The organism is Mumia quercus (assembly GCF_025506335.1).
GTDB classification, from domain to species: Bacteria; Actinomycetota; Actinomycetes; order Propionibacteriales; family Nocardioidaceae; genus Mumia; species Mumia quercus.
In genome coordinates this window covers 55,174-109,007 of the sequence record NZ_JANZYO010000007.1, presented here as the reverse complement: position 1 = coordinate 109,007, position 53,834 = coordinate 55,174, and the positions used below count along the sequence as shown (strand labels likewise).

Genomic DNA, 53,834 nt, shown 5'->3' with positions numbered 1-53,834 from the left:
CGCACCGAGGTCGAAGCCTTGCGTGAGCGTCCCCTCGACGAGCTCGGGGGCGACGAAGTACGTCTCCCCAGCACGGTTGGCCTGAGTCTTGAACACCCCGGGCGCCATCGAGGGTCGACCGCCCATGAGGACGGCGTGCCGATGCCTCAGCACCTCGAGGGAGTCGTCGGCGGTGGCGGGCCGATGGCGCATGACGTCGTCGGACGAGGTGAGCTCGTAGGTCCCGAGGATGTCGTGTGCGTCCTCGGGGCGCTGGGCGGGCACGACGTCGTCGAACACGATCTCGGCCGCCTCGTCGAGGGTGAACTCGGTGCCCTCGATGTAGTTGGAGAAGTACGCCTCGTAGAACGGCAGCAGCGCACGCCGGGACGCGTCCGCCGGGAGGGCGGGCACGCTGTCGGGGGCGAGGGTGTCGAGATAGGACGCCAGGCGCGCGAAGACGTCCACCCGACGGCGGTCGTACGGTTGCCCCTGGGCGCGCGCGACGAGCTGCGGTGTCTGCAGGATGTGGGTCGGGTGTGTGTTCATCGAGGCCCCGACCACCCGGTCGAGGAGGTCGAGCTCGTGCTGGCGACCGAGGAACGGCGCGAGGACACGCGCGTCGTCGCGGATCTTGTTGATCGCGTCCTCGCCGCGAGCGGAGAGGATCTCGTCGATCCAGAGCTCGACCTCGGCACGCGTGAGCGTACGTGCCGGCCTGCCCTTGGCGGGCCGGGTCGGCGCGAGGTTGTCGAGCAGCCCGCGCGCCGGACCAGCGAGCCACACACCGCCGGGAAGTGCGAAGTCGCCCGGCATCGCCGAGGGCCCCTGCCGCGGCACGACGGTGACGCCTGCCAGCTTCAGCTCCGTACGCCGGCTGTGGACGACGAAGAGGAAGCCGTCGGACGGCAGCCCGTTCGTCCTGGCGGAGCGGTCGGCGATGATGGCTCCGGGGAACCGCTTGGCGACGATGGTCCACAGGTGCTCGCGGACGAGCTGCTCGGGCGTCTTGTCGACGTCGGGGGAGTAGATCCCGGTGCCCAGCGCCACCAGGCGGCCCGCCTTGCGCGCGCGCGAGATCCGGTCCTTGTGGCCGTCGGCCGAGAACACCACCGGCGGAAAGTCAGCGGCCATATCCACTCCTCAGGGGAAGCCTGCGGGAGGCAGGTTTCCTCGCAGGCTATCGCCCGAGTGCGACAAAAATGGGATCTCCGCCGCTGAAAGGCCGGAAATGTCGCGGAAACCGCGACGTTTTCGCTATTTCAGCCAAGGTTGAGCGAGGCGACGAGGAGACGAATCCGCCGCTCGATCTCGTCGCGGACCCCGCGGACGACCTCCAGCGGCTGGCCGGCGGGATCGTCGAGCGCCCAGTCCTCGTACCGCGTGCCGGGAAAGACCGGGCAGGTGTCACCGCAGCCCATCGTGACGACGACGTCCGAACCCCGGACGTCGTCGGGGGAGAGGAGCGACGGCTGGCTGTCGGTGATGTCGATGCCCTTCTCCCGCATCGCCTCGACCGCCACGGGATTGAGGTGTTCGGCAGGCTCGGAGCCCGCCGAGAGGACACGGACGGAGTCGCCCGCGAGGTGTCGGAGGAACCCTGCCGCCATCTGTGAGCGGCCTGCGTTGTGGACGCAGACGAACAGGACGGAGGGGACGTGCGCGGTCATCGGAGGACCTCCCGGTCGGGTGCAAGACGGGGGCGCAGAGCGAGGGAGACGTACACGAGGGCGACGAGGACGGGGACCTCGATCAACGGCCCGACGACGCCCGCGAGCGCCTGGCCGGACGTGGCGCCCCAGGTGCCGATCGCGACGGCGATGGCAAGCTCGAAGTTGTTGCCGGCCGCCGTGAACGCGACCGTGACCGTGCGCGCGTACCCGAGTCGAGCCACTCGTGCAGCGCCCCAGGCCACGACGAACATGCCGACGAAGTAGAGCAGGAGCGGGAGGGCGATCCGGGCGACGTCCCAGGGGCGCCGGGTGATCGCGTCGCCCTGCAGGGCGAACAGCATGACGATCGTGAAGAGCAACCCCCACAACACCAACGGGCTGATGCGAGGCAGGAACCGCGTCTCGTACCAGGCGCGACCCTTCACCCGCTCACCGAGCAGGCGGCTCCCGAAGCCGGCCGCGAGCGGGATGCCGAGGAAGACGAGGACGCTGAGAGCGATCGCCGCCATGCTGAACTCGGCCGTGGTCGTCTCGAGACCGAGCCAGCCGGGCAAGGTCTGGAGGTAGAACCAGCCCAGCCCGGCGAACGCGACGAGCTGGAAGACGCTGTTGACCGCGACCAGGACGGCGGCGGCTTCACGATCACCGCACGCCAGGTCGTTCCAGATCAGGACCATCGCGATGCAGCGGGCGAGGCCGACGACGATGAGGCCGGTGCGGTACTCGGGGAGGTCGGGGAGCAGAAGCCAGGCCAGGCCGAACATCAGCGCCGGTCCGACGACCCAGTTGAGGACCAGCGAGAGCACCAGCAGTCGCCGGTCGGCGAGGACGCCCCGCGTCTGGTCGTACCGGACCTTCGCCAGGACCGGGTACATCATCACCAGCAGGCCGAGCGCGATCGGCGCGCTGACGGATCCGATCTCCAGGCCCGCGAGCGCCTCGTCGAGACCGGGGACGAGCCGACCGAGGGCCAACCCTCCGAGCATGGCCGCCACGATCCAGACCGGCAGCCAGCGATCGGTGGTCGAGAGTCGCCCTGCTCCATGAGCGGGGCGACTCTCGACCGCGCGAAGATCGATCATGCGTCAGGCTTCGTCGCACGGATGATCGCGCTGTGCATGCCGGGGGCAGCCTCGTGGGTGAACTCGACCTCGGCGTCGGCGAACCCGGCGGCCGCGAGGCCCTCGAGGTACTCCGTACGCGACAGCGCACCCGCGATGCAGCCGACGTACGAGCCCCGCTCGGCCCGGTCGGACGGCGTGAGGTGGTCCTCGGCGACGACGTCGGAGATCCCGATCCGACCGCCCGGGACCAGTACGCGGAACATCTCCGAGAGCACCTTCGGCTTGTCGACCGACAGGTTGATCACGCAGTTGGAGATGACGACGTCGACCGTCGCGTCGGGGAGCGGGACGTCCTCGATCGTGCCCTTGAGGAACTCCACGTTCTCCGCCTGCGCCTTCGCGGCGTTGGCCCGGGCCAGGTCGAGCATCTCGTCGGTCATGTCGACCCCGTAGGCGTACCCGCTCGGGCCGACGCGACGGGCAGAGAGGAGCACGTCGATCCCGCCGCCGGACCCCAGGTCGAGGACCTTCTCGCCGGGGTGCAGCGCGGCCACCATCAGCGGGTTGCCGCATCCGAGACTGGCCGCGAGCGCCTCTGCGGGCAGCTCCGCCGTCTCGTCCGCGGAGTAGAGGCCGGCGCCGAAGGCGTTGTCGACCTCTGCGGCGGGGGTGCCGCAGCAGGAGTCCGTGGTCGTGGCGGCGGGGGAGCAGCACGAGTCCGCCTCTGTCGCCTCCAGGATCAGCGTGTTGCTCGCGCCGGCCCGGACCTTCACCGCAGCCTCGGCGTAGCGCTGGCGTACCTCGTCGACCAGCGCGTCGTTGGGAGCACTCATCAGAAACCTCCGAAGGATTGAAGAACGTCGATGCATAGACGTTCTCTGATCTATCGAAAAATGTCAATACGTGTGGCAGACTACCTTCATGGCTACGACGCTTCCGTTGATCGAGACCCCCGCCAGCGCGTGCTGCTCGACGTTGACCGGGGGAGTGCTGGACGAGGACGACGCTGCGACGCTGGCCAAGATGTTCAAGGCGCTCGGCGACCCGACACGCGTCCGGCTCCTGTCGATGATCGCCGCCGGGGAAGACTCGGAGGCCTGCATCTGCGACCTCACCGAGCCGGTCGGGCTCAGCCAGCCCACGGTGTCCCACCACATGAAGCTGCTCACCGAGGCGGGCCTCGTGACCCGCGAGCAGCGCGGGCGCTGGGCGTACTACCGCATCGTCGGCGACGCGCTGGAGTCGCTCGGGGCCTCGCTCACCGGCCGGCGGAGCTGAGCACGTCCAGGTCGCGCGTCGCGTAACGGTGGTGCTCCGCCTCTTCGGTCAGCACCACCGTGAGGCACCGCCGGACCACGTACTCCTTGTCGGGGTACATGTCCGCGGGCTTGCGGCCGCACACCCGGTCGAGCTCGGTCTCGGTCAGCTCGTCGACGAACCGCCTTACCGTAGCCATCCGGGCCGCCCGTGCGGCGAGCGCCTCGTCCAGCGTCGAGGTGGCGTCGGGCAGGAGTCCGAGGTCGAGGACCGCCTCGCGTGGCGTCCCGCCGGCGGGGATACCCAGCGGGTGGTACGGCGCGTCCTCCTCGAACACCGCGCTGCCGAGCCACGCGTCCGACGCGAACAGGAGGTGGCGCTGGGTCTCGACGAACGAGTACTCGCCGTCGACCTGCTCGTGCAGCGCGGCCTCCGGCATCGCTCTGGCGCGTGCGAGTGTCGCGTCCCACATCGCCTCCACGGCGTCCCACGCGGCCCGGTAGTCCGCCGGGGAGCGGGCCTCTCGCGCAAGCACCCGTACGGGATTCTGCTCGTCGAGCGTCGCCTCGACGTACGCGGTGACGTCGACGTCGTTCACGACGACGCGCGTGAAGTCGCCGGCGAGAGAGACCGCGCCGCCGTAGCAGTCGACGATCTTCAAACCGCCGACCTGGCAGTCACGGATCTCGAGACCGGTGAGGTCGGACAGGTGGATGCGTGCGCCACGGAGCTCGTCGGTGCCGGTGTACTCAGCAGTCATCGAGGCAGTCTGGCGGACGTGGGTTCGGCACGACAAGGTGCACGCGGACGAGAACGGTCAGCGAGACAACGACGGCGCGAACGCGTATGCCACCGACGCCACGTCCTCGTGGCCCCGGCCGAGCTGGTCCGTCTCGTCGAAGAGCCCGGACAGCGTCGTGAGCAGGACCTCGTTGAGCTGACCCGCCACTGCGGAGTGGGTGAGCCGGAGGTCTTTGAGGAGGCCTTCGGTGGCGAACTGGGGCGCGTAGTCGCCGGCGAGGACCTCCCTGCCCTTCGCCTGGGCGTACGGGGTGTCCGAGGTGGAGCCACCGATCGCCTCGAGGAACAGGTTCGGGTCGAGTCCGAGCACCTCGGCGATCTTCAGGCTCTGCGCGACTCCTGCGGTCAGGCAGGCGAGCCAGGTGTTGCACGTCAGCTTGAGGGCCGTCGCGGCACCCGGCTGTTCGCCGGCGTGGACGGTCTTGGCGCCGTACGCAGCGAAGACGGGGGAGAGGGCCGAGAGGACCACGTCGGGACCCGCCGCCAGGACGGTCAGCCGGCCCTGCTCGGCCGGACCCTTGGTCCCGAGGACCGGCGCGTCGACGAACCGCACGCCGTGCTGCTCGGCAAGAGGGTACGCACGCGCGGTGCCCTCGATGCCGATCGTGCCGCTCTGGACCCACACGGTGTCCGGCGCGGCGTGCGACAGCCACCCCTGAGCGACCTCGAGGACGGCGTCGGCGTCGAACAGCATGGTCAGGACGACGTCCGCCGCCTCGACCGCACGTGCGAGGTCGGGCTCGACACGGATCCCGTCGGCCTCGAGCGGACGCGCACGGTCGGTCGTACGGTTCCAGGCGGTCACCTCGAACCCGGCGCCACCGAGGCGACGCGCGATCGCGCTGCCCATGATCCCGGTCCCCAGCACGGTCACGGTGGTCGCGGCCGGGTCCAGCGCCGGGCTGTTGCTGTCGTGTGCAGTCATGTGCTTCCCCCTGACTCGCGAGCGTACCCGTCGGCTACCTTCGCCCCATGGACGTCGTGCGACGGATCGCAGCGCGGGGGAGCGAGCTCCTGCTCTTCGCCGTGACCCCGCCTCGGCTCACTGTCGGTCCGGAGCGGGCCCAGGAGATCGCCGACCTCACGCGGAAGCGCCTGGTCCCGCTGAGTCTCGACGGTCTCGTCCTCTACGACATCGACGACGAGAGCGAGCGGAACCCCGAGGAAAGGCCGTTTCCGTTCCTGCCCACGATGGACCCCGCAGACTTCCTTGCCGAGCACCTCGAGGACTGGAACACGCCGGTCGTGGTGTATCGGGCTGTCGGCAAGTACGACGAGAGCGAGCTCCGTGCCTGGCTGGAGGCCCAGGACGCCGACCGCGCGCTGACGGTGTTCGTCGGCGCGTCGTCTCGCCACCTGGAGCCGGCGACCTCGCTCGTCCGGGCCCAAGAGCTGCGCGCACAGGCTCGACCTGACCTGCTGCTGGGTGGCGTGGCGATCCCTGAGCGGCACACGCGCCGCGGCGACGAGCACCTGCGCCTCGTGGCCAAGCAGGAAGCCGGCTGCTCGTTCTTCGTCACGCAGGTCGTCTACGACACCAACGCGGCGAAGAACCTCGTGTCGGACTATCGCGAGGAGTGCGCCCGGCGCGGCCTCGAGCCCGTGCCGATCGTGTTCACGTTCTCCGTGTGCGGCTCGCTGAAGACGCTGGAGTTCCTCGGCTGGCTCGGCGTCGACGTACCGCGTTGGATCCAGAACGACCTGCGCAGCGCAGACGACACGCTACGGGCGTCGTACGAGCACGCGCTGGGTGCTGCTCGTGACCTGATCGCGTACTGCCGGCGTGTGGGAGTCCCGTTCGGGGTCAACGTCGAGAGCGTCTCCATCCGTCGTGCTGAGATCGAGGCGTCTGTCGAGCTCGCCCAGGAGCTCGGACGCGAGCTGCACCGCTCTTGAGCCCTTCTCAGTAGTGCGCCGATAAGCGACATTATGTCACTCCGCACCACTGCAGCCCTTCTCCCTCCTCCCCTCGCAACAATTCCGTTGACGTTGCTACTTGCTTTTTGCAAGTGTCAAAGGGAGCTGTTCCGCTCGACGACGATCTACAGGAAGGACCCACCATGACCGCGATGTTCGTCAACCTGCCGGTGAGAGACCTGGAGCGTGCAAAAGCCTTCTACACGGCCATCGGATTCACGCTCGACCCTGCGTTCACCGACCACAATGCGGCGTGCGTCGTGGTCGAGAAGGATCACAGCGCCATCATGCTCCTGACCCGTGAGTTCTTCCAGACGATGAGCGAGCTCCCGATCGGCGACCCGGCGGTGAGCCCCTCCGTCGCGACCGCCGTCTTCCTCGCCGACCGCGAGACGGTCGACAAGACCCTCGACGCCGGCCTCGCTGCAGGTGGTCGCGAGCCGCACGACCCAGCGGACTACGGGTTCATGTACCAGCGGCAGCTCAACGACCCCGACGGGAACATCCTCGAGTTCGGCTGGATGGACCCCGCCGCAGCAGATCAGGGCCCCGAGGCCGTCGCCAGTCCCCAGGCCTGACCCGGTGGCGGCACGCGAGTACGGGCAGTACTGCGGGGTCACGCGCGCGCTGGAGCTGGTGGGTGAGCGCTGGGCCATGCTCATCGTCCGGGACCTGCTCGTCGGTCCGCGCCGCTACGGCGAGCTCGCCGCAGGGCTCCCCCGGATCCCGAGCAACATCCTGGCGACGCGCCTCAAGGAGCTGCAGGAGTGCGGTGTCATCCGCCGTGCGCCCCGGTCGCGGGTCATCGTCTACGAGCTGACCCCGTACGGCCGTGAGCTCGAGCCGGTCGTGCTCGCGCTCGGCGCGTGGGGGTTCAAGGCCATGGGCGACCCGCGGGAAGACCAGGTCATCACTCCCGACGCGATGACGATGGCTCTGCGGACCGCCTTCCGGGAGGACATCGCCTCCACCCTGCCGGCGACCTCGTACGTGGCTCATCTCGGCCTTGCCGAGCTGCTCGTCCGCGTGGACGGGCCGCGCCTGGACGTGTCACGCGGGGACGGACCGGTCGACCTCGCCTTCGCCACCGGCCCGGAGGTGCGCCTGCTCCTCTCAGGCGACCTCTCCCCCGAACGCGCGATCACGACCGGGGCGGTCGAGATCCTTCGCGGGCCCGGTCGTCTTCTCGAGCGATTCACGAGGACGTTCCACCTGGCCGCCTGATCGGCCCTTCCCTCAGCGCCGGAGGGCGGTGTTGAGGCGCGCGGCCTGTCGCGTGAGGTGGTCGCGCTCAGCGAGGTTGGGTGCGGCGTGCGCCGCCTCGGCGTACAACCGTGCCGCCAGCGACAGGTCGCCGGCCTTCTCGTGCAGGTACGCCGACGCGGCCGAGAACCTCGGCACGCTCGGGTCGACGGCGGCCAGCTCCCGCATCCCCGCCAGCGGCCCGTCCGCCTCCCCGACCGCCACGGCACGGTTGAGTGCGACGACCGGGCTCCCCGTCAACCGCAACAGCTCGTCGTACCAGCTGACGATCTGCACCCAGTCGGTCTCCTCGGCGCTCGCCGCGTCCGCGTGCAGAGCGGCGATCGCGGCGTGCGCCTGGAACTCCCCCAACCGGTCACGCGCGAGGGTCGTCTGAAGGATTGCGACGCCTTCTGAGATCAGCCGGGTGTCCCAGCGCGAACGGTCCTGGTCGGCGAGCGGCACGAGACTCCCGTCCTCGCGCGTCCTGGCTGGGCGACGTGCGTGGTGCAGCAGCATCATCGCCAGCAACCCCGATGTCTCCTCGTCGCCGGTCATCGACGCGAGCTGACGCGTCAAGCGGATCGCCTCCGCCGCCAGGTCGACGTCGCCCGTGTAGCCCTCGTTGAAGACGAGGTACAGCACCCTGCGTACGGTCGCCAAGTCCCCCGGCTCGTCGAACCGCACCCTGCTGACCGTCCGTTTCGCGCGGCTGATCCGCTGCGCCATTGTCGCCTCGGGCACGAGGTACGCCTGGGCGATCTGACGGGTGGTCAGACCGCCCACGGCGCGCAGCGTGAGTGCCACCGCCGACGTCGACGACAGGGACGGGTGCGCGCACAGGAAGAAGATGCGCAGCGTGTCGTCCGCCGACTCCGTCGGTCCTGGCGGGCGCTCGGCGTCGACCCGCTGCTCACGCTCCCGACGCGACGTCTCGGAACGATGGGCGTCGACGAACTTGCGCCACGCGACGGTGACGAGCCAGCCCTTCGGGTCGCTCGGGGCGCCTTGGGGCCACGACAGCGTGGCCTGGACGAGCGCCTCCTGCACGGCATCCTCCGCCGAGGCGAAGTCGACGCCGCGGCGTACGAGGACACCGATGACCGCAGGCGTCAGCTCGCGTACGAGGCGCTCGTCCATCGCCACTCGAATCATTCCGTGACGGTCGGCGGTGCGGTCAGGAAGGGGCGCAGCTCGAGCCACTCGTGGATCGGCTTCCCTCCAGCTCCGGGCGCGGACGACAGCTCTCCCGCCAGCTCGAGCGCGCGGTCGTAGGAGTCGACGTCGATCACCATCCAGCCGGCGATGAGGTCCTTCGTTTCCGGGAACGGGCCGTCGGTGACGGGCGGACGGCCCTCACCGTCGTACCGGACGAACGTGCCCTCGGGCGCGAGCGCCTGTCCGTCGACGTACTCCCCCGTGCCCTCGAGCCGTGCCGCGAAGTCGGCCATGAACTGCACGTGGTCGTGGATCTCCTCGGGCGTCCACTGGTCCATGGGGACGCTGTTCACGGCCTCCGGGGCGCCGCGGTAGTGCTTGAGAAGCAGGTACTTCATGGTGGTCTCCTCCGTGTCGTGCGACGACCTCGCCGCGATCTGCTCCTGGGACGGAGCCGCGGGGCTCGTCTCGACATCGCCGACGAGACTTCTTTCCTACCACTGGTGGGACCGGCGTCAGGTAAATCCGTTGCCCCGCTCATGCCGGCGATCTAGCGTCGCCAAGATGAGCGTGCAGATCGCCAGCCTCACCATCGACGCGCTCGATCCGGGCGCGCTCGCACGCTTCTGGTCAGGGGTGCTGAGGTGGCCGGTCGCGGACGACTCCCCCGAGGCGCCGGTGCTGGTGCCGGACGACCAGACGAGCCTCCCCCTCCGGTTCGTGCCGACGCGCCAGCCGAAGGTCGGTCGCAACCAGATGCACTTCGACCTCACGAGCACGTCGTTCGAAGACCAGCAGGCGACCGTGGCTCGCGCACTCGAGCTCGGGGGCGCTCACTTCGACGTGGGACAGGGTCCGGATGCCCTCCACGTGGTGCTCGCCGACCCGGAGGGCAACGAGTTCTGCGTCATCGAGCCGGGCAACGCGTTCCTCGACGGATGCGGCGTCGTCGGGGCACTGTCGGGCGACGGCTCCCCTGCGGTCGGGCACTTCTGGAGCGAGGCGCTGGGATGGCCCATGGTCTGGGACGAGCACGAGGAGACCGCGATCCAGTCGCCGCGCGGAGGCACCAAGCTCACCTGGGGCGGCCCTCCGTACGACCCCAAGCAGGGCAAGAACCGCTGGCACTTCGACCTCGCTCCCCCGGCCGGGGGTGACCACCTCGCTGAGGTCGAGCGGCTCGCGTCGCTCGGAGCGACGCGCCTGGACATCGGACAGGGCGACGTCCCGTGGGTCGTGATGGCCGACCCCGGAGGCAACGAGTTCTGCGTGAAGCCGTCGCCCTGAGCGCGACCGACGCCGCGGTCACGCGCGCGGCCACCCGAAGGGTGGCCGCCTCTCCACCCCGCGCGGTTTGCCACGCCAACGTGGGAGTCTCTCGTTGGCGCGGCAGGCTTGCCCCGCCAACCGGGCTCAGCCACGTTAGCGTGGCAAACCGTGGGGCGCGGGGCGGGTCCGCACACCTCGCGGTCGTACGCGCTGCTCCCCCGGTACCGGTCAGTGCCAGTCGCTGATCAGGACGTCGCGGGGAGCGGGAGCGCCCTCGCCGGTCTCGATCAGCGACTTCAGGCTCATCAGGTAGGTCGCCCACTTCGTGCTGCAGTGGTGCATGAAGGGGACGGGCTCCTTCCAGCCCTCGTGCGCGAACATCAGGATCGTCCACTCACCGTCCTTCTGGACGTCCCAGGTGATGGTCGTGCCGATCCACTCCTCCGGCCCGTCCGTGACCTCCCAGCGCACGCGCTCGTCGGGCTGCGCCTCCAAGACCGCCATGTCGAACCCGCCGATCGGTGGGAACCGGAACTCCAGCTTCCCTCCGGTCTCGCCGTTGCCCGACGTGTCCTCCGTCCACCACGCGGCCAGTCCGTCGACCGTGGTCAACGCCTCGTACACCGCCCGTGGCGTGGCGTCCTTCATGCCCACCCTGTGCAGGATGTCCACCATCTCGTTCCTCCTTCTCCTCGTAACTTCAGGTCTCGTGCGAGCGCTGGACCGCCTCGGCGATGCGCTTGATGCGCCGCAGCCGGGCGTCCCACTGCTCCCCGACGTCGTTGAGCTGGACGACGGCGCGCGCGAGCTGGGCCAGGTCGACGCGGAACTGCCTCTCCCGCCCGACCGGGGTCCCGTGGACGAGGCCGACGCGGTCGAGCACGGCCAGGTGCTTCGCGACGGCCTGCCGTGTCACCGGCAGCCGCTCGCTGAGGCTCGTCGCGGTCCCGGCCCCGTCGGCCAGGAGCAGGTCGAGCATGCGGCGACGCGTCGGATCACCGACCGCGGACCACAGCTCGTCGTCGACGGTGCCGCTCATGCCTGTGCCCCGACCTCCGCGGCGTACGAGACGAGCCGCGGCAGGTAGTAGTCCCAGCCGGTGACGTGCTCGCTGTGCTCGAGCGCCGCCTTCGCCTCGTCCCATCCGCGCTCACGGAAGCCGCTCTCGGTCATCCGGAGCAGCGTCCCCTCCCCCACGCGTTCGAGCGTGAAGACGACGAGGAACGAGTTCTGCTGAGTCGGCGCTGCTCCGTCGTCGTGGGTCCACCGGAACGCGAACCGGTGCGGAGGCTCGGCCTCGACCACCGAGAATGCCTGCCACGTCATGTCGCCCTGCCGGGCGTCACCGAAGCCCAGCCGCCCCTCTCCCCCGGGCTCGGTCGCGAACTCGGCCTCGTCGGACCACCACTCGCGGACGTGCTCGGGGCGGCTCAGCACCTCGAACACGACCTCAGGTGACGCCTCGATGTGGATCTCGCGCTCGATCGACCCATACTCCATGTCGCCTCGCCTTTCGCAACGTTTGGTTGCACATCACTCTACGACGGCACGAGCAGATAGGCAACCATCGGTTGCACGTACCGGCGACGTAAGGTGACTCCGTGGCCACCATGACGGACGTCGCGGTCGTCGGCGCCGGCATCGTCGGCCTCGCGACCGCCTACGAGCTCACCCGCGCCGGCGCCTCGGTGACCGTGTACGAGTCAGGCACCCCAGGTGCCGGACAGTCTGCGGGCGACTCGCGCATCTTCCGGCACGCCCACGCCGATGCACGGATGGTCGCGTTCGCCGCGCGCTCCCGTGCGATCTGGCGTGAGTGGAGCGAGGCGTTCGGGACCGAGCTCATCGCCTCCGACGGCGCCGTGGCGCTGGGTCCCGACGTCGAGGAACGCCTCCGCGTCATGCGCACCGTGCCCGGCGTCGTGGCGCGTCCTCTCGACGCCACGGAGCTCCGCAACAGGCTTCCCCTCCTGGCCCCGTACGACGGCCCGGCGATGCTCGACGAGAGCGGTGGCGCGATCCGCACCCGCGCGGCGATCGATCATCTGTCCGGCGCCGTCTCCGGTGCGCTGGTGCGCGACCACGTGATGACCCTGCGCAGGACGCGCAACGGCAGCGTCGAGGTCCGCACGGGCACACGGCGTGGCGAGCACGGGTACGTCATCGTCTGCGCCGGCCTCGGCACCGCCCCGCTCGCCCACGCCACCGGGCTGTCGCTGCCGGTGAGCGTCGCCGCTCATGTGCGCGTCACCTTCGCCGTCCGTGACGCGCCTCCGCGCCGGCTCGCCACCCTGCAGGACACGAGCGCCGTCTTCGGGGAGTCGGGCGTGTACGCCGCGCCGGTGCCCGACAACAGCCGGTACGGCGTCGGGCTCGCCGCGACGGTCCCCGTGAACGACGACGGTCGCTCGGTCGATCCGGTGACCCTCGACGCGCACGCGAGGCGGGCGGCGGACTACGTACGGGTGGCGCTGCCGGGTCTCGACCCGACCCCTGTCGGACACGTCCACTGCTGGGTCACCACGCTGCCGTGGGGCGGGGACGGCGTCGCCGTCTGGCAGGACGACCGGATCGCGTTCGTCGCCGGTCACAACCTCTATAAGCACGCTCCGGTGCTCGGGCGTGAGCTCGCGACCCTGGCCACGACCGGTGAGCTCGTCGACGAGCTCACCCCCGCTGCCCGGCTCGGGAGCGTCTGAGGGTCTAACGTCGGTCCATGGGACTCGACGTCGACTACCCCGCCGTCGTCACGACCGGGACACGACCTGTCGCGGTCTGGGACGGCGCCCGGAACATCATCGACCACCTCGCACCGCCTGACGGGCCCGGCTCGCACGCCAACGTCACGTGCTGGATCGACCGGCCGAACGGCCGCTGGTACAGGACGCTGTCGAGCTTCGGGCTGCCGGCAGGTGCATTCGCCTACGTGTCTGCCGACCTCACCCGCGTCATCCACGCCGGCAACCGCTTCGCCCTGCACGAGTGCGCGGCGACCTCGGACACTCCCGGGCCGCACCGCATCAACCCGTGGGTCGTCGGGGTGGCGGTCACTGCCGGCGTGCTGGCGGCGGCTGCGGCTCTGAAGGTGCGGCAACGCGTACGACCACCCGGCAGGCCGGTGCCCCCGCAGCCCCCGGATGACCCCACGGTGCAGGCGCCTCAGCCGTCGATCTGAGCGCGCCTCGCCTCGACGATCCGGGCGGCGAGGGCCGTCGGGATCGCTGCGTCAGCCTGGAACCGGATGGTGCCCTTCGCGGTGTCGAAGCCGTCGAGGTCGGCCGAGAACTGCGCCACGACCTCGCTGCTGAACGGGAACAGCGAGAGGTGCTTCTTCGCCGCCATGACACTGACCAGCGGCTTGCCGCGGTACACGAGCGCCGGCATCCCATAACCCTTGCCCTGCTCGGCCTCGGGGACCGCGTCGGCAGCCGCCGCGTAGAGCCCCGCCACCACGGAGCGGCGCGGCTCCTCCAACCCTGACACGTAGTCGTCGACCGTCCCCATGCCGCCAGGCTAGGGGCGTGCAGGCCTAGCTGCTCGGTGTGCGCGACGCCGCGACCGGGCCCGCCCACCCGTACACGCGCGAGAAGCGTACGGTCACCAGGAGCCGGCGCTCGGCGACCATCGCGGCGCGGAACTCGTCCCAGTCCGGGTGGTCGCCGCGTACGGCGCGGTAGTGCGCGACGAGACCTTCGACCGCGGCGTCACCGACCTCGGCCGCGACAGGACCGAGCTCCGCGTCGCCCTCGCCGACCGCGTAGGAGGCGAGCCCTTCGGTCGTCGCGTAGTAGCTCGCCCGCGGATCACGCTGGAGGTTGCGCACCTTGGCACGGTCGGCCGTCGTCGAGATGACGACGGCGTCCGCGTCCGCGTCGTACAGGTGCCCGACGTTCGACAGCTGCGGCCGGCCGTCCTTCTTGAGCGTCACCAGCACGCCACGCCACGACCCGGCAAAGATCTCCCTGAGCTCCGTCACACGGCGATCCTTCCACGGTCCTCGCCGGGTGCCGAGCGAATACTCCGTTGCGCCGTCGCGACGCGACCGGAAGCATGCGCAGCGATGCGCCCCTCCCCCGATCCCGCCCACGCTCGAGCGGCCGCCTTCGGCGTCCAGCTCGTCGCCGTCCACGACGAGCTCCGCGACCACCTCGCACAGCTCCTGGCCGCCTTCGACGCCCCGGACGACGAGGTCGTCCCCACCCCCGCACTGCGGACCCACTGCCTTGCCTTCTGCAGCGTGCTGACCCGCCACCACACCAGCGAGGACGACGTCGCGTTCCCGGCGATCGCGGCGCAGGTGCCCGAGCTCGCCCCGGTGCTCGCCGAGCTCGCCCACGACCACGGCCTGATCGCCCACCTCGTGCGCGGCATCGAGCACCGCGTCTCGGCCGCTGCTCCCGAGGACGGCACGGGAACACGTGCACGCCTCCGCGCGGAGGTCGACGGCCTCGCCTCGGTGCTCGAGTCGCACCTGCGCTGGGAGGAGCGCCGGATCGTCGCAGCGCTCGACGGGCTCGCGGCACCCGGCGTCTCTGCAGTCGAGATGTTCGGGTGGGAGCCGCGCGACCTGTGAGGTCGCGCGACGCCGCTACCGACGCGGCACGTATCGCGTGACGACGGCGCTCGAGCCGAGCTCGTACCTCTCCACGAGAGTGAGATCGAGCGGGCGTGTCAGTCCCGCGAAGAGGGTCGGGCCGTGACCGGCGACGCGCGGGAACACGACGAACTCGTACTCGTCGATCAGGTCGAGCTCGGCCAGCGCCAGCGGCAGCTGGAGGCCCCCGACGAGGAGCCCGTCACCCGGCTCCTCCTTCAACCGCTGCACAGCGTCTCCCACGTCGCCGCGGATCAGCTCGGCGTTCCAGTCGACTTGATCGAGGGTGCGCGACACGACGTACTTCTTCGCCGCGTCGATCGTGCGCGCGAAGGGGTCGGGCGCCTCGGGCCCCTGCCACGCGTCGAGCCTCCAGGCCTCCTCCATCATCTGGTAGGTCACGCGCCCGAAGAGGAGCGCGTCGGCCTTCGCAAGGTTCTCTTCGTGGTGGCGGTGCAGCGCGTCGAGGTCGTCCACGACCGGCACAGCCCGGTGGTCGCAGCAGCCGTCCAGGGTGACGTTGATCGAGTATCGGAGAGGTCGCATCCGGTCACGCTAGGGGCCTGCGGTGTCAGATTCCGAGAATCCCGATGACTTCCGCTCCGTCGCGCAGTCTCTCCAGGACCAACGACCTTCGAGGAGACTCATGCGCAACGTGTACGCGTTCCTGCTCACCAGCGTCGACGGCTACCACGCCGACGCCGAGACCGGACTCGACTGGTTCGACGAGGACGAGGAGTTCGAGGCCTACTCCGCCTCACAGGGAGAGTCGATCGACACCATCGTCATGGGTCGTGTCACCTTCGAGATGATGGCGCAGTTCTGGCCCACCCCCGAGGCGTACGAGCAGGACCCGGTCGTCGCCGGCTTCATGAACGACCTCCCGAAGGTGGTGGCCTCGCGCTCCATGAGCGAGCACCCGTGGGGTCCGACGACGTTCGTGGCCGACGACGTCGCCGGCCACATCCAGGCACTCAAGGAGAAGCCCGGCAAGAACATCGCGATCTTCGGCAGCTCGAGCCTCGTCGCACACCTGCTGCCCACCGGCGTCGTCGACGAGCTCCGCCTCATCGTGAATCCTGTCGCGCTGGGCAAGGGCATCTCCGTCCTCTCCGGTCTCGAAGGTCCCGTCTCGCTGCGCCGCAAGGACGTCCGACTGTTCGACGGCGGCAACGTGCTCCTCACGTACGAACCCCTCACCCGCTGACCCCGGTCGCCTCGCTGCCTCCCCCACCGGTTGCCTCAGCCCGGTGGGTTTCTGCCCGCTTCGGGCCTGTTATTTGCTAGTCTGCTCTCATGCCTCCGCAGAGCTGGGACACCGGCCTGACATCGATCCACGCCGGCGTCGGACGCCTCGCCGAGTCGGTGAGCCCTTCTCGACTGCGCCAGCTGCGCTGGGTCGAGCGGGAGCTCGGTCTCGCCACGGCGTCTGGTGAGCTCCCCTCCCCCACCCGCGGGGACGTCGAGGAGCTTCTCAGCCCTCCTGTCGTCGATGCCTACCTCACGCTCGCTGAGAACGGCGCGCTTCGTTCCCGTGCACGACGAGACGGCGCCCGCTCGAGCGCGTCCAGCACACAGATCCGGCTGCGGTGCCTTCTGATGATCGCCCACGCCTCCGACCTGGACCTGCCCCATCTGCGGAGCTCGACCGAGTTCGCGCGGCGGCCGCTCGTCTCGCTGCGCACCGTGGCACAGCTGCAGGAGCAGCTCGCGACGCTAGCCGACGCGGCAGGAGACTCCCACCGGGGCGCCGCCGCCCTGCACCGTCTGAGGGCCGTCGTCGGTGTCGTCGTGGACACCGGGACGCGAGCAGGTGAGCTGTGTCATATGACGACGGACGACCTCGACCTGGACGCCGGCACCCTCCGCGTACGGCGACGACCCCAGCGTGCGACGTCGGCGCGTCCCGAGACCGTGCACGAGCTGAGCGAGGCGACCGTGGCGTCGTTGCGGTCGTGGCTGCGGGTGCGCGGCGCCCTCGTCGGCGCGCTCCAGGGCGGGACGGTGGACGCGCTGTGGGTGTCCGTCCGGGCCAACCACGTCCCGCCCGGGCGTCCCGTCCCCGCGGGGATGCCCCTGCAGCCGCGCGGTCTGGCGCGCAGCTACCGTCGCGAGACCGAACGCCTCAACGACGAGTGCGCAGGCAGGCCAGGGTGGCAGCCGCTGCCCCTGCGCATGGAGCTGCTGCGGCGCAGCGTGACTCCGGGAGGGCCTGAGGGAACGCACAGGAACGCTCGCTAGGCTTCGGGCGTGAGTGACATCGGAGGAATCGCAGGCTTCGCGGCCGACCTGATGGAGTGGCTCGGCGCCCCAGGCGCAGGGCTCGCCGTGGCCTTGGAGAACCTGTTCCCTCCGATCCCGAGCGAGGTGATCCTCCCGCTCGCCGGATTCACCGCCAGCCTCGGCAAGATGAACCTCGCCGCCGCCATCATCTGGACCACGATCGGGTCGGTCGTCGGCGCGCTCGCCCTGTACGGGATCGGTCAGTGGTTCGGGCGCGACCGGCTGTACGCGGTGGTCGCCCGGGTGCCACTGGTGAAGGTCACCGACGTGGAGAAGACCGAGGCGTGGTTCGCCAAGCACGGGACGAAGGCGGTGTTCTTCGGCCGGTTCGTGCCGATCTTCCGCAGCATGATCTCGATCCCTGCCGGCCTGGAGCGGATGCCGCTGCGGATCTTCCTCACGCTGACCGCGGTCGGCAGCCTGATCTGGAACACGCTGTTCATCATGCTCGGCTACGGGCTGGGGTCGCAGTGGGAGACCGTCAGCGATGTCGTCGGCACGTACTCCAAGGGCGTGCTCGTCCTCGTGCTGCTCGCCGTGGTCGTGTTCCTCGCGGTGCGCCTCGTGCAGCTGCGTCGGCGTCGTAAGGCGGGGCTCCCCGAGGAGCCGTGAGCGCCGGCGGCGTCAGCTGTTCGACGCGATGTGCTCGATGAGCGCCGTCGTCGAGACCGACGGCGTGCGCGGGAAGTAGACGACCTCGCAGAGCTCGGCGAACTCGTCGAAGCGGCCCTTCCAGTCGTCCCCCATCGCCAGCACGTCCGCGCCGAACTTGCGGATGTAGTCGCCCTTCAGCTCGAGGCTCTCCTCGACGAAGACCTCGTCGACGACCCCGAGGGACGACACGATCTCGAGCCGCTCCTCCTGGGTGAACACGGGGGCGCGCCCCTTCTTGCGGATGTTGAGCGCGTCGGCAGACACCCCCACGACCAGTCGGTCGCCCAGCTCGGCAGCGCGCTGGAGGATGCGGACGTGGCCGACGTGGAACACGTCGAACGTGCCGAAGGTGATCACCGTGCGTTCGCTCACGGGTTGAGGTTACCGCCCGGTCGGGGCTCACCCGTACGCCGGTTGCGGCGGCGCGTCCGCAGCACCCACCACATGCCGACGATCGGCAGGACGAGCGGGATGTAGCCGTAGCCTTCCCCGAACCCGCTCCAGACCGTCGCGTCCGGGAAGAGCTCGGGGTCGAGCACGGTGAGCGCGCCGACGACGAGCACACCGACGAGCTCGACACCGATCGCTGCGACGGCGACGACCTCCGCTGTCCTCCCCCGGCGGGCGAGGGCGACGGTCGCGACGATGTAGACGAGGGCGGCGAACGCAGACAGCAGGTACGCCACGGGCGCGTCATCGAAGTGCAGCGCCAGCTGGACGCCGCTGCGTGCCGTCGCCGAGATCGCGAACACCGCGTAGACGGCGACCAGCATGCGGCCGAACCCGGACCCGGTGTGGGCGCGTCCGGTGTCGGGGGGAACAGGGGTGTCAGGCATGACCGCTCCAGAGCTGGACGAGTCGGGCGACGAGGACCGCGACGGTGAGCATGCCGACGACGACGACGCCGGTTCCCCACCGGCTCTTCTCCGACACGCCCCAGATGACGGCGGCCGGCGGGATCAGCACGCAGGTGAGCAGGTAGCCCACGAACGTCACGCCCTCGACGTCGCGGGAGGTGTTGGCCAGCGCGATGCAGCCGGCCACCGTCTGGACGATGAGCAGGAGCTCGAGCGCGGAGGCGGCGTAGAACAACGGGTTGTCCACAGGCCGGTTGCGGACCAGCAGGACGGCGGCGTACGCGGCGACGGCGACGGCGGTGAGCGCGACGAGCCAGGCGAACCAGAGGGCCACGAGCGGGTCAGCCCTGCGCGGCGCGGAACGCGGCCTGCCCGGTGAGGGCCTGACCCACGATCAGCGTGTGCATCTCGGACGTGCCCTCGTACGTGAGGACCGACTCGAGGTTGTTCATGTGGCGGATGACGGGGTACTCCAGGGAGATGCCGTTGGCGCCCAGGATCGTACGGGCGGTGCGGCAGATCTCCAGCGCCTCGCGGACGTTGTTGAGCTTGCCGTAGCTGACCTGCTCCGGGCGCAGCCCGACCTCGTCCTTGCGGCGACCGAGGTGCAGCGCGAGGAGGATGCCCTTGTTGAGCTCGAGCGACATGTCGGCGAGCTTGGCCTGCGTGAGCTGGAACGCCGACAGAGGTGCACCGAACTGCGTCCGTGTGCTCGCGTAGTCCCGCGCCGCCTCGTACGAGGAGCGTGCCGCACCCATCGCGCCCCAGACGATCCCGTACCGCGCCTCGCTCAGGCACGACAGCGGGCCGCGCATGCCGGTGACCTCGGGCAGCACGGCGTCGGCCGGCAGGCGTACGTCGTCGAGGACCAGCTCCGCCGTCACCGAGGCCCGCAGCGACATCTTGTGCTTGATGGTGGTGGCGCTGAACCCGGCGGTGTCGGTGGGGACGACGAAGCCGCGAACCCCGCTTCCGGTCCCGATCTCCTCGGTCTGGGCCCACACGACGGCGACGTCGGCGACCGAGCCGTTGGTGATCCACATCTTGGCGCCGTTGAGGATCCAGTCACCCCCGGCGTCGCGACGGGCGACGGTCCGCATGCTCGCCGGATCGGAGCCGGCGTCGGGCTCGGTCAGCCCGAAGCAGCCGATCGCCTCGCCGCTCGCCATCCGCGGGAGCCACGTCTGCTTCTGCTCCTCGCTGCCGAACGCCCAGATCGCGTACATCGCCAGCGAGCCCTGCACCGACACCATCGAACGGATCCCCGAGTCGCCGGCCTCGAGCTCCAGGCACGCGACGCCGTACGCGGTCGCGCTGGTGCCGGCGCAGCCGTAGCCTTCGAGGTGCATCCCGAGGAGGCCGACCTTGCCGAAGGCGCGCATCAGGTCGCGCGCGGGCAGCTCGCCGCTCTCGAACCACTCCGCGACGAAGGGGTCGACCTCGTCGGCCAGCAGGCTGCGGACCGTGTCGCGGATCGCGATCTCCTCGGGCTGGAGGAGGTCGTCGATCCCGAGCGGGTCGTGCGGGTCGAGCGCGGGCGGACGACGGGTGCTCATGCCCTCGATGCTAGTCCGGGCTCCGTGGCCGCCGGACATAGGCTGTGGTCATGACCGCACCCACCGGGCGGAGGCGGGTCGTCGAATGGGTCGACGGGGTGGCCCGTGCCCATGAGGACCGTCTCATCGCCGAGGAGCCGCTCGAGATCCGGCTGGCCGCGCCCGGTGGACCTGACCGCCGCCTCGGGGTGACCATGCGGACGCCGGGGCACGACTTCGCCCTCGCTGCCGGTCTCGTGCTCTCCGAGGGCGTCGTCCGGGACCGGTCCGACATCGCCGGGATCGCCTACTGCACCGACGCCCGGCTCAGCGAGGAGCAGCGCTTCAACGTCGTGACGGTGGCCCTCGCCGGGTCTCCCGGCCGGGTATGGCAGGACCGCACCTTGCGGGCGACGTCGGCCTGCGGGGTCTGCGGCGCCGACTCGTTGGAGGAGGTCGCAGGTCTCACGTCCGACCTCCCCGCCCGGCGCGCCGCCCCGCGGTGGGAGCCGTCCGCGCTCGCCACGCTCCCCGACCGGCTGCGCACGCACCAGCGGCACTTCGACCGTACGGGCGGGGCGCACGCGGCCGGGCTGTTCCAGCCCGACGGGAGCGTCGTCGTCGTGCGTGAGGACGTCGGGCGCCACAACGCGGTGGACAAGGTCGTGGGCCACGTCCTCATGGAGGACGTCGCGTCCGACGGCCTGGCTCTGTGCACCAGCGGGCGGATCGGGTTCGAGATCGTCCAGAAGGCGGCCGTCGCCGGGTTCGCGGCGGTCGTCGGCGTCGGCGCACCGACGACGCTTGCCGCGCGTCTGTGCGACGAGGCCGGCATCATGCTGGCCGGGTTCGCACGTGACGGACGGGTGGTCGTGTACGCCGAGGGTGGCGGCGATCCACGGCCGTCCTAGACTTCCCCCTCGTGCAACCCCAGGCCCCGCTCCCCCACGTCGTCGTCGTACCGGCGATGGGGGTCCACTCTGCTTACTACCGGACCCTCGAGTCGGCGCTCGGCGCCATCGGCTGGAGCTCCTGCACGATGGCGGCGCGCGGCATCGACCGCGACACGTCTCCTCCGAGCCGTGACCTCGACTGGGGCTACGCCGAGGTGGTCGAAGGGGTCGCGGACCACGTGGCCACGGTCCGCACGCAACAGCCGGAGACGCCGATCGTGCTCCTCGGTCACAGCCTCGGTGGCCAGGTCTCGCTCGGCTACCTCCTCGACGGCGGCACGGTCGACGGCCTCGTCCTCGCCGGCGCGTCCGAGCCGTGGTTCTGGCACTACCGGGCGCGTTCCTGGGGCATCTGGGGACTGGCCGCGTCCGTGCCGGTGGTGACGGCTCTGTACGGCTACTGGCCGCGCTGGGGGTTCGGCGGGCCGCAGCCTCGGACGCTCATGCGCGAGTGGGCGCGGTTCGTCCGGCGCCGCCGCCTCCCGCACCCGCGGGGCCCGGTCCCGAACCGGGCGCTCGACGTGCCGACGTTCGTGCTGCAGGTCGAGGGCGACCAGCTGTCGGTCCCGCGCGCGGCCCGCGCGCTGTCGCGTGCCGTCCGTGCGGACAGGCTCACATGGTGGGACTACCGCCGTGCCGACGCCCCGGACGGTGCACGGATCGACCACCTCTCCTGGGCGAAGGCCCCCGCACCCGCGGTCGCAGCGTTGCAGGACTGGTGGGCCCGCGAGGGCGCCCGCGTCCCGGCGTCCTAGGGTCACCGCGCAGCGGCGTCACAGCGCCCGCGTCCCGCACGCCCGCGCCGTCTCCGCGAACGCCCGGATCTCCGGACTCTCACGGTCCACGAGCCACGTCAGGACCCACTCGGTGTCCGGCACGTCGATGATCGGGACGTACGCGACGCCCGGCATCGTGTAGTAGCTGCGGACGTGGGCGTTCAGCGGCGTCACCCCTTCGCCGGCGGCGACCCGGGTGAGGATCTCGTGGAACGTGCGGACCGGCCGGCCGCGCCTCACCGGACGTCCCGAGGGCGTTCGGCGTGGCAGCATCGCCTGCTCCCAGTAGCTCGGAACGCCCGCGCCGACGTCGAAGACGGGCTCGTCGGCGAGGACCTCCACCGAGACCCCGCTCTCGCACGCGAGCGGGTGGTTGCTCGACATCGCGAGGACGCGTCCTTCGGTGAGCACCCGGGGGCCGACCCGGACGTCCGGCTCCTCCACCGGGAGCCAGGTCACCTGGACGTCGACCTCGCCACGGCGCAGCCGCCCGAACGGGTCGCTGAAGTGGAACTCGCGCGGCTCGACGGTACAGCTCGGGTGCCGCCGGACGAACTCCTCGACGACGGGGCGCATCTCGTACCCGATCGCGCCCATCGTCGCCACGGTGACGCCCCCTTCCGGCTCCTGGCGATGACGGCTCGCCGCCGCGAGCCCGGACTGGATGAGCTCATACCCCTGGCGGAGGTCGTCGCGCAGCCGTGCGCCTACCGGGGTCAGCGCCACCTGACGGCTGGTCCGCTCGAAGAGCGCCGTCCCCATGCGGCGTTCCTGCTTCGCGATCGCCTGGCTCACCCGCGCCTGCGAGACGTTGAGCCGTTCGGCCGTGCGCCCGAAGTGGAGCTCGTCGGCGAGGGTCAAGAAGATCTCGATGTCGCGCAGCTCCACGCCGTACGTCCTCCGCTCCGATCACCTGTGGGTTATCGATCCTGCCAGGACTCGCTCTCGGCCCCGGGGCCGGGCGCCGACCAGGCTGAAGACATGCGACGACTCACCTACCTCATCGCCGTGTCGATCGACGGCATGATCGCCGGACCTGACGACGAGACCGACTTCTACCCCTCCTCGGACGCCTACAGCGCGTGGATGTACGAGGCGTACCCCGACGTGCTCCCGACCGTGGGGCGTGCACAGCTCGGGCTGTCCGAGGCACCCAACCGCCACTTCGACACGGTGGTCATGGGCAGGCGCACGTACGAGCCGGGTCTGGCGCTGGGCTGGACCAGCCCGTACGCCCACCTCCGCCAGTACGTCGTGTCGTCGACGCAGGAGGCGCTCAGCCCGGACGTGACGTACGTCCGCGAGGACCCCGTGGGTCTCGTACGGTCGCTGAAGGCCGAGAAGTCCCCGCTCGACATCTACCTCTGCGGAGGCTCCGCGCTGGCGGGCGTGCTGATGCCGGAGATCGACCGGATCATCGTCAAGCGGTACCCGGTCGTCGCGGGGGCGGGGATCTCGGCGTTCGGGGGCGCGCCGTTCGCACCGACACGGTTCGACCTGACCGATCTGTTGACCTTCCCCGGTGGCAACGCCGTGCTCACCTATGACCGGGCGTGAGGACTCCGGAGCCGATCGGTTGAGCGAGGTGCAGCCGTTCGGTGGATCCGCCGCGCGCGCTCCCACGATGGGATGGACGCTATGACGACGACATCCGCGCCCGCCATCGAGGTTCGTGGCCTGCGCAAGACGTACGGCCCGGTGGTGGCCGTCGACAGAGTGGACCTCACGGTCTCCGAGGGAGAGATCTTCGGCGTGCTCGGGCCGAACGGCTCGGGCAAGAGCACGACGGTCGAGTGCATCGCCGGGCTCCGCCGACCGGACGCGGGCACGATCCGTGTCCTCGGGCTGCACCCTGAGAAGGACCGGGACGCCCTGAAGCGCACCGTCGGGGTGCAGCTCCAGAGTGCCGGCCTCCAGCCGAAGCTGCGCGTCCGCGAGGCGCTCGACCTGTTCGCGTCCTTCTACGACGACCCGCGTGACCCCGTCGAGCTCGCCGAACGGCTCGGGCTGGCCGAACGGATGGACCACCCGTGGCGCAAGCTGTCCGGTGGTCAGCAGCAGCGGCTGGCGATCGCGCTCGCGCTCGTCGGGCGGCCACGGGTCGCGCTCCTCGACGAGCTGAGCACCGGACTCGACCCGGCCTCGCGCAGGGAGGTCTGGAAGCTCGTGGAGGAGGTGCGCGCGGAAGGCACGACCATCCTCCTCGTGACGCACCTGATGGAGGAGGCGCAGCACCTGTGCGACCGGATCGCGCTCGTGCAGCAGGGGCGGATCCTCGTCGCCGACACCCCCGACGGACTGATCAGCCGTACGGCGGCGCCGCTCGTGATGTCCTTCGGGACCGAGCTCCCGCTCGACACCACCCTTCTCGCCGACGTCGCCGGTGTCGCCGACGTGATGGAGCGCGCCGGACGGCTCCACGTGGCCTGCGACGACAGCGCCGTGCTCTCCGTGCTCGACCGGCTCCGCGACGCCGGCGTCCGCCCCGAGCGCCTGAGGATCAGCGAGTCCTCCCTCGACGAGGCGTACCTCGACCTCATGACCGACGCCGACGAGAAGGAGACCGTCCGATGAGCACCGCCACGACCTCCCCCACCACCGCGATGCTGCGGACGGAGTCGCGGCTCATGCTGCGCGAGCCGGGCGCGATGTTCTGGATCGTGCTCTTCCCCACGATCCTGCTGTCCATCCTCGGCGCGATCCCCACGTTCCGGGAGCCGGACGAGGCGCTCGGCGGGATCCGCGTCATCGACCTGTACGTGCCGATCGCCGTCCTGCTGTCGGCGATCATGGCATCGCTGATGTCCATGCCGACGATCATCTCGGGGTATCGCGAGAACCAGGTGCTGCGACGCTACGCGACGACGCCGGCCAAGCCGACGCAGATCCTCATGGCGCAGTGGGTCCTGCACGGTGCAGGCATCCTCGTGGGGTCCCTGCTGGCGATGGCCGTCGGCCGCATCGTCTTCGACGTCGCCCTCCCCGGCGCGCCGCTGGCGTACCTGGGGATCTTCGTCCTCGTGGTCCTCGCGAACCTGTCGACGGGCGGGCTCATCTCGGGTCTCGCCCCTTCGACGAAGGCATCCGCGGCGATCGGAACGGTCGTCTTCTTCCCGTCCATGTTCACCTCGGGCGTCTGGTTGCCGGTCACCGTCCTGCCGGGTCTGCTGGGCGACATCGTCGCGTTGACGCCGAACGGCGCGGCAGCGCTCGCGCTCGACGAGGCGGCGGCGGGTCGGACACCGGAGCTGCTCCACGTCGTCGTGCTGCTCGTCTGGACCGTGGGGCTCGGGTCGCTGGCTGCGCGATACTTCCGTTGGGAGTGAACCGGAAGCGACGGGCGACGGAGTGCAGATGAACGACCTCTCGGCACGGATCGAGCGGCGGTGGAGCGTCCTCCTCCGGTACGGGGCCTATCCCCTCCTCGCGCTCTCGCTCGCCCTGGCCGTCCCGCTCGCCCAGGCGGTCGGGACGGTCGACCGGCTCCCGCTCCTCGCGGTGCTCACCGTGGTCGCGGCGCTCGCCCACTGGTGGTGCGTCTCGAGGCGGTGGCAGGAGCCGCTCGACGACTGGCTCGGCCGGACGTACGTCGTGGCCCGCACAGGCCTTGCGTTCGTGCTCTCGTGGCTCAACCCGTTCTTCAGCATCTACGCGTCGATCGGCTACTACGACGCTCCGGTGTACCTCCGCAAGCGCGCCACCTGGGCAGTCCTGCTCGTCACCGCGGCGACGATGGCCGGGGCGCAGTCGGGCGGACTCCCGCCCCGGAGCGCAGGTCAGGCCGCCGCGTTCGCTGGGCTGTTCGTGCTCAACGCCGGCCTCGTCCTCCTGTTCACCGCCATCTCGCACAACGAGGCCGAGCTCGCCGAGGAGCGCTCGACGACGATCGCCGCACTCCAGGAAGCGCTGCGCGAGAACGCCGCGCTGCAGGAGTCCCTCACGGCGCGGGCGCGCGAGGCCGGCATCCACGAGGAGCGCGAGCGCCTCGCAGCCGAGATCCACGACACGATCGCCCAGGGTCTCGCCGGGATCGTGACGCAGCTGCAGGCCGCCGAGGACAGCCCGGACGACGCCGCGGCCGCCGCGCACCGCAAACGCGCCGCGGAGCTCGCCCGAACCTCTCTCGACGAGGCACGCCGCTCGGTCCAGGCCCTCAGCCCGGCTGCACTCGACCACCTCGATCTCGTCGACGCGGTCCGCCTGCGCACCGGCGAGTGGGCGGCGGAGACCGGGGTCGGCGCCGAGGTCGTGGTGACAGGCACCCCGGCGCCGGTCGATCCCGCCGCCGAGGCCGCCGTGCTCCGCGTCGTCCAGGAGTCGCTCACGAACGTCGCTCGGCACGCCGCTGCGAAGCGCGTCGGCGTCACGCTCTCGTACGCCGACTCCGAGGTCATGCTCGACGTCCGCGACGACGGCCGTGGTTTCGACGCGGACGCGCAGCGCCGCGACGCCGACAGCGGGTACGGGATCGTCGGGATGCGTCGGCGTGCCGAGCGCGCCGGTGGCACGCTCGTCGTCGAGACCGAGCCCGGCGGTGGTACGGCCGTCTCGCTCCGCGTACCGTCGGTGTCCGATGACTGAGCCTGTGATCCGCCTGCTGCTCGTCGACGACCATCCGGTGGTGCGTGACGGCCTGCGCGGCATGCTCGAGGCCGGGGCGGAGTTCGAGGTGGTCGGCGAGGCGTCCGACGGCCCGTCCGGCGTCCGGCTGGCGCGCTCGCTGCGCCCCGACGTGGTGCTGATGGATCTGCGCATGCCCGGTGGCGGTGGAGTCGACGCGATCGCCGAGCTGGCGGCGCAGGGGGTGCCGAGCCGCGTGCTCGTGCTGACGACGTACGACACCGACCGCGACATCATGGCCGCGCTCGACGCCGGCGCGACCGGCTACCTCCTCAAGGACGCGCGCCGCGAGGACCTCTTCGCCGCCATCCGGTCCGCAGCCCGCGGCGAGTCCGTGCTGTCGCCCGCTGTCGCGACGCGCGTGGTGTCACGGGTGCGCACCCGCTCCCAAGACCTGAGCGACCGCGAGGCAGAGGTGCTGACGCTCGTCGCGCGAGGCCGTTCCAACCGGGAGATCGCCACGTCGCTGTTCGTCAGCGAGGCGACCGTCAAGACGCACCTCGGGCACGTCTACGAGAAGCTCGGCGTCAAGGACCGCGCAGCCGCGGTCGCCACCGCGTACGAGCGGGGCCTCCTCGGCGGCTCGTGACGGAGACGCCGCGTGCGTCAGGCGCCTCCGGGGATCGGCACGGACGGGTCGTACGGGATGCGGGTGTAGCAGAACGTGCCGAGGTCGAGGTGGCTGATCGTGCCGTCGGTGCGGCGGACCACGCGCAGCGTCTCGCCGAGCTGGTAGCCCGACAGGCCCGTCCACGTGTCGGGGCCGCTCTGCGCGAACCGGAACTCGCGGCCGGTGTCGGAGGTGAAGGCGAGCGCACTCCCGTCCCACGCCGCCACGAACGGCTGGTGTCCCCAGTGCCACGTCCCGACCAGCTCGCGCACCCCGTCGGGCAGCTCCGTCACCGGCGTCCACTCCGCAGCGATCTCCGGCTCGTGCGCGAGCACGGTCTCGATCAACGTGCGCGGCAGCGCGCCGACGTCCAGCCCGTACGCGGTGTTGGCGAGGACGACCGCGCCCACGCCGCTGTCGCGGTCGACATACGCGCCGGCGAGGAAGCCCGGCATCGACCCGCCGTGCCCGGCCAGCACCCGCTCCCCCGCGACCGTCAGCCGCAGCCCGAGGCCGTACGCGCCGGCGCCCTTCTCGTCGGGGTCGGCGGACTGGGGCGTCGCCATCGCGGTCACCGCCTGCGGGCTCAGCACGGTCGGGCGCGCGAGCTCGGCGAGCCAGCGGCACAGGTCCGACGGGGTGCTCCAGAGCTGCCCGGCCGGCGCCATCGCCCCGGTGTCCTGGTGCGGCTCCGCGACCAGCAGCCCGGTCAACGCCTCGACGGAGAAGCCGTCGGCGTGCGGCGCGGTCGGCGCGTACGTCGTGCGGCTCATCCCCAGCGGGACGAGCAGGCGCTCGGCGACGACCTCACGCCACGGGGCGGCGCGCAGCACCTCGACGAGGCGGCCGAGGATCCCGTACGACAGGTTCGAGTAGTGGTAGCGCTCCCCCGGCGCCAGGACCGGCGACGCGCCGGTGTGAGCGGCCACGAGCTCCTCGTACGTGCTGCCGGGGCTGCGTTCCCACCACGGGCCCGCAGGTTCGGCCGGGAGCCCCGCGCCGTGCGAGAGCAGACCGCGCACGGTCGCGTCAGCGAAGGGGCCCTCCGGGACGTACGCGCCGACGGGATCACCGAGGTCGAGGGCGCCTTCGTCGGCCAGCTGCAGGACCAGCGCGGCCGTGAGCGACTTGGTGATCGAGCCGATCCGGTACTGCGTCTCGGCCGTCGGCCGGGCCTTCTCGCCGCTGCGCACCGTGCTCCCCCGAACACCTCGCCAGACGACCTCGCCGTCGCGGACCACCGCCGCGCTCAGCGAGGGCGCGCGGCTTGCGGCCTGGGCGGCGGCGACCGCCGCCTCGAGGTGGACGGCGGTCGACGGGAGGACGGCGGGCGGCGTCGGCTCGGAGATCACTCCGCGAATGCTTCCGGAGGCGGGCAGGCGCACGCAAGGTTGCGGTCGCCGTACGCCTGGTCGATGCGCGCGACCACCGGCCAGTACTTGTCGACGTGGCTGCCGGTCGGGAACGCACCGGTGTCGCGGTCGTACGGACGCTCCCACTGCGCCGCGAGCGCCTTCAGCGTGTGCGGCGCGCGACGCAGCGCGCTGTCGGCGACAGCGACCTCACCACGCTCCACGACGGCGATCTCCTCGCGGATGGCGATCATGGCGTCGCAGAACCGGTCGAGCTCGACCAGCGACTCGGACTCGGTCGGCTCCACCATCAGGGTCCCGGCGACCGGGAAGCTCATCGTCGGTGCGTGGAAGCCGTAGTCGATCAGCCGCTTGGCCACGTCGTCGACGCTGACGCCGCTGGCCTTGGTCAGCGGGCGCAGGTCCAAGATGCACTCGTGGGCGACCAGGCCGTGGTCGCCCGCGTAGAGCACCGGGAAGTGCTCGCGGAGCCGCTGCGCCACGTAGTTCGCGTTGAGCACGGCGACCGACGTGGCCTCCGTCAGGCCGTCCGCGCCCATGAGTGCCACGTACGCCCACGAGATCTGCAGGATGCCGGCCGACCCGTACGGGGCGGCGCTGATGGCGCCGATGCCCTCACGGTCCTCGGGCAGCGGCGCCATGGGGTGGCTGGGCAGGAACGGTTTGAGGTGCTCGGCCACCGCCACGGGTCCCACGCCGGGACCTCCGCCGCCGTGCGGGATGCAGAACGTCTTGTGCAGGTTGAGGTGGCTGACGTCGCCGCCGAACTCGCCCGGCTTGGCGTGCCCGAGCAGCGCGTTGAGGTTCGCGCCGTCGACGTAGACCTGTCCGCCGGCCTCGTGGACCACCTCGCACAGCTCGGTGATGCCGTGCTCGTACACGCCGTGGGTCGACGGGTAGGTCACCATGATCGCGGCGAGGTCGTCGGCGTGCTCGGCACACTTGGCGCGCAGGTCGGCGAGGTCGACCTCGCCGTCGTCGGCCGCCTTGACGACGACGACCCGCATGCCGGCCATGACGGCGGAGGCGGCGTTCGTGCCGTGGGCCGACGACGGGATCAGGCAGACGTCACGCGCCTCGTCGCCCCTGCTGCGGTGGTAGCCGCGGATCGCGAGCAGCCCCGCCAGCTCGCCCTGCGACCCGGCGTTGGGCTGCACCGACACCGCGGCGTAGCCGGTCACCTCGGCGAGCCACGACTCCAGCTGCTTGACGAGGCGCAGCGTGCCCTGCGCGTCCTCGCCGGGGACGAAGGGGTGCAGGTCCGCGAACTCCGGCCAGCTGACCGGCTCCATCTCGGTCGTCGCGTTGAGCTTCATCGTGCAGGAGCCGAGCGGGATCATCCCGCGGTCGAGCGCGTAGTCGCGGTCGGCCAGCCGCGTCACGTAGCGCAGCATCTCCGTCTCGGAGTGGTGGGTGGTGAAGACCTCGTGCGTGAGGAACGCGTCGGTGCGGCGAAGGGCGGGCGGGAGCGCCTCGCCCGCCGCCTCGTCGATCGCCGGAAGGTCGGCGCCGGTGATGCCGAACGCCTCCCACACGGTCTCGACGTGGGCCGGTGTCGTCACCTCCGACGTGCTGATCCCGACGTGGTCCTCGTCGACGCGGCGCAGGTGGATGCCGGCCGCACGCGCCGCGCTGACGACGTCGTCAGCGCGTCCCGGCACGTACGCGAGCACGGTGTCGAAGAACCTGTCGTGCACGACCTCGACGCCGCCCTGCCGCAGACCCTCGGCGAGCACCGCCGCGCTGCGGTGGACCCGGTACGCGATCTGCCGCAGCCCCTCCGGCCCGTGGTAGACCGCGTACATCGACGCGACGACGGCGAGGAGCACCTGCGCCGTGCAGATGTTCGAGGTCGCCCGGTCACGACGGATGTGCTGCTCACGGGTCTGCAGCGCCAGGCGGTACGCGGGGCGTCCCTCGGCGTCGACGGACACGCCGACCAGACGCCCGGGCAGGTGACGCTCGAGGCCGTCCTTGACGGCGATGAAGCCGGCATGGGGTCCGCCGTAGAAGAGCGGCACGCCGAACCGCTGGCTCGATCCGACCACGATGTCGGCGCCCAGCGAGCCCGGGGAGGCGAGCAGCGTGAGGGCGAGCGGGTCGGCCGTGACGACGGCGAGTCCCCCGCGCTCGTGCGTGGCAGCGATGACCTCCGACGGATCGGCGACCGCCCCGTCCTCACGCGGGTAGGCGATCAGGGCGCCGCACAGGTCCCCGTCCGGCAGCCCTCGAGAGAGGTCGGCCTCGACCAGCGGGATGCCCATGGCCTCCGCGCGGGTGCGGACGACGGCGAGCGTCTGCGGGAGACAGCCGGTGTCGACGACGAACGGCACCCCGTCCTTGGCGCGTACGGCGCGGCGCGTCAGGGTCATGGCCTCGGCGGCGGCCGTCGCCTCGTCCAGCAGCGACGCGTTGGCGGTCGGCAGGCCCGCGAGGTCGGCGACCATCGTCTGGAAGTTGATCAGGGCCTCGAGCCGGCCCTGCGAGATCTCGGGCTGGTACGGCGTGTACGCGGTGTACCAGCGCGGGTCCTCCAACACGTTGCGGCGTACGACCGGCGGCGTCACCGTCGGGTGGTAGCCGAGCCCGATCATCGCGACGCCGGGGTTGTTCTGCTCCGCGAGCTTGCGCAGGGCGGCCGTCACCTGCGGCTCGGACAGCGCTGGGAGCAGCGACAGCGTCTCACCGAGCCGGATGCCCTTCGGCACCGCGGCGGACATGAGGTGGTCGAGGTCGCTGTACCCGAGCGCCTCGAGCATCTGCTGCTGCTCGGCCCGGTCGGGGCCGATGTGGCGGCTCGCGAACGGCGCGGCACCTGCCAGCTCGGTCAGGCTTGGGATCGTGGTGGACTGGTCGCTCATCGCGAACTCCCGCAGGCTTGGGTGGGTCGGTCGACAACCCTCCCCCTCTGTCACGCGACTGTGCGCTTCAGAGTGCCTGGGTCACGCGGTCCTGGTGCCTGAGAGGTTCCGGGGAGGAATTGCCCCTTCGGCGCCGCGACGCTGCACGGACTCTCCCGCGTGACGTGCTCGGCCGTACCTCGTCAGGCTATCAGCCGACGCGACGCGCCTTGCGGCGCTGCGCCAGCTCGTCCGACGGGTCGTCGGCGACGGCGCGCTCGCTGGGAAGCTCCGACAGCGTGCCCTCGATCTCGCGCCAGACGCCGCCGATCGCGATGCCGAAGACGCCCTGACCGCCGGCGAGGAGGTCGATGACCTCGTCGGTCGAGCGGCACTCGTAGACGGAGACTCCGTCGCTCATCAGCGTGACGGTCGTCAGGTCGTCGGTGCCGCGCTGGCGCAGGTGCTGGATCGCGGAGCGGATCTGCTGCAGAGAGATGCCTGCGTCCAGGAGCCGCTTGATGATCTTGAGGAGCAGCACGTCGCGGAAGGAGTACAGACGCTGGGTGCCGGACCCGCCTGCCCCGCGGATCGACGGCTCGACGAGGCCCGTGCGGGCCCAGTAGTCGAGCTGGCGATAGGTGATGCCGGCCGCGCTGCACGCCGTCGGCCCGCGGAAACCCGAGTCCTCAGGAAGCGCCGCCACGTCGTCGTCGAACAGGAGGCCCTGGTCGCCGGCCGCCGCGCGTGCCGCATCGACACCTTCGTACGGGGTCGAATCTTGCTTGCCGCCCACCGGAGCCTCCGTCTCACACCGTCATCTGCCCGTTCAAACTAGGGCCCGACCCCTTACCGGTCAACGACATCCGCCGCGACTCGCCGGAGCGACCCTCAACCTCAACTCAAGGATGAGGTCTGCTTCACGATCCTCCCTGCTCGAAGTCCTCGGGGGTGATCTCGTCGAGGAACTCGCGGAACTTCTCGACCTCCTCCTCCTCCTCGTCGGGGACGCCCACCGAGGACTCGGTGAGGACGTCCTCCTCGCAGTAGATCGGGGTGCCCGTGCGCAGCGCGAGAGCGATCGAGTCGGAGGGCCTCGCCTCGACCTCGACGCCTGAGGCGAACACCAGGACGGCATAGAACACGTGGTCCTTGACCTCGGTGATGCGCACCTCGACGAGCTCGTCGCCCATCGCCTCGATCACGTCCTTGAGGAGGTCGTGGGTGAGGGGACGCGGCGGCACCACCCCCTGCTGGGCGAAGGCGATCGCCGTCGCCTCCACCGCGCCGATCCAGATCGGCAGGTAGCGGGGCCCCGAGACCTCCCGGAGCAGCACCAAGGGGTTGTTGGTGGGCATCTCCACCCGAACGCCTACGACATCGAGCTCGCGCACGCTCTCAGACTACCCCCGACGGCGGAGTCCGTTCTTGACGAGCATCGAGTGGAGCACCACCGACAAGGAGGCGACGTGATGGGCCGTCTCCTCGGCACGCGCCTGCGCGCCGACGTCGCGGCGGCGCCGCAGCGGCTCGACGATCTGCTCGACCAGCCCGACCTCGCGGTCGGCGGCGGTGCGGAACGCGCGCAGATGACGCGGACCCAGCCCGAACCCGGAGAGGTCGCCGAGCGTCTTGGCGATGACGACGTCCGCCTCCGAGTACGCACCTTGCGCAGGGACGATCAAGCCGTACTGCTCCGCCTCGTCCAGCAGGTCGCTCGCGATGCCGGACGCCTGCAGGAGCTCGGCCCGGCGGAACCGCATCTCCTGCGGGCCCCTCGAGAACGTGTCGCTCGTCGGGAGACCGTCGGGCGACATGATCACGCGGGGAACCTGCAGGACGCCCTCGTCGTCGGACGCCACGATCCCTCGGTCGAGGTCGTCGAGCTTCTGGCGGATCACCTTCAGCGGCCAGTAGGTGTCGCGCTGCACCCGCAGGACGAGGTGCAGCCGCTCCACGTCGGCACGGGAGAACTTGCGGTAGCCGGCAGGCGTCCGCTCGGGCTCGACCAGCCCCTCGGTCTCGAGGTAGCGGATCTTGGAGATCGAGACGTCAGGGAAGTCCGCGCGAAGCTCGTCGAGCACCTCTCCGATGCTCAACCGAGCGGCGTTCGGCGCGGCCTGGGTCACGACACGGAGCCCCGTGCGGCGCTCGGGTAGTACACCAGGCGGAACTTGCCGATCTGGACCTCGTCGCGGCTGTTCAGACGCACGTCGTCGATGCGGTCACGGTTGACGTACGTGCCGTTGAGGCTGCCGACGTCGCTGACCGTGAAGCCGCCCTCGGAGCGCCGGAAGACCGCGTGACGACGCGAGACCGTGACGTCGTCGAGGAAGATGTCGCTGTCGGGGTGGCGCCCCGCGGAGACCTCGTCGGTGTCGAGGAGGAAGCGTGAGCCCGCGCTGGGGCCACGCTGGACGACCAGGAGGGCCGAACCCGGCGGCAGCGCGTCGAGCGCCGCGGCGTCGTCCGCGCTCAGACCGCCACCCGACCCCAGATCAGGGTCGGAGGTCGGCGGGAGCGAGATCGTGGACGTCGTCTCCGACGGGCTCTCGGGGACATCCGGCGTCGGATCGTCCTCGTTCGTGCGCGACATTTGCGGGGATCCCCTTCACTACTCTCAACCGGAACTCGAGGTTGACGCTGTTGCACTGAACCTACGTGCCTGCTGGGGGGTGGTCAACCGACACACCCCAGGTTGTGGAGGACGTTCAGGACTCGATCGACGCTCCGTACGTCGCGGCGTCCAGCAGGCCCTCGAGGGCACCGGGATCGGCCACGCGTACGGTCATCAGCCAACCCTGTCCGTAAGGGTCTGAATTGACCGTCTCGGGGGTGGACTCGAGGGCCTCGTTCACCGACACGACCTCACCCGAGACCGGGGCGAACAGGTCGCTGACCGACTTCGTCGACTCCAGCTCCCCGACCACGGCGCCTGCCTCGATCGCGTCGCCGACGGCGGGGAGGGAGAGGTACACGATGTCGCCGAGCTGGTCCTGGGCGTAGTCGGTGATGCCAACCGTCACGACGTCGCCGTCGAGGCGAACCCACTCGTGGTCCGCGGTGTACTGGAGGTCTTCGGGGATCACGGGCTCAGCTCCTCGTCGTCAACGTGCGGGCCGAGCGTACTCGGCCTCGCGTTCCTCGGCCAGTGCGGTCACCTCGAGCGCGTCGGTCTGCTCGACGTTGACCTCTCCCCCGAGCGCCTCCACCTGGTCGGCGAGCCCGCCTCGGAAGACCACGGCCTGGTCCAGCGTATGGGAGTCGCCGATCGCCTCGATCACGAAGGGGCGCTTCACCTCGCGGCCGTCGATGCGGACGTTGCCGCCGGAGGCGTCGGTGACGTACGACTGTGCGACGACGCGCACGACACCGTTGACCTGGATCGCCTCCGCGCCCGCGTCACGGAGCTCCTCGATGGCGTTGAGCAGCGTGCTCGCGCCGACGGTCTCGTCGGGGTCCTCGACGGTGATCACCACACCGGGCCCTTGTACGGGGACGGTGCCGGCGAGGATCGCCAGCGCGTCGGCGGCGCGACGGGTCTCCTCCACTGCGGCCTGGTTGCGCTCGGAGTCCTGCTGGAGGTTGCGCTGCGTCGCCGAGAGCTCCGCGCGCTGCTGGGTCAGCCGCTCGTCGGCGCCGTCGAGGGTCTGCAGGAGCGTGACCAGCTCGTCGCGGCGCATCCCGGTGTACGCGTCGTCGTTGGTCGAGCGCACCTGCGTGACGGCGGCGAACCCGAGCAGCACGAAGAGAGCGGCGACGACCCACTGGCCGCGCGACGGCCGGCCGGTGAGCGCGTGGCGTACGCGCGCCCAGGCCTTGGCGGTGTCGGGTGCGGCGTCGTGCTCAGGCACGGCGGATCCCAGGCATGCGGTTCTCAAGCATGGAAGAGGTGCCTCCGGATCGCTGCGGCGTTGGAGAAGATACGGATCCCCAGGACCACGATGACACCCGTCGACAACTGCGAGCCCACACCGAGCTGGTCGCCGACGAACACGATCAGGGCCGCGATGAGCACGTTCGAGATGAACGACACCACGAAGACCTTGTCGTCGAAGCGCCCGTCGAGGTAGGCCCGGATGGCACCGAACACCGCGTCGAGCGCAGCGACGACGGCGATCGGGAGGTACGGCTGGAGCCCGGCGGGCACGGTGGGCTGGAACACGAGGCCCAGCGCGATCCCGACGACCAGACCGAGGACGGCGATCACTTGTCCGATACCTCCAGGACCTCTGCGTGACGGATGGTGGTGGCGCGCCGTGGCGCGGCGGGCAGGGTCGCCTCCTCGCGCTCGGTCACATCGAAGCGCATGTCGAAGTTCTCCTTGTAGCCCGCCCACAGCTGGGCCGCGGTCGTGTCGATGAAGTTCCCGGGAAGCGTACGCGGGCTGCCGATCGCCGTCACCACGTACGGGCTGGTCAACGAGCGGTAGTTCACGGTGATGCCCTCGCCCGCCGCGCGGATCGGCGACATCGCCGTCAGCCGGTTGCCGTTGATGACGATGGCCTCGGCGCCGGACTGCCACAGCCCGTTGACGAGCAGCTGGAGGTCCTTGTCGCGCACGCGTCCCTCCGGGCGGTCGTCGGCGTCCGAAGCGCTGTCGACCACCACGCGCAGCGCGGGACCGCTGACCGCGACCGTCCCGACGACCGCGCCCTGCTCTCGCGCCCTCGCCAGCGCCTCTGCCCCCGACTGCTCACGGCGCAGCCGCGAGACGGAGGTCGTGAGCGTGCCGACCTCTTCCTGGCGCAGCGCGATGGAACGCTTGCGCTGGTCGATCTGCTTGATGAGCACCGCGCGCTCGGTCTCCGCTGCGGGGCGCGCCGCCCGCGTCTGCAGCACGGCGAGCGTCATCAGGAGCGCGATGAACGCGATGACGACGACCGCGGCGAGCCGACCGCGCCGCGTCGGCGCGTGGGTCGGGTGCGTGTAGTAGTCGTCATCTAGCGGCCGGTCGATGATGTTCTGGAGCAGCGTCATCGAGTTGCCCGTCGCATCTCCCGATGCCGGCCCCGTCCTCGACCCCGCACGCCGCTCTGTCACGACCCGGACCTCAGCGCGCCTTCACCGGTGGCACGGTGGCGAGGAGGCGGCGTACCTGCCAGACGTAGAGCAGGCCGGCCCACCAGTACAGACCGACACCCCAGATCGCGAACGCCCAGCCGAACACGTTGGCGAGTCCGGCGACCGTGCCGGTGTCGTCACCGAGCAGCAGCAGGGGGAACGCGTACAGCAGCCCGGCCGTCGCGGCCTTGCCGAGGAAGTGGACCGGCAGCGAGCTGTAGCCGCGCGTCCGCAAGAACGGCACCAGCGCGAACAGCATGATGTCGCGCAGCGGCAGCAGCAGCGCCAGCCACCACGGGATGATGTCGCGCATCGCGAGCCCGAAGACGACCGCCAGGATGTAGAGGCGGTCGGCGACCGGGTCGAGGATCGCCCCGATCTTGGAGGTCTGGCCGAGCCTGCGGGCGAGGTAGCCGTCGAGGTAGTCGGTGATCCCGGAGATGACCAGCACGACGAGCGCGAGCACGTCGGCCTCCGGACCGAGGACCAGCCACAGGAACAGCGGCACGCCCAGCAGGCGGATGACGCTCAGCGCGTTGGGGATGGTCAGGACGCGCTCGGCGCTCGAAGCGTTCGGGGCGGCGGTCACTGGTGTCCTTCACGGTGTTTCGGTGGCTGGCGTGCCATCACGGTCGGCGGTCACAAGACTAACTGCTCGTTCCGACCGACCGGGGGGTCGCCTGGTGAACCCCTCGCTTGCACCGCTGTGGGGGCTGAGAGACTGTGAGGACAACTCAAGAGAATCGATGGAGGACACGTGGCTGAGTACACCCTGCCTGATCTGCCGTACGACTACGGAGCTCTCGAGCCGTTCATCTCCGGCAAGATCATGGAGCTGCACCACAGCAAGCACCACCTCGCCTACGTCAACGGCGCCAACACGGCGCTGGAGCAGATGGCCGAGGCGCGCGACAACGAGTCGCTGGGCACGGTCAACCTGCTGGAGAAGAACCTCGCGTTCAACCTTGCCGGACACGTGAACCACTCGGTGTTCTGGCCCAACATGTCGCCCGATGGTGGCGACAAGCCGGTCGGCGAGCTCGCGGCTGCGCTCGACAACTTCTTCGGATCGTTCGACAAGTTCCGCGCGCAGTTCGAGGCCAGCGCCCTCGGCATCCAGGGCTCCGGATGGTCGATCCTCGCGTGGGAGACGCTCGGCCAGCGGCCGATCATCTGCCAGCTGTACGACCACCAGGGCAACCTGCCCGTCGGGATCGTCCCGCTCCTCATGCTGGACATGTGGGAGCACGCGTTCTACCTGCAGTACCAGAACGTGAAGGCCGACTACGTCAAGGCGTGGTGGAACATCGTCAACTGGGCGGACGTGCAGGCACGCTTCGAGGCCGCTCGTACGAACACGACGACGCTCTACACCCCGTGACGCTCTCCCCGCAGAGCTAGCCTCGCGGAGCCCGGTCGGACTCGTCCGACCGGGCTTCGTCGGCTCCGCCGTCGGTCGCCTCGCGCTGGGGCACCTTGCGCTCGGGGGCGGGACGGTTCGCGAGCCCGGCGAGGTAGGCGTTGTACGCGGCGAGGTCGGCGTCGTCGTTCTTGCTGGCGTTGCGGTCGTGGCGGGTCGCCTCGCGCGAGTCGGAGCGGAACCACTGCACGAACAGCGCCCCCATCACGATCACCAGCGGCACCTCGCCCATCGCCCACGCGATCCCGCCGCCGAGGTACTGGTCGGCGAGCAGGTCGGTCGCGTACGGGCGGTCGAGCTGCTGGTAGTACCCGTCGGCGATCACGCCGGTCATCGCCATCAGCGAGATCGAGAAGAACGCGTGGAACGGGATCGTCACCATCAAGATCACGAACCGCCACAGCGGGGCGATCCGGCGCGGAGACGGATCGACGCCGATGATCACGTAGTAGAAGAGCGCGCCCGCCGCGAGGAAGTGCAGCTCCATCAGGCCGTGCCCGACGTGGCTCTCCATCGCCGTCTCGAAGATCGGCGTGAAGTAGAGCCCGTACAGGCTCCCCACGAAGATCGCGGCGGCGAACAGGGGGTGGGTCACGACGCTGACGAACCGGGTGTGCAGCAGCGACACGAGCATCTGCCGAGGCGACACGTCTCCCTTGCCGCGGGGGCCCGGGAGGGTACGGAGCGCGAGCGTCACCGGCGCGCCGAGGACCAGCAGGATGGGTGCGACCATGCTCAGCACCATGTGCGACACCATGTGCGCGCTGAACAGGACATGGGAGTAGACGCCGAGCCCGCCGAAGGTCGCCCACGCGACCATCACCAGACCGGTCATCCACGAGACCGTCCGGCCGACCGGCCAGCGGTCGCCGCGGCGGCGCATGATCAGCAGGCCCTTGACGTAGAGCGCGAGGCAGAGCGCGACCACGGCGAGGCCCACGCCGTTCGGGGTGAAGCCCCACAGGAGGCGGCCGAGGGTCGGCGCGGGCGGCAGCGGGCCGCCGAGGATCGCGTTGACCGTCGTGTCGTACAGGTCGTCCGGGCGCGGCGTCGGCGTCCGCGAGAGCGCGACCGCCACCGCGACCGTCATGCCCATGACGACGAGCTCGACCGCGGCGATGCGCAGGAACAGCCGACGGGCTGGGCCGCGCACCGCGGCGTCGTCCGACAGGCCGTCGACCCGCTCAAGGGCGGCGACCGACACGCGGCGGTGGACGAACCCGAGGGCGGAGAGCCCGGCGAGAGCGAGGACCTTGACGCCCACGAGAAGCGCGTAGCGGGAGTCCAGGTCCGACAGGCCCTGGATGCGCGTGGCGGCGTTCACCACGCCGGAGACGGCGAGGATCGCCACGCACCACACCGCGAGCGTCGAGAACCGCGTCACCGCGGCCGGGAGACGGCGGCTTCCCTTGAGGGCGATCCACGCGAGACCGGCGAGGCCGCCGACCCACAGGGCGGCGCCGACCAGGTGCAGCAGCATGCTCACGATCGCGAGGTCGTGCGCGCCGGCGCCGGCGGAGTGGCCCGACATCGCCTGCGGGACCAGACCGCCCAGCGCGAGCCCGAGCAGCAGTGCGGCCGCCCGGACGCTGAACGTCCTCCGGGCGAGGAGCGCGACGAGCAGCGCGATGACGATCTGCGCCAGCTGGGCGCGTCCGGTCTCGGCACCGGTGCCGTACTCGGTGAAGAGGTTCCACGAGAGCGCTGACGGGGGCGTCGCGAACAGGTCCGAGGTGCTGAACACGAAGAGGACGAGTGTGGTCGCCGCCCACGCCCACGCCGCTGTGGAGGCCAGACGGACGCAGCGGGCCGCAAGCCCCTGCACCTCCGGCCCGCGCGACGGCAGGAGGAACGCGGCGGTCGTGAGGAACCCGACCGTCACCAGCGCCGCGAGGTCGGACAGCACCCGCGCGACCGGCACCGCCCACTGCGTGAACAGGCCGGGATCAGGGATCCCCAACGGGGCAGGCTCAGGGAGGGCGGCGCCCAGCGCCAGCGCCGCGTACAGGGTCGCGAACGTCGCGAGGAACGCCCCGACGACCCAACGTGCCGAGCCGGCCATCACGCGTCCTCCTTGTCTTCACGTCGCCGCGGCCACAGCAGCAGCGCGGCAGCGGCGACCACTCCTGCCGCACCCCACAGGAAGTGTGCCCGGTGCTCGTGGACGAACCCAGCGTCCGTGTCCCCGTCGTCTTCGCGGGTCGTCTCGACGGTACGCCCCTCGGTCACGGTGACGTACACCGAGCCGCTGATCGGATGGCCGTCGGCCGAGACCACGCGGTACGAGATGCGGTACTTCCCCGCGATACCGGCCGGCTCCGTCGTGGCGCGCACGCTCGTCCCGTCGGTGCGCGCCTCCCCCGACGCCACCTTGGTGCCGTCGGGTGCCTCGGCGACCACGTAGGCGGGAGTGGTCACGCGCTCGTTGAACGTGAGCACGATCTCGTTCGGCATCGTGGCGACGGTCGCGCCGTCCTCGGGCGTCGTCGACACCAGGACGGCGTGCCCGTGGGCCGTCGGGCTGCCCACGAGGAGCAGGCCGACGGCGGCGAGGAGGACGAGCGCGAGGCCGCGGACGACGGTGCCGGCCGGAGTGGGGCTCATGAGGTGCGCGGCCGCCTGCGGACGACGCTGGCGACGAGCGCACCGACGGCGAGCGCCAGAACGGCGACACCACCGACGAGCCACCCGTCGACGCCGTCGGAGTCGTCGGCCTCTGCGGCCTCCTCCGCGGCGGAGTCGTCGGTGGCCGCGCCGTGAGCGCCGTGGCCGTCGTCACCGGCCTCGGCGAGCGTCACGACCGGCGCCGGACGCTCCGGCTCCTCTCCGCTCTCCGGGGTGGGCTGGTCCCAGGCGACCGTGGTGCCGTCGGAGTACGCCTGGGTCGCCGGGAACTCGAGCGCGTCGACGTCGGTGGGCAACGGGCCGACCCGGAGGTCGAACACGTCGAACTCCCCAGGGGCGATGCCGGTGCCCTTCTCGGCCGTCCAGGTCACCGACTTCCCTTCGACCTTCGTGACGGTCCAGCCGGGCTTGGTGCGGGTAGCGACGTAGTCGAACGACGCGCCCTCGGGGAAGGAGACGGTGACGGCGGTGGTGCTGGCGGTGTCGGACTCGGTCGGGACCCGGAAGGACAGGGTCGCCCAACCGCCCTTCGCGGCGTCGGGAGCGTCCACGCCGACGTGGGCGGAGGCCGGCGCCGCGGTGGCGAGGACGAGGGCTGCGGCTCCGGCGAGGATGCCGGAGGGCAGGGCGAGCTTGTTCATGGGAGTGCTGGGTTCTCTCTGCTCGGAGGGTGAGGTGCGCGGCGGGTCAGGCACGCGCCGGCGGCCCACGGCGCGAGAGAGCCGTACCGAGCAGGAGGCTGCGCAGCTGCGTGGCGGGCGACTCGACCACGACGGGCGCCTCGACGCTGAAGACGACCTCCTGCGCGCACCCCGCGAACGCGAGCCGACGCGCAGGACGTCTGAGGACCGCGTCGGTCAGCGCCCACAGCGCGTCCTCGCCGTGCTGCAGGAGCGCGACGGTCGCGGCGGTGGCGAGCGCATGCCCGAGGAGCATGGCTCCGCCGGAGACCGCAGCCCCGGCCCCGCCGGACGGTGCCACCACGAGGCACCAGAGGTGGACCCCACCTTGGACGCCCACGACGAGCGCGGTGAGCGTACGGAGGGTCCAGCGGTGCCGCGAGAGCACGGACGCGAAGGCCACCGCAGCCACGACGGCGACGACGAAGGGCGCTCCTCCGGGCGCCGATCCCCCACCCGCGACGTGGCCGAGCAGAGCGACGCAGAGAGTCAGCGAGGCGGCCATGCCCACGCGGGCGACACGCCAACTGCGGCGTGACGCGAGGGGTGTGGCGGTACTCACCCGCGCCAGCCTAGTTGACCGCTCGGCCCCCGTGCACCAGGTCGCCTCAGCGCCTGGCCGCGTCTATGGCCCACAGCACATCCCCGTCCCACCGCCACCGTCGGGCGTCACCGCATCCGGCGCGCGAGGCGCTCGGCGTCGTAGGGGGCGCGGCCGTCCGCGTCGTTGTCGAAGTACACCCACGTCTCGACGCCCCAGCCGCGGATCCGGTCGGCCCAGCGCCGCAGCCGGTGGTCGGAGTAGCCGCCGTGGTAGAGCCGCGTGTGACCGTGCAGGCGGACGTACGCGAAGTCGGCGGTCGCGCGCTCGATCAACGGCCAGGTGCCGGCACCGTCGGAGACGACGAGCGCCATCCCGTGGCGCCGGAGGATCTCGGTCACCTCGTCGAGCGCCCGCTCGCTGCGGACCTCCACGGCGTGCGCAAGCGGCCGGCGTGCGCCCTTCCCGTCCGGGGGGAGCCACGTCCGAGACTCGTCGATCTGCGGCCCGTGGCCGGCAGCCAGCGCGGCCGCCGCCCCGTACGAGCGCGGCAACATCGCGCAGAACGCGTCGAGCCGCTCCGGGGTCGGCGCCCCTTCTGCAGGCAGCTGCCACAGGAACGGGGCGAGCTTCTCCCGGAGCGCCAGCACCCCCGAGGCGAGGAAGGTGGCCAGCGGCACCTCGGGATCTCGCAGGCGGCGCTGGTGGGTGAGGAAACGACTGCCCTTCACCGCGAAGCCGAAGCCGTCGGGCGTGGTGTCGTACCACCGCTCGTACGTCGACGGTCGCTGCAAGCGGTAGAAGCTGGCGTTGACCTCGACCGTGCTCAGGGCGCCCCGCCACGTACGCGAGCTCGTCGCGCTGGTTGACATCGTCGGGGTAGTAGTCGCCGTGCCAGCGGGCATAGCTCCACCCGGAGATCCCGACGTGGACCGCGGCGCTGGCCATGTCGGCCAGGCTAGGGCCTGTCGGCTCATGCCTCCTTCGCGAACCGCAGGAGCTGCGGCAGGTCGAACGTGCCGTCGTCGCGGGCCATCGGAGCCTGCGGCTTCCAGTTCGGCTCGACGCTGAGGTACGAGAGCGGGTCTTCGTTGAGCATCCCCAGCAGGACCTCGGCGACGATCCGTCCACCGACGGGGCCGAGCCGCTTGCCCGCGGCCAGCACCTCGGCCTCCTTCAGGATGTAGAACCACAGCGGCGGGTGGAGCCGCAGGTCCTCGCTGAGGTCTGCGATGCCCAGGGTGCCGGCGTCGAGGGGTTCGATCCCCATCGCGCGGGCGACCGTGTTGCCGGCAGGGAGCCCGAGCGCGACGCCGCGCTGGAGGTTGCGCTCGGCCAGCGCGTGCGGCGGGTGAGCGGCCACCGACAGCGGCAGGTCGGCCAGCGGGCGGGCCAGCTTGGTGTCGATCGGCAGCGACGGCTGCGGCGGCGTGTCGGCGCCAGGCATGTCGACGAGGAACTTCCACTCGACGGCCCACTGCGGAGGCAGCCGACGGAAGCCGTTGAGGTTCGAGAGCTCGTCCGGCGGCAGCTCGGGCCCGAAGATCGGGATCGGCCCCTGGTCGGCTCGGGCGTTCTTCACGAAGTCGTTGATGTGGTAGCGGCCGCGGATCATCGAGTGTCCGAAGCGGTAGGCGGCCACCGCGAACTCCACCGGGATGTACGCGTTGTTCGCGGGCTTGTAGAACTGGAAGCTCGGACGGACGAGGGCGATGGTCGATCCCGAGGAGTCGGCCACGTAGCTGTCGGTCCGCAGGATGTCGTCGATGACGGCCTGGCCGACGATCCGGCGCAGGAAGTCGTGCACGACGACCCACTGGTAGTGCCAGCGCACCAGCCGCTGCGTCTCCTTGAACGCGTCGTCACCGGTCAGCGGTGTGGTCGCGCCGACGACGTCGGCGACGCGGTTGTGGAACTGCAGCATCGTGAGGTGCAGCTGGGACACGAGCAGGTTCTCGTCGTTGCGCGGGTCCCCGGTCAGTGCGCGCCCGAAGAAGACGGGCTGGCCGGCACGCTCGCGCGGCTCGTTGCGCGGCAGGTCCGGACCGGCGCCGCTCGTCTCGCCCGAGACGACGCCCACGTCCTCTCCCAGACGCATCTTGGTGACGGGCCCGGAGTCGTCGTACAGGTACGGCTGGTCGGCGGGGCCGCGGCCGTACATCGAGTCCAGGTCGAAGCGGGGCGTCCGGAAGTTGTGGAGCGCGTCGGGATCGTTCTGCCGACGCAGGCTCGACACGGGGTCGAAGGTGACGTCGTGGTCCACGAACTGCCCGAAGTAGGTGTAGCCCGACGGGATCTCAGGGTTCTCCGCGGGTGGGCCCGCCGGCTCGACCATCCGTTGGGCGAGCGCCGTCATGTCGTCGGCGGTGTGCGCGAAGACGGGCAGGTGGCGGAACATGCGCCCGAAGCGCCCGGACTTGAACGACGACGACGGGATCATGTCGACGCCGCGCTGGACCGTCCCGTGGTGGATCGGCTTCGTCGGTGTCGTGGACTCGGGTGCGGGTGGCGGGGCGACCTCTGGTGCGGAGGTCTCCTGCCCGATGGTGGTGGCCATGATGCTCTCCTCGCGTGTGGGACTCCCGAGACGGCAGGCGCTCCGGACGAAGCGCACCAGCAACGAGCGTCCCTCCGCGCGAGGGTCAGGGACAGAGTGTTTGCAATCGGACTAAACGGACATTCGATCTACCCGCGGCTGCGACCCTCGCCGACGAGGTCCACCGACAAGAGACGGCGGATCTCGTCGTACGGGAGCCCGCTCGCGATGAGGTAGTGCAGCTTGGCGAACGCCGCCTCGGTCGTCATGCAGCCGCAGCTCACGACACCGTGCTCGAGGAGCCCGCGACCCGCGGCATACCGGCGCAGGTCGACAGCGGCGGCGGGGATCTGGCTGACCGCGACGACCGGCACCTCGGCTTCGCGCAGCGCGGCCAGCCGCTCGTACGCGACCTTGTCCTGCGGGGCGGTGCCGCCCCCGAACACCCGGAGGACCACCCCGGACGGCGGCCTCGACCACATGAGCTGGTCGTGCCACTGCTCCAGCGAGACGGTCGCGAGTGCGACGAACCGGTCCTCGTCGAAGCCGGTGAAACCGCCCAACGGCAGGTAGAGCGACAGTCGACGACTCGTCCCGACGAGCCCGGCGAACCCGTCGAGGTCGGTGGTGGACCGCTTCCAGATCGTCGCGGCCGCCCGGACCTGGCCGGCGAACGCCAGCGACACGCCGCCCCGCCCTGCCACCACGGTGTCCAGCGCGAGGCGGAGGTTGTCCGCGACGTCGCTCCCGGGCTCGCCCGGACCCCGCTGGGCCCCGGTGAGGACGACTGGCCGAGGCGCGTCGGCGAGCGCGAACGCGAGCGCCGCCGCGCTGAAGGCCATGCTGTCGGTGCCGTGGACGACGACGACCCCGGCGACCGAGGGCAGCGCGGCTCGGATCTGGCGGTGCCAGCGCGTCCAGTCCGCGGGTCCCATCTCGGCGCTGTCGCGCAGCGGGTGGTCGAGGACGAGGTCGGCACGCACCTGACGCGCCACCGACCAGGCGTCGACGATCGCGCGCAGCCCGTCGACGCCCTCGGCCGTCACCTCGAGCCCGTCGGCACCGCCGCCCATGGTGGCCGTGCCACCGGTCACGAGGACCAGCACGCTGCGGGGTCCGGCGAGCCCCAGCCCCGCGGTCACGAGGCCGCCTCCACCTGCGCGCGCAGCGGCACGGGGCGGACGACGCCGGTGCGGACGTCGAGCACGGGACGGTAGCGGTCGTAGAGCGTGACGATCAGCGTCAGGAGGAACACGAAGAAGAAGCCTGCCGTGAGGAAGAAGCGTTCGTTGGTGGGGACGATCAGGCTCGCCGCGAGGACGAGGCCGATGTTGAGCGCGGACAGCACGACGAACGCCGCGAGGACGGAGCGCAGACCGCCGCCGCGACGCGCCGTCCAGAGTCCGATGAAGGAGTTGACGACGATGAGCACGCCGCAGCTCACGGCGATCTCGACCGGCGTCGCCGTCACGCTCGGGACGATGTTGGCGATGATCATGCTCACGAGCGCGACCACCACGACCTTCTCGAGGAGCCAGCTGTCGAAGACCCGCCCGTAGGCGACACGCAGCGCGGCGCGCTCGCGCTCGTCGTCGATCGCGGTGGGGATCGCCCCGGCGGCGAACGCCCAGGGGTGGTCCGCCGGAGCGAGCCGCGGGCGGACGACGAACCACAGCACGGCGGCCAGCGCGAGGACGGCGACCACGAGCGCCGGCGTGAACCACGGCACGTCACGCATGGTGTCGGTCAGGTCGAGCTTGAAGACGTGGATCCACGCCTCTTGCGGGAGCTTGATGACGACCCAGATCACTGCCGCAGCGGCGATCCACCAGCGCAAGGAGAAGCGTTTCGGGTCCCATCGGGTGCGCACGATCTCGTAGAAGATGAAGAAGTACTCGAAGGTGTTGGGGAAGATCAGCAGCAGCCACCGGTGCGTCCCGCCGGTGAGCTCGAAGATCGCGGTCCCGACCAGGCGGTAGTAGAAGAGGAACCGCGCCACCTCGAAGGCCGGGCGGCTCGCCCAGTTGCGCATCGTCGAGACGTACGCGAGCGCGAGGTAGTAGATGTCCAGCGCCTTGTCGTAGCTCTGGTAGTGCGACAGGTCGAGCGAGGTGAAGGTCTGGAAGATCGTCTGGTCCACGCCGTCGAGCAGCATGCACGCGACGATCGCCGGGAGCGGGAACTTGAAGACCAGCAGCGGGACGAGGAGCCGTGCCGCGACGACCGCCCAGAACACCACCTGGTCGAGTGAGTCTCCGCCCAACGCGCGCTCCCCTCAGGACGGGAGGCGCACCCTGCGCCGCCATGGTTGTGCGGAGGCGATCCTAGCCGTCGTGGCCGCCCTCAGGCATCCCCTGTTGCGACGCCGCGCCGTGGAGGTCCGCCCACATCCGCGCGAGCCGGTGGTCGGCGCGCGTTCGCTCCAGGAAGGCCAGCCGTGCCGTCTTCCCCGGGAGGCTGACCTGCGCGCCGCCGGTGAACCCGAGCCTCTCGAGCACGCGCAGCACACGGACGTTGCGCACGTCGGGCTCGACCACGATCCTGCGGGTGGACGCAGGCCCCAGGACGAATCCGACGAAGGTCTGCAGCATCACCGCCCACTGCTGCTCGCGGGTCCCGACGTGCTCGCCGAGGAAGAGGTGCAGGCCCACGTCACCGGGTTCGGGGTCGTAGTACTCCCCCACCGGGTCGTGCTCGGGCACGTAGGTCTGGATCAGCGCGAACGGGTCGCCGTCGCGGCACACGAGGTACGCGTGGTGGGTCGTGAGCCCGTCGACGTACGCGTAGAGGTCGCGCAGCTCCTGCGCGTCCAGGTCCTGAAGCCCCCAGAAGCGCGCGCGGTCGGCGGTGACCCACCGGTGGAGCAGGTCGAGGTCTCCGTCGGGGTCGAGCACCCGGACGGTCACCGTCCCGAACCCGTCCACGTGGTCGGTGTGCACGACCTCGCCGCGTGCACCTGCCGTCAGACGGGCGTCCACCTCCGCGCTCATGCCAGCGCCTCCTCGCTCAGGGCTTCCCAGGCGGTGACGACCGGTGTCGTGCCTGCGTCGAGCCAGGTCTCGAGCTGGTCGGTGGCGTGCGGGCTGTGCGGGGCGCCGGCCGCACCGAACGGGACACCCCAGCGGCTGGCGTCGCGGTCGGCGAGGTCCCAGACCCAGCGGGCGACCGATCCTCGCCAGCAGCGGTCGCTGACCCCCGGGGTGCTCGCCGTCGCGCGGACGGTGTCGGTGTCACCGGACAGCGCTGCCGCCGCGACGTCGGCGAAGGACGCGTCTGGGACACCGGCGAGCACGTGCACCGGGTCCAGGCGGTGGCGCTCGCCCCACGGCTCCGGCGGCTGCGCGGCGACGTCGTCGAGCGCGTCGCGTGCCAGCGCAGCGGCGTCGACGCCGAGCGACGCCGCCGGTCCGAGGCCGTCGAGAAGGTCGAGCAGGCCGTCGCCGACGCGTGCCCGCACGTCCATCCAGGGCGCGTAGACGTCCCCCATCCCGTGCGGCGCGTGCAGCGGAGCGAGGGCGGGCAGCGCGGCCACCTTCTGGACGAGCGCCGACCGCCACGCGGCGTACGCCCCGGCGTCCTCGCTGTCGGCCGTCATGTCGCGGTCCCACCCGCGCAGGCGCGCGGCGAGGGCACGCGCGGCAGGGGTGAGCGCGTCGTCGTGCGCGTCGGGGAGGTGCCGCAGCAGCGCGTCCGCACCGAGCGAGACCGTGTCGCCGTGGATCGACGCCATCTCCTCGACGCCGACCGGCTCGTCCTCCAGCGCCGCCAGGCGCCTACGGATCCGCTCCGCACGGTACGGCGCTGCGTACGCGTAGCCGAACGACCGCTCGGGGTCGTCGGGGCGTTCGTTCGCGTCGACGGCGTGGTCGTCGACGCGACGGGCCGGTGGCATCGCCTGCCAGGCGACGCCGGCCGCGCCGTCGCTCCAGGCGTCGCGCGGGAGCCGCCTCGCGGCGGCGCCGGTGTCGGGCACGCGCCCCGCCGTGAGGCTGAGCGTCGTGCCGTCGCGGTCAGCCACCAGCACGCGGTTCACGGGGTCGACCCATCTGGCGAACGCCGTGGCGACGTCGTCCGCGCAGCGCGCCCGCAGCAGCTGCCGTAGCGCGGCGATGCCGAGGTCCGCGCCCGCCCGGGCGGGGAAGCGGACGGAGTACGCGGCACGCTCGGTCCCGTACGCGGGCAGGGCGTCGAGCCCCGCGACGACGACACCGCGCGACGTCTCCACCCAGGGCACCTCGAGCGAGGCACCGCCGCGCACCTCGACTCGCTCCGTCCCCCAGGCGGCTGGCTCCCACCCCGCCGGACCGTACGCCTCGACGCCGCCGTCGGTGGTTCCTCTCAACCGCTCGCGGAAGACGTCGACGTGGTGCGCCATCGCGTTCGTGATGCCCCACGCGACGCTCCCGGCATGGCCGAAGTGGGCGATGCCGGGCACGCCGGGGAACGCCAGCCCCACCACGTCGGTGCCGGGGCAGGCCAGCCGGACCTGCTGGTAGACACCGGGGATCTCGATCACGCGGTGCGGGTCGCCGGCGAGGAGCGGGAGTCCGGACCGCGTGCGGGAGCCGTGCACCGCCCACGCGTTGCTCCCCGAGCCACCCGCATCGGACTGGAAGAGGTCGACGACGTCCTCGCCGTGCGTCCGACCGAGCGAGCGGAGCACGTGCTCGCGCCACAGCAGCCCGGGCAGGTCCGAGAAGAGCACGTGCGCGACGTGCAGGACCCCGAGCGGCGCCCAGTCCGGCCATCGGGCCTCGGGCAGCACCGCGTTCACCCCGCCGACGTAGGACGCGACCCACTCCTGGTCGTCGCGTGCGAGGGCGTCGTACGCGGCGCGGGCCGTGTCCGCGAGACGCGCCTGGCGAGCGAACACGTCCCACGGCACCCCCGCCGCGCCGAGGCGCGCAGCGAGACGGCCCTCGGTACGCAGGTGCTCGAGCTGGATCTGGTCGCCGCGGTCACGCGCCGTCACGCGGCCCTGCGCCTCGGCCAGCTCCAGCCAGGAGTCCGCCCGCACGTGAGGGATGCCGCAGGCGTCGCGGTAGAGCCGGGCGGTCACGCGGGCACCCTTGCGCCGGCGCGCGCGATCGGGTTCGTCAGCGTCCCGGCGTAGATCAACGACTCCGACTGGCTGGCGAGATCGACCATCTGCAGAGTGTTGCGCAGCTGGAGCCGGTTGAGGCACGAGTGGGCGAACCGGTCCGCGCGCAGGTCGACGCGCGACGCGAGCCCAGGGTGCTCGGTGGCGTACCGGTCGACGCAGGCGGCGACCAGCGCCCAGAAGCGGTCCTCCGTCAGCACGCCGTCGACGTGCAGGATGCCGGCGAGGTGGCGCAGGACCCCGTCGAAGACGTCGGTGAAGACCGCGAGCGCCTGCTCGTCGGCGTCGACCGGCTGGCGGATCCGGGCGACCTCCTCGGGCAGCTCGTGCGCGCGGAGCAGGGCGACCTCCTCACCGATGTCCTTCATGAGCGCGCGCCGCGGGACGTGGTCGGAGATCAAGAGGATCACGTTCTCGCCGTGCGGCATGAACGCCAGGTCGTGCGCGAGGAGGCAGTGGACCACCGGGCGCAGGTAGGCGTGGAGGTACTGCGCGACCCACTCCTCGGCGCCGATCCCCGCGGCGCGGACCATCGCGGATGCGTACGCGACGCCGTCGTGGTCGCGGTGCAGGAGCGAGGCCATGGTGGCCAGCCGCTCACCGGTGCCGACCCGGGTCACCGGACTCTCGCGCCACAGGGCGGCGACCATCTTGCGGTGTGCCGACGGTGTCGGGGTGCGGTGGTAGACGTCGCCGGTGTAGCCGATCGCGGCGCGCTCGCGCAGCACCCCGAAGCCGCACGCCGTCAGCGTCTCGTCGCCCTCGACGAGGGCCGCCACCCAGTCGTTGATCGCCGGGGTGGCCCGCATGTACGCAGGCGACAGTCCGCGGAGGAACCCCATGTTCTGGATCGCGAGCGCGGTCTTCACGTAGTGGCGGTCAGGGCGCGAGAGGTTGAACATGGTCCGGATCGACTGCTGCGCCTGGTACACGTCCTTCCCCGGTCCGAGCGGGACGAGGTCACGTCGCGCGACCTCCGGCGCGAAGGTGACCGCGAGCCGCGCGTCCCACTGCCACGGGTGCACCGGCAGGAGCCGGTACGCCGCCGGGTCGACGTCGGCGTCGGCGAGCGCCGCGGTGAACCGCTCGCGCTCGCCCGCGTCGAGCTCGCCCTCGTACAGCGCGTGCTCGTCCAGACCTGCTCCGAGCGCGAGGTTGCTCGCGTCGCGGCGCACGGCGACCCAGTGCAGCGCGAAGGGCCGCCCCACCTCGGGGGCGTAGCGGCGGTAGGCGTCGAGCCCGAACCCGATACGGCCGTTGTTCGCCACGAACCCGGGGTGGCCCTCGGTCATCGCGGACTCGACCGTCTGGAGGTCGGCGGTCAGGAGGGCGTCCGCCGACGGCCCGCCCGCGTGGCGCTTGTACGCCGCGGAGGCGAGCGTGGCGGCGATCTCCTCGAGGTAGGTGGAGAGGAGGTGCTCCGGGATCTCCAGGAGCGGCTGCAGCTCCAGGACGAGGGCGCTCGCGTCGAGGTCGGCGGGGCTCCCGTCGACGAGCCGGCTCAGCGAGCGCTCGTCGACGACCCAGTGCTCGAGCTGGAGACGCTGCGCGGCGAACCGGTAGACCACCGCCCCGTCGCACAGGGCGACCTCGTAGCGTCCGTCGCCGACCGCCTCCGGCGCCAGCAGCCGCTCGTGGGAGAACTCGGCGAGCGCCTTCGCCACGAGGTGACGCTGGGCGTGCGCCATCGCCTCCGGGTTGAGGTGGGCGGCGTCGTACGTCATCGGTCTCCTCCTGCGAGTCGGCTGGCGGCGAAGTCGGCGCGCGTGCACACCGAGAGGCGGGCGGTCTTGTCACCGAGCGGGACGTCGCGCACCACGCGGAACCCGGCGTCGGCGTTCTTGCGGGCGATGGCGTCGTTGCGCACGTCGGGCTCCACGACCACGCGCTGCGCACCCAGCGTGTCGAAGCACAGCCGCATCACCGCGGCCATCACGTGGCCGGTCAGCCCGTGCCGCGGTCTCCCCCGTGGCGCCGACACCAGCACGTGCATCCCGAGGTCGCCGGGCTGCGCGTCGTGGACGTCGGTGAGCAGGACGTGGGCGGGGTCGTACGTCTCGGCGAAAAAGGTCGACGCGTCGCCCACGGAGCCGAGCCACGCCGCCTGGTGCGGGTCGGCCTCGATCGTCTCGAGGTAGTCGTGCACCTGGCCGACGTCGAGGTCGCCCATCTGCCAGAACGCGGCGTGCGGGTCGCGCAGCCAGCTCTGCAGCAGCGCGGCGTCGCGCGCCGGCTCCGCGGGCCGCACGACGATCTCGCCCACGGCGGTGGCCGTCGTCATGCGTGCGGTCATCGCCGGCCCACCCCCGCATCCGTGCGGGTCCCCACGGGCTCCGCGCCGGCGGGCACGCCGAACTCCTGGAAGGCGATGCGTCGCTCGATCGGGTAGACCTCGCGCCCGGTGATCGCGGCCAGGATCGTCGAGCTGCGCCACGGGCCGAACCCGAGGTCGGGCGCGGTGACGCCGTGCGTATGCTCCTCGCCGTTCTGCACGAACACCCGACGCCGATCGCCGTCCACGGCGTAGTCGCGGCCGACCGCGAAGCGTCCGAGCTCGTCGAACGCAAGGAGGTGGCGTACGGGGTCCACGAAGGCGGGCACCGTGGCCGCGTACCCGGTCGCGAGGACGAGTCGCTCCGTGCGGCGCTCGTACTCCTCGCCGAGCTGGTCGTGGCGCAGCCGCAGCACGTACTCCTCCCCCGTCCACGCGGCACCGACCAGCGCCGTGTCGGTGAGCAGCGTCGTCGGGACGGGCCGCTCGACGCTCTTGCGGTAGAGGGTGTCGTAGATGTCGTCCACGAGGTCCCCGCTGATGCCCTTGTAGAGCGCGCGCTGCTCACGCCCGAGGAGCTGGCGCAGCTCGAGCGGCAGCGCGTGGAAGTGGTCGGTGTACTCCGGCGAGGTCATCTCCAGCGTCAGCTTCGTGTACTCCATCGGGAAGAACCGTGGCGAGCGCGTGACCCAGTCGAGCCGGTACGCGTGGTCGTGCACGTCCTCGAGCAGGTCGCGGTAGATCTCGGCCGCGGACTGCCCGCTCCCGACGACGGTGATGCTGCGCGCCTCGCGCAGGGCCTCGCGGTGCGGGAGGTAGTCGGCGCTGTGCAGCCAGGGGCCGTCGAGCCCGTGCGCCGCCGTCGGGACCACCGGGCGGGTGCCCGTGCCGAGCACGACGTGGCGGGCACGGTACGTCTCGGTGGTGCCGTCGGCGCACCGCGCGTGCACCACGTACGTGTCGTCGCGCGGGTCGTAGGTGACAGCCTCCACGTGACGCCCCCACCGCAGGGCGTCGAGCTGGTCGGCCGCCCACCGGCAGTACGCGTCGTACTCGGCGCGCAGCGGGTAGAAGCTCTCACGGATGTAGAACGGGTAGAGCCGGCCGGTGGCCTTGAGGAAGCTCAGGAACGAGAACCGCGAGGTGGGGTCCGCCATCGTCACCAGGTCGGCGAGGAACGGGACCTGGATGGTCGAGCCCTCGAGCATCATCCCGGGGTGCCAGCGGAACTCCGGCGCGGTGTCGAGGAAGACGGCGTCGATCTCGTCCAGCGGGTCCGCGAGGCACGCGAGCCCGAGGTTGAACGGCCCGATGCCGATGCCGACGAGGTCGTAGGTCATCGGGCCACCTCCACCGGGCGGCGACGGTGGGCCGACCCCTCCGTCTTCACGAGCTCGAGCACGCCGCGTACGTCGTCGAGGGTGGCGTCGGGGTTCAGCAGGGTGAGCTTGAGGCACGGCCGGCCGTCGAGGACCGTCTTGGCGACCATCGCGCGCCCGGAGGCGAGCAGGGCGGCCCGGACCTCGGGCACGAGCCGGTCGGCCTCCGCGTCGGACGTCCCGGACGGCTGGTAGCGGAACAGCACGGTGCTCAGGTCCGTCCGTGCGAGCAGGCGCAGGTCCGGGTCCGCGTCGACGACCCGGTGGACGTCGGCCGCGAGGTCGAGGACGCGGTCGAAGAGCGCGCCGACGCCGTCGGCACCGAGCGCCCGCAGCGTCACCCACAGCTTGAGCGCGTCGAAGCGTCGCGTGGTCTGGAGCGACGTGTCCACCAGGTTCGGCTCCTCGGCGTCGTCGGGGTTGAGGTAGGCGGCGTGCCATCCGGTGCGTGCGAGGTCGGCGGGGTCTCGGACGACCAGCGCACTCGACGAGACGGGTTGGAAGAAGCTCTTGTGGAAGTCGACCGTGACCGAGCGGGCGCGCTCGATGCCCGCGAGCAGGTGGCGTCGCGTCGGCGAGACGAGGAGCCCGCAGCCGTAGGCGGCGTCGACGTGCAGCCACGCCCCGACGGCGTCGCACGCGTCGGCGACCGCGTCGAGCGGGTCGAGGCACCCGCGGTCGGTCGTCCCCGCCGTCGCCACCACCGCCATCGGGATCCGGTCGGTCCGTGCGATGACGTCGAGCGTCATCGTGAGCGCCGC

63 protein-coding genes and 1 riboswitch (2 of these 64 only partly in view) are annotated in these 53,834 nt (G+C 71.2%); of the genes, 19 read left to right on the top strand and 44 right to left on the bottom strand.

The features are described from left to right. The 4 genes from NYZ95_RS17220 to arsM all read right to left on the bottom strand — a co-directional run. Positions 1–1,113, bottom strand: the 5' portion of a protein-coding gene (locus tag NYZ95_RS17220; RefSeq protein ID WP_262852561.1) for a Fic family protein. 363 nt of this gene lie to the left of the window's left edge; only the first 1,113 of its 1,476 coding nucleotides appear in the window; it begins with the start codon at positions 1,111–1,113; its stop codon lies off the left edge, out of view. 128 nt (positions 1,114–1,241) lie between these two features. Further along, positions 1,242–1,649 (bottom strand): arsenate reductase ArsC, encoded by a 408-nt coding sequence (locus tag NYZ95_RS17215; RefSeq protein ID WP_262852560.1) that lies wholly within the window; start codon positions 1,647–1,649, stop codon positions 1,242–1,244. Then, positions 1,646–2,734 carry an ACR3 family arsenite efflux transporter gene (gene arsB / locus NYZ95_RS17210; protein ID WP_262852559.1) on the bottom strand — a complete coding sequence of 363 codons (1,089 nt, stop codon included), beginning with the start codon at positions 2,732–2,734 and terminating at the stop codon, positions 1,646–1,648. The genes NYZ95_RS17215 and arsB overlap by 4 nt, the downstream gene beginning before the upstream one ends. After that, positions 2,731–3,549: an arsenite methyltransferase gene (gene arsM, locus NYZ95_RS17205; RefSeq protein ID WP_262852558.1), complete on the bottom strand. Its 819-nt coding sequence runs from the start codon at positions 3,547–3,549 to the stop codon at positions 2,731–2,733. The genes arsB and arsM overlap by 4 nt, the downstream gene beginning before the upstream one ends. A gap of 88 nt (positions 3,550–3,637) precedes the next feature. Between arsM and NYZ95_RS17200 the strand changes: the two genes are divergently transcribed. Further along, positions 3,638–3,994: an ArsR/SmtB family transcription factor gene (locus tag NYZ95_RS17200; RefSeq protein WP_262852557.1), complete on the top strand. Its 357-nt coding sequence runs from the start codon at positions 3,638–3,640 to the stop codon at positions 3,992–3,994. Here the strand turns inward: NYZ95_RS17200 and NYZ95_RS17195 are convergent. Beyond that, positions 3,975–4,733: a DinB family protein gene (locus NYZ95_RS17195; RefSeq protein WP_262852556.1), complete on the bottom strand. Its 759-nt coding sequence runs from the start codon at positions 4,731–4,733 to the stop codon at positions 3,975–3,977. The genes NYZ95_RS17200 and NYZ95_RS17195 overlap by 20 nt on opposite strands. 57 nt (positions 4,734–4,790) lie before the next feature. Continuing rightward, positions 4,791–5,771: an NAD(P)-dependent oxidoreductase gene (locus NYZ95_RS17190; protein ID WP_262852738.1), complete on the bottom strand. Its 981-nt coding sequence runs from the start codon at positions 5,769–5,771 to the stop codon at positions 4,791–4,793. Here NYZ95_RS17190 and NYZ95_RS17185 point away from each other — a divergent pair. The 3 genes from NYZ95_RS17185 (at position 5,747) to NYZ95_RS17175 (ending at position 7,915) form a co-directional block, all read left to right on the top strand. Then, on the top strand, positions 5,747–6,670 hold the full coding sequence (locus NYZ95_RS17185) for a methylenetetrahydrofolate reductase (protein ID WP_262852555.1): 924 nt from the start codon (positions 5,747–5,749) through the stop codon (positions 6,668–6,670). The genes NYZ95_RS17190 and NYZ95_RS17185 overlap by 25 nt on opposite strands. A 164-nt stretch (positions 6,671–6,834) precedes the next feature. Beyond that, the gene (locus tag NYZ95_RS17180) at positions 6,835–7,269 is read left to right on the top strand and encodes a VOC family protein (RefSeq protein ID WP_262852554.1); all 435 of its coding nucleotides are present in this window, start codon (positions 6,835–6,837) and stop codon (positions 7,267–7,269) included. Positions 7,270–7,273: 4 nt separating this feature from the next. Further along, entirely contained in the window at positions 7,274–7,915 is a 642-nt protein-coding gene (locus NYZ95_RS17175; RefSeq protein ID WP_262852553.1) for a winged helix-turn-helix transcriptional regulator, read from the top strand. A 12-nt stretch (positions 7,916–7,927) separates the two neighbouring features. On the opposite strand, the gene NYZ95_RS17170 is transcribed toward NYZ95_RS17175, so the two are convergent. Both NYZ95_RS17170 and NYZ95_RS17165 read right to left on the bottom strand, forming a co-directional pair. Further along, entirely contained in the window at positions 7,928–9,088 is a 1,161-nt protein-coding gene (locus NYZ95_RS17170) for an RNA polymerase sigma factor (protein WP_262852552.1), read from the bottom strand. Next, positions 9,085–9,489, bottom strand: a complete 405-nt coding sequence (locus NYZ95_RS17165; protein WP_262852551.1) for a YciI family protein — start codon at positions 9,487–9,489, stop codon at positions 9,085–9,087. Before NYZ95_RS17165 ends, NYZ95_RS17170 begins: the two co-directional genes overlap by 4 nt. A 166-nt stretch (positions 9,490–9,655) precedes the next feature. Here NYZ95_RS17165 and NYZ95_RS17160 point away from each other — a divergent pair, with 166 nt between their 5' ends. Continuing rightward, on the top strand, positions 9,656–10,378 hold the full coding sequence (locus tag NYZ95_RS17160; protein ID WP_262852550.1) for a VOC family protein: 723 nt from the start codon (positions 9,656–9,658) through the stop codon (positions 10,376–10,378). Positions 10,379–10,588: 210 nt separating this feature from the next. On the opposite strand, the gene NYZ95_RS17155 is transcribed toward NYZ95_RS17160, so the two are convergent. The 3 genes from NYZ95_RS17155 to NYZ95_RS17145 are packed head-to-tail and all read right to left on the bottom strand — an operon-like array spanning position 10,589 to position 11,860. Beyond that, entirely contained in the window at positions 10,589–11,035 is a 447-nt protein-coding gene (locus NYZ95_RS17155) for an SRPBCC family protein (RefSeq protein ID WP_262852549.1), read from the bottom strand. A 25-nt stretch (positions 11,036–11,060) separates the two neighbouring features. Then, positions 11,061–11,399, bottom strand: coding sequence for an ArsR/SmtB family transcription factor (locus NYZ95_RS17150; protein ID WP_262852548.1), 339 nt, complete (start codon positions 11,397–11,399; stop codon positions 11,061–11,063). Then, positions 11,396–11,860: an SRPBCC domain-containing protein gene (locus NYZ95_RS17145; RefSeq protein ID WP_262852547.1), complete on the bottom strand. Its 465-nt coding sequence runs from the start codon at positions 11,858–11,860 to the stop codon at positions 11,396–11,398. Before NYZ95_RS17145 ends, NYZ95_RS17150 begins: the two co-directional genes overlap by 4 nt. Positions 11,861–11,970: 110 nt before the next feature. Here NYZ95_RS17145 and NYZ95_RS17140 point away from each other — a divergent pair, with 110 nt between their 5' ends. Beyond that, the gene (locus tag NYZ95_RS17140; RefSeq protein WP_262852737.1) at positions 11,971–13,059 is read left to right on the top strand and encodes an NAD(P)/FAD-dependent oxidoreductase; all 1,089 of its coding nucleotides are present in this window, start codon (positions 11,971–11,973) and stop codon (positions 13,057–13,059) included. 17 nt (positions 13,060–13,076) lie between these two features. Beyond that, positions 13,077–13,535 carry a hypothetical protein gene (locus NYZ95_RS17135; RefSeq protein WP_262852546.1) on the top strand — a complete coding sequence of 153 codons (459 nt, stop codon included), beginning with the start codon at positions 13,077–13,079 and terminating at the stop codon, positions 13,533–13,535. Here the strand turns inward: NYZ95_RS17135 and NYZ95_RS17130 are convergent. Together NYZ95_RS17130 and NYZ95_RS17125 are read right to left on the bottom strand one after the other, a co-directional pair. After that, complete coding sequence (locus NYZ95_RS17130) at positions 13,520–13,864, bottom strand: iron chaperone (RefSeq protein WP_262852545.1); 345 nt, start codon at positions 13,862–13,864, stop codon at positions 13,520–13,522. The two genes, NYZ95_RS17135 and NYZ95_RS17130, sit on opposite strands and share 16 nt — an antisense overlap. Before the next feature lie 25 nt (positions 13,865–13,889). Continuing rightward, positions 13,890–14,336, bottom strand: coding sequence for a PPOX class F420-dependent oxidoreductase (locus tag NYZ95_RS17125; RefSeq protein ID WP_262852544.1), 447 nt, complete (start codon positions 14,334–14,336; stop codon positions 13,890–13,892). An 84-nt stretch (positions 14,337–14,420) separates the two neighbouring features. On the opposite strand from NYZ95_RS17125, the gene NYZ95_RS17120 reads away from it, so the two are divergent. Then, positions 14,421–14,933 (top strand): hemerythrin domain-containing protein, encoded by a 513-nt coding sequence (locus NYZ95_RS17120; protein WP_262852543.1) that lies wholly within the window; start codon positions 14,421–14,423, stop codon positions 14,931–14,933. Positions 14,934–14,948: 15 nt separating this feature from the next. Here the strand turns inward: NYZ95_RS17120 and NYZ95_RS17115 are convergent, their stop codons facing one another. Further along, a complete protein-coding gene (locus tag NYZ95_RS17115; protein WP_262852542.1) occupies positions 14,949–15,500 on the bottom strand; it encodes a dihydrofolate reductase family protein in 552 nt (183 codons plus the stop codon). Between the two features lie 100 nt (positions 15,501–15,600). Here NYZ95_RS17115 and NYZ95_RS17110 point away from each other — a divergent pair, with 100 nt between their 5' ends. The 3 genes from NYZ95_RS17110 (at position 15,601) to NYZ95_RS17100 (ending at position 17,849) form a co-directional block, all read left to right on the top strand. Beyond that, positions 15,601–16,161 carry a dihydrofolate reductase family protein gene (locus tag NYZ95_RS17110; protein ID WP_262852541.1) on the top strand — a complete coding sequence of 187 codons (561 nt, stop codon included), beginning with the start codon at positions 15,601–15,603 and terminating at the stop codon, positions 16,159–16,161. Positions 16,162–16,250: 89 nt separating this feature from the next. After that, entirely contained in the window at positions 16,251–17,195 is a 945-nt protein-coding gene (locus NYZ95_RS17105) for a tyrosine-type recombinase/integrase (RefSeq protein WP_262852540.1), read from the top strand. A gap of 9 nt (positions 17,196–17,204) precedes the next feature. Beyond that, positions 17,205–17,849: a DedA family protein gene (locus NYZ95_RS17100; RefSeq protein WP_262852539.1), complete on the top strand. Its 645-nt coding sequence runs from the start codon at positions 17,205–17,207 to the stop codon at positions 17,847–17,849. Positions 17,850–17,861: 12 nt separating this feature from the next. Here the strand turns inward: NYZ95_RS17100 and NYZ95_RS17095 are convergent, their stop codons facing one another. Genes NYZ95_RS17095 through NYZ95_RS17080 form a run of 4 tightly spaced genes read right to left on the bottom strand, consistent with a single transcriptional unit; the run spans position 17,862 to position 20,304 of the window. Next, positions 17,862–18,263 carry an FAD synthase family protein gene (locus NYZ95_RS17095; protein ID WP_262852538.1) on the bottom strand — a complete coding sequence of 134 codons (402 nt, stop codon included), beginning with the start codon at positions 18,261–18,263 and terminating at the stop codon, positions 17,862–17,864. Next, a complete protein-coding gene (locus tag NYZ95_RS17090; protein WP_262852537.1) occupies positions 18,260–18,727 on the bottom strand; it encodes a hypothetical protein in 468 nt (155 codons plus the stop codon). The genes NYZ95_RS17095 and NYZ95_RS17090 overlap by 4 nt, the downstream gene beginning before the upstream one ends. Then, entirely contained in the window at positions 18,720–19,082 is a 363-nt protein-coding gene (locus NYZ95_RS17085; RefSeq protein ID WP_262852536.1) for a hypothetical protein, read from the bottom strand. Before NYZ95_RS17085 ends, NYZ95_RS17090 begins: the two co-directional genes overlap by 8 nt. Positions 19,083–19,089: 7 nt before the next feature. Beyond that, complete coding sequence (locus tag NYZ95_RS17080; protein WP_262852535.1) at positions 19,090–20,304, bottom strand: acyl-CoA dehydrogenase family protein; 1,215 nt, start codon at positions 20,302–20,304, stop codon at positions 19,090–19,092. Positions 20,305–20,354: 50 nt separating this feature from the next. Between NYZ95_RS17080 and NYZ95_RS17075 the strand changes: the two genes are divergently transcribed. Further along, positions 20,355–21,194: a formate dehydrogenase accessory sulfurtransferase FdhD gene (locus tag NYZ95_RS17075; protein WP_262852534.1), complete on the top strand. Its 840-nt coding sequence runs from the start codon at positions 20,355–20,357 to the stop codon at positions 21,192–21,194. Between the two features lie 11 nt (positions 21,195–21,205). Further along, positions 21,206–21,991, top strand: a complete 786-nt coding sequence (locus NYZ95_RS17070; RefSeq protein WP_262852533.1) for an alpha/beta fold hydrolase — start codon at positions 21,206–21,208, stop codon at positions 21,989–21,991. A gap of 18 nt (positions 21,992–22,009) precedes the next feature. Here the strand turns inward: NYZ95_RS17070 and NYZ95_RS17065 are convergent, their stop codons facing one another. Continuing rightward, entirely contained in the window at positions 22,010–22,900 is an 891-nt protein-coding gene (locus NYZ95_RS17065; RefSeq protein WP_262852532.1) for a LysR family transcriptional regulator, read from the bottom strand. A 93-nt stretch (positions 22,901–22,993) separates the two neighbouring features. On the opposite strand from NYZ95_RS17065, the gene NYZ95_RS17060 reads away from it, so the two are divergent. The 5 genes from NYZ95_RS17060 (at position 22,994) to NYZ95_RS17040 (ending at position 27,221) form a co-directional block, all read left to right on the top strand. Then, positions 22,994–23,569, top strand: a complete 576-nt coding sequence (locus NYZ95_RS17060; RefSeq protein ID WP_262852531.1) for a dihydrofolate reductase family protein — start codon at positions 22,994–22,996, stop codon at positions 23,567–23,569. A gap of 81 nt (positions 23,570–23,650) precedes the next feature. Next, complete coding sequence (locus NYZ95_RS17055; protein WP_262852530.1) at positions 23,651–24,586, top strand: ABC transporter ATP-binding protein; 936 nt, start codon at positions 23,651–23,653, stop codon at positions 24,584–24,586. Further along, positions 24,583–25,338, top strand: coding sequence for an ABC transporter permease (locus tag NYZ95_RS17050; RefSeq protein ID WP_262852529.1), 756 nt, complete (start codon positions 24,583–24,585; stop codon positions 25,336–25,338). The genes NYZ95_RS17055 and NYZ95_RS17050 overlap by 4 nt, the downstream gene beginning before the upstream one ends. Positions 25,339–25,366: 28 nt before the next feature. Continuing rightward, positions 25,367–26,593 carry a sensor histidine kinase gene (locus NYZ95_RS17045; protein WP_262852528.1) on the top strand — a complete coding sequence of 409 codons (1,227 nt, stop codon included), beginning with the start codon at positions 25,367–25,369 and terminating at the stop codon, positions 26,591–26,593. Further along, positions 26,586–27,221 carry a response regulator gene (locus NYZ95_RS17040; RefSeq protein ID WP_279307887.1) on the top strand — a complete coding sequence of 212 codons (636 nt, stop codon included), beginning with the start codon at positions 26,586–26,588 and terminating at the stop codon, positions 27,219–27,221. The genes NYZ95_RS17045 and NYZ95_RS17040 overlap by 8 nt, the downstream gene beginning before the upstream one ends. A gap of 17 nt (positions 27,222–27,238) precedes the next feature. On the opposite strand, the gene NYZ95_RS17035 is transcribed toward NYZ95_RS17040, so the two are convergent. The 11 genes from NYZ95_RS17035 to clsA all read right to left on the bottom strand — a co-directional run bounded on the left by NYZ95_RS17035 (position 27,239) and on the right by clsA (position 37,108). Then, complete coding sequence (locus NYZ95_RS17035; RefSeq protein ID WP_262852527.1) at positions 27,239–28,594, bottom strand: serine hydrolase domain-containing protein; 1,356 nt, start codon at positions 28,592–28,594, stop codon at positions 27,239–27,241. Further along, entirely contained in the window at positions 28,591–31,476 is a 2,886-nt protein-coding gene (gene gcvP / locus NYZ95_RS17030) for an aminomethyl-transferring glycine dehydrogenase (RefSeq protein ID WP_262852526.1), read from the bottom strand. Before gcvP ends, NYZ95_RS17035 begins: the two co-directional genes overlap by 4 nt. A gap of 76 nt (positions 31,477–31,552) precedes the next feature. Next, positions 31,553–31,644: riboswitch (glycine riboswitch) on the bottom strand. A 22-nt stretch (positions 31,645–31,666) separates the two neighbouring features. Continuing rightward, a complete protein-coding gene (locus NYZ95_RS17025; RefSeq protein WP_308212258.1) occupies positions 31,667–32,251 on the bottom strand; it encodes a MerR family transcriptional regulator in 585 nt (194 codons plus the stop codon). Between the two features lie 124 nt (positions 32,252–32,375). Next, positions 32,376–32,849: a bifunctional nuclease family protein gene (locus NYZ95_RS17020; RefSeq protein ID WP_262852525.1), complete on the bottom strand. Its 474-nt coding sequence runs from the start codon at positions 32,847–32,849 to the stop codon at positions 32,376–32,378. 9 nt (positions 32,850–32,858) lie between these two features. Continuing rightward, entirely contained in the window at positions 32,859–33,584 is a 726-nt protein-coding gene (gene ftsR, locus NYZ95_RS17015) for a transcriptional regulator FtsR (protein ID WP_443677484.1), read from the bottom strand. Beyond that, positions 33,581–34,051 carry an FHA domain-containing protein gene (locus tag NYZ95_RS17010; protein ID WP_262852523.1) on the bottom strand — a complete coding sequence of 157 codons (471 nt, stop codon included), beginning with the start codon at positions 34,049–34,051 and terminating at the stop codon, positions 33,581–33,583. The genes ftsR and NYZ95_RS17010 overlap by 4 nt, the downstream gene beginning before the upstream one ends. Before the next feature lie 115 nt (positions 34,052–34,166). Next, a complete protein-coding gene (gcvH, locus tag NYZ95_RS17005; RefSeq protein WP_262852522.1) occupies positions 34,167–34,544 on the bottom strand; it encodes a glycine cleavage system protein GcvH in 378 nt (125 codons plus the stop codon). 18 nt (positions 34,545–34,562) lie between these two features. Then, on the bottom strand, positions 34,563–35,309 hold the full coding sequence (locus NYZ95_RS17000) for a DUF881 domain-containing protein (RefSeq protein WP_262852521.1): 747 nt from the start codon (positions 35,307–35,309) through the stop codon (positions 34,563–34,565). 23 nt (positions 35,310–35,332) lie between these two features. Next, positions 35,333–35,665 (bottom strand): small basic family protein, encoded by a 333-nt coding sequence (locus tag NYZ95_RS16995; RefSeq protein WP_262852520.1) that lies wholly within the window; start codon positions 35,663–35,665, stop codon positions 35,333–35,335. Then, positions 35,662–36,435 carry a DUF881 domain-containing protein gene (locus tag NYZ95_RS16990; protein WP_262852519.1) on the bottom strand — a complete coding sequence of 258 codons (774 nt, stop codon included), beginning with the start codon at positions 36,433–36,435 and terminating at the stop codon, positions 35,662–35,664. The genes NYZ95_RS16995 and NYZ95_RS16990 overlap by 4 nt, the downstream gene beginning before the upstream one ends. A 73-nt stretch (positions 36,436–36,508) precedes the next feature. Further along, positions 36,509–37,108 (bottom strand): cardiolipin synthase ClsA, encoded by a 600-nt coding sequence (gene clsA / locus NYZ95_RS16985; protein ID WP_262852518.1) that lies wholly within the window; start codon positions 37,106–37,108, stop codon positions 36,509–36,511. A gap of 168 nt (positions 37,109–37,276) precedes the next feature. Between clsA and NYZ95_RS16980 the strand changes: the two genes are divergently transcribed. Then, the gene (locus tag NYZ95_RS16980) at positions 37,277–37,900 is read left to right on the top strand and encodes a superoxide dismutase (protein ID WP_262852517.1); all 624 of its coding nucleotides are present in this window, start codon (positions 37,277–37,279) and stop codon (positions 37,898–37,900) included. A 16-nt stretch (positions 37,901–37,916) separates the two neighbouring features. Here the strand turns inward: NYZ95_RS16980 and NYZ95_RS16975 are convergent, their stop codons facing one another. The 14 genes from NYZ95_RS16975 to NYZ95_RS16910 form a co-directional block, all read right to left on the bottom strand. Then, on the bottom strand, positions 37,917–40,001 hold the full coding sequence (locus tag NYZ95_RS16975) for a bifunctional copper resistance protein CopD/cytochrome c oxidase assembly protein (RefSeq protein ID WP_262852516.1): 2,085 nt from the start codon (positions 39,999–40,001) through the stop codon (positions 37,917–37,919). After that, entirely contained in the window at positions 40,001–40,543 is a 543-nt protein-coding gene (locus tag NYZ95_RS16970; RefSeq protein ID WP_262852515.1) for a copper resistance CopC family protein, read from the bottom strand. The genes NYZ95_RS16975 and NYZ95_RS16970 overlap by 1 nt, the downstream gene beginning before the upstream one ends. Then, a complete protein-coding gene (locus NYZ95_RS16965) occupies positions 40,540–41,205 on the bottom strand; it encodes a YcnI family copper-binding membrane protein (protein ID WP_262852514.1) in 666 nt (221 codons plus the stop codon). Before NYZ95_RS16965 ends, NYZ95_RS16970 begins: the two co-directional genes overlap by 4 nt. A gap of 46 nt (positions 41,206–41,251) precedes the next feature. Continuing rightward, positions 41,252–41,806 carry a hypothetical protein gene (locus tag NYZ95_RS16960; protein ID WP_262852513.1) on the bottom strand — a complete coding sequence of 185 codons (555 nt, stop codon included), beginning with the start codon at positions 41,804–41,806 and terminating at the stop codon, positions 41,252–41,254. Between the two features lie 107 nt (positions 41,807–41,913). Then, positions 41,914–42,657, bottom strand: coding sequence for a DUF72 domain-containing protein (locus NYZ95_RS16955; RefSeq protein ID WP_262852512.1), 744 nt, complete (start codon positions 42,655–42,657; stop codon positions 41,914–41,916). A 101-nt stretch (positions 42,658–42,758) separates the two neighbouring features. Beyond that, on the bottom strand, positions 42,759–44,342 hold the full coding sequence (locus tag NYZ95_RS16950) for a peroxidase family protein (protein ID WP_262852511.1): 1,584 nt from the start codon (positions 44,340–44,342) through the stop codon (positions 42,759–42,761). A gap of 128 nt (positions 44,343–44,470) precedes the next feature. Further along, the gene (locus NYZ95_RS16945) at positions 44,471–45,463 is read right to left on the bottom strand and encodes an asparaginase domain-containing protein (protein ID WP_262852510.1); all 993 of its coding nucleotides are present in this window, start codon (positions 45,461–45,463) and stop codon (positions 44,471–44,473) included. Further along, on the bottom strand, positions 45,460–46,584 hold the full coding sequence (locus NYZ95_RS16940; RefSeq protein ID WP_262852509.1) for a hypothetical protein: 1,125 nt from the start codon (positions 46,582–46,584) through the stop codon (positions 45,460–45,462). Before NYZ95_RS16940 ends, NYZ95_RS16945 begins: the two co-directional genes overlap by 4 nt. A 61-nt stretch (positions 46,585–46,645) precedes the next feature. After that, entirely contained in the window at positions 46,646–47,311 is a 666-nt protein-coding gene (locus tag NYZ95_RS16935) for a GNAT family N-acetyltransferase (protein ID WP_262852508.1), read from the bottom strand. After that, positions 47,308–49,380 carry a penicillin acylase family protein gene (locus NYZ95_RS16930; RefSeq protein WP_262852507.1) on the bottom strand — a complete coding sequence of 691 codons (2,073 nt, stop codon included), beginning with the start codon at positions 49,378–49,380 and terminating at the stop codon, positions 47,308–47,310. Before NYZ95_RS16930 ends, NYZ95_RS16935 begins: the two co-directional genes overlap by 4 nt. Continuing rightward, positions 49,377–51,146, bottom strand: coding sequence for an IucA/IucC family protein (locus NYZ95_RS16925; RefSeq protein WP_262852506.1), 1,770 nt, complete (start codon positions 51,144–51,146; stop codon positions 49,377–49,379). The genes NYZ95_RS16930 and NYZ95_RS16925 overlap by 4 nt, the downstream gene beginning before the upstream one ends. Beyond that, entirely contained in the window at positions 51,143–51,715 is a 573-nt protein-coding gene (locus tag NYZ95_RS16920; protein ID WP_262852505.1) for a GNAT family N-acetyltransferase, read from the bottom strand. Before NYZ95_RS16920 ends, NYZ95_RS16925 begins: the two co-directional genes overlap by 4 nt. Continuing rightward, the gene (locus NYZ95_RS16915; RefSeq protein ID WP_262852504.1) at positions 51,712–53,034 is read right to left on the bottom strand and encodes a lysine N(6)-hydroxylase/L-ornithine N(5)-oxygenase family protein; all 1,323 of its coding nucleotides are present in this window, start codon (positions 53,032–53,034) and stop codon (positions 51,712–51,714) included. The genes NYZ95_RS16920 and NYZ95_RS16915 overlap by 4 nt, the downstream gene beginning before the upstream one ends. Further along, positions 53,031–53,834, bottom strand: the 3' portion of a protein-coding gene (locus NYZ95_RS16910) for a pyridoxal phosphate-dependent decarboxylase family protein (protein WP_262852503.1). It continues 666 nt past the right edge of the window; 804 of the gene's 1,470 nt are visible here — the last part of the coding sequence; the start codon falls outside the window, past its right edge; it ends in the stop codon at positions 53,031–53,033. The genes NYZ95_RS16915 and NYZ95_RS16910 overlap by 4 nt, the downstream gene beginning before the upstream one ends.

Excerpts from the sequence above, each read along its gene's own strand:
- NYZ95_RS17215 (WP_262852560.1), bottom strand. The coding sequence starts at position 1,649 with ATGACCGCGCACGTCCCCTCCGTCCTGTTCGTCTGCGTCCACAACGCA.
- arsB (WP_262852559.1), bottom strand. The coding sequence starts at position 2,734 with ATGATCGATCTTCGCGCGGTCGAGAGTCGCCCCGCTCATGGAGCAGGG.
- arsM (WP_262852558.1), bottom strand. The coding sequence starts at position 3,549 with ATGAGTGCTCCCAACGACGCGCTGGTCGACGAGGTACGCCAGCGCTAC.
- NYZ95_RS17200 (WP_262852557.1), top strand. The coding sequence starts at position 3,638 with ATGGCTACGACGCTTCCGTTGATCGAGACCCCCGCCAGCGCGTGCTGC.
- NYZ95_RS17195 (WP_262852556.1), bottom strand. The coding sequence starts at position 4,733 with ATGACTGCTGAGTACACCGGCACCGACGAGCTCCGTGGCGCACGCATC.
- NYZ95_RS17185 (WP_262852555.1), top strand. The coding sequence starts at position 5,747 with ATGGACGTCGTGCGACGGATCGCAGCGCGGGGGAGCGAGCTCCTGCTC.
- NYZ95_RS17180 (WP_262852554.1), top strand. The coding sequence starts at position 6,835 with ATGACCGCGATGTTCGTCAACCTGCCGGTGAGAGACCTGGAGCGTGCA.
- NYZ95_RS17170 (WP_262852552.1), bottom strand. The coding sequence starts at position 9,088 with ATGATTCGAGTGGCGATGGACGAGCGCCTCGTACGCGAGCTGACGCCT.
- NYZ95_RS17165 (WP_262852551.1), bottom strand. The coding sequence starts at position 9,489 with ATGAAGTACCTGCTTCTCAAGCACTACCGCGGCGCCCCGGAGGCCGTG.
- NYZ95_RS17160 (WP_262852550.1), top strand. The coding sequence starts at position 9,656 with ATGAGCGTGCAGATCGCCAGCCTCACCATCGACGCGCTCGATCCGGGC.
- NYZ95_RS17155 (WP_262852549.1), bottom strand. The coding sequence starts at position 11,035 with ATGGTGGACATCCTGCACAGGGTGGGCATGAAGGACGCCACGCCACGG.
- NYZ95_RS17150 (WP_262852548.1), bottom strand. The coding sequence starts at position 11,399 with ATGAGCGGCACCGTCGACGACGAGCTGTGGTCCGCGGTCGGTGATCCG.
- NYZ95_RS17145 (WP_262852547.1), bottom strand. The coding sequence starts at position 11,860 with ATGGAGTATGGGTCGATCGAGCGCGAGATCCACATCGAGGCGTCACCT.
- NYZ95_RS17140 (WP_262852737.1), top strand. The coding sequence starts at position 11,971 with ATGACGGACGTCGCGGTCGTCGGCGCCGGCATCGTCGGCCTCGCGACC.
- NYZ95_RS17135 (WP_262852546.1), top strand. The coding sequence starts at position 13,077 with ATGGGACTCGACGTCGACTACCCCGCCGTCGTCACGACCGGGACACGA.
- NYZ95_RS17130 (WP_262852545.1), bottom strand. The coding sequence starts at position 13,864 with ATGGGGACGGTCGACGACTACGTGTCAGGGTTGGAGGAGCCGCGCCGC.
- NYZ95_RS17120 (WP_262852543.1), top strand. The coding sequence starts at position 14,421 with ATGCGCCCCTCCCCCGATCCCGCCCACGCTCGAGCGGCCGCCTTCGGC.
- NYZ95_RS17115 (WP_262852542.1), bottom strand. The coding sequence starts at position 15,500 with ATGCGACCTCTCCGATACTCGATCAACGTCACCCTGGACGGCTGCTGC.
- NYZ95_RS17110 (WP_262852541.1), top strand. The coding sequence starts at position 15,601 with ATGCGCAACGTGTACGCGTTCCTGCTCACCAGCGTCGACGGCTACCAC.
- NYZ95_RS17105 (WP_262852540.1), top strand. The coding sequence starts at position 16,251 with ATGCCTCCGCAGAGCTGGGACACCGGCCTGACATCGATCCACGCCGGC.
- NYZ95_RS17090 (WP_262852537.1), bottom strand. The coding sequence starts at position 18,727 with ATGCCTGACACCCCTGTTCCCCCCGACACCGGACGCGCCCACACCGGG.
- NYZ95_RS17080 (WP_262852535.1), bottom strand. The coding sequence starts at position 20,304 with ATGAGCACCCGTCGTCCGCCCGCGCTCGACCCGCACGACCCGCTCGGG.
- NYZ95_RS17075 (WP_262852534.1), top strand. The coding sequence starts at position 20,355 with ATGACCGCACCCACCGGGCGGAGGCGGGTCGTCGAATGGGTCGACGGG.
- NYZ95_RS17060 (WP_262852531.1), top strand. The coding sequence starts at position 22,994 with ATGCGACGACTCACCTACCTCATCGCCGTGTCGATCGACGGCATGATC.
- NYZ95_RS17055 (WP_262852530.1), top strand. The coding sequence starts at position 23,651 with ATGACGACGACATCCGCGCCCGCCATCGAGGTTCGTGGCCTGCGCAAG.
- NYZ95_RS17050 (WP_262852529.1), top strand. The coding sequence starts at position 24,583 with ATGAGCACCGCCACGACCTCCCCCACCACCGCGATGCTGCGGACGGAG.
- NYZ95_RS17045 (WP_262852528.1), top strand. The coding sequence starts at position 25,367 with ATGAACGACCTCTCGGCACGGATCGAGCGGCGGTGGAGCGTCCTCCTC.
- NYZ95_RS17040 (WP_279307887.1), top strand. The coding sequence starts at position 26,586 with ATGACTGAGCCTGTGATCCGCCTGCTGCTCGTCGACGACCATCCGGTG.
- gcvP (WP_262852526.1), bottom strand. The coding sequence starts at position 31,476 with ATGAGCGACCAGTCCACCACGATCCCAAGCCTGACCGAGCTGGCAGGT.
- NYZ95_RS17010 (WP_262852523.1), bottom strand. The coding sequence starts at position 34,051 with ATGTCGCGCACGAACGAGGACGATCCGACGCCGGATGTCCCCGAGAGC.
- NYZ95_RS16990 (WP_262852519.1), bottom strand. The coding sequence starts at position 36,435 with ATGACGCTGCTCCAGAACATCATCGACCGGCCGCTAGATGACGACTAC.
- NYZ95_RS16975 (WP_262852516.1), bottom strand. The coding sequence starts at position 40,001 with ATGGCCGGCTCGGCACGTTGGGTCGTCGGGGCGTTCCTCGCGACGTTC.
- NYZ95_RS16970 (WP_262852515.1), bottom strand. The coding sequence starts at position 40,543 with ATGAGCCCCACTCCGGCCGGCACCGTCGTCCGCGGCCTCGCGCTCGTC.
- NYZ95_RS16965 (WP_262852514.1), bottom strand. The coding sequence starts at position 41,205 with ATGAACAAGCTCGCCCTGCCCTCCGGCATCCTCGCCGGAGCCGCAGCC.
- NYZ95_RS16955 (WP_262852512.1), bottom strand. The coding sequence starts at position 42,657 with ATGTCAACCAGCGCGACGAGCTCGCGTACGTGGCGGGGCGCCCTGAGC.
- NYZ95_RS16950 (WP_262852511.1), bottom strand. The coding sequence starts at position 44,342 with ATGGCCACCACCATCGGGCAGGAGACCTCCGCACCAGAGGTCGCCCCG.
- NYZ95_RS16935 (WP_262852508.1), bottom strand. The coding sequence starts at position 47,311 with ATGAGCGCGGAGGTGGACGCCCGTCTGACGGCAGGTGCACGCGGCGAG.
- NYZ95_RS16925 (WP_262852506.1), bottom strand. The coding sequence starts at position 51,146 with ATGACGTACGACGCCGCCCACCTCAACCCGGAGGCGATGGCGCACGCC.
- NYZ95_RS16920 (WP_262852505.1), bottom strand. The coding sequence starts at position 51,715 with ATGACCGCACGCATGACGACGGCCACCGCCGTGGGCGAGATCGTCGTG.
- NYZ95_RS16915 (WP_262852504.1), bottom strand. The coding sequence starts at position 53,034 with ATGACCTACGACCTCGTCGGCATCGGCATCGGGCCGTTCAACCTCGGG.